Annotated in this window: 44 protein-coding genes, 1 tRNA gene and 1 pseudogene (2 of these 46 running past the window's edge); 17 read left to right on the top strand and 29 right to left on the bottom strand. The window is 67.1% G+C overall.

Translation table 11 applies throughout. The annotated features are described in order from the left end of the window. Together MMF96_RS06230 and MMF96_RS06225 are read left to right on the top strand one after the other, a co-directional pair. A protein-coding gene (locus MMF96_RS06230; RefSeq protein WP_256882936.1) for a DUF4012 domain-containing protein crosses the window boundary here: on the top strand, window positions 1-1,341 show its 3' portion. Its footprint begins 549 nt before the window's first position; 1,341 of the gene's 1,890 nt are visible here — the last part of the coding sequence; its start codon lies beyond the left edge, outside the window; its stop codon occupies window positions 1,339-1,341. A gap of 179 nt (window positions 1,342-1,520) precedes the next feature. Next, window positions 1,521-2,132 (top strand): LPXTG cell wall anchor domain-containing protein, encoded by a 612-nt coding sequence (locus tag MMF96_RS06225; protein ID WP_256882935.1) that lies wholly within the window; start codon window positions 1,521-1,523, stop codon window positions 2,130-2,132. 108 nt (window positions 2,133-2,240) lie between these two features. Here MMF96_RS06225 and sufU read toward each other — a convergent pair whose 3' ends face one another. Together sufU and MMF96_RS06215 are read right to left on the bottom strand one after the other, a co-directional pair. Then, window positions 2,241-2,714 (bottom strand): Fe-S cluster assembly sulfur transfer protein SufU, encoded by a 474-nt coding sequence (gene sufU, locus MMF96_RS06220; protein WP_256882934.1) that lies wholly within the window; start codon window positions 2,712-2,714, stop codon window positions 2,241-2,243. A 2-nt stretch (window positions 2,715-2,716) separates the two neighbouring features. Next, complete coding sequence (locus tag MMF96_RS06215) at window positions 2,717-4,024, bottom strand: SufS family cysteine desulfurase (protein WP_256882933.1); 1,308 nt, start codon at window positions 4,022-4,024, stop codon at window positions 2,717-2,719. A 150-nt stretch (window positions 4,025-4,174) separates the two neighbouring features. Between MMF96_RS06215 and MMF96_RS06210 the strand changes: the two genes are divergently transcribed. Then, complete coding sequence (locus tag MMF96_RS06210) at window positions 4,175-5,284, top strand: NAD(P)-dependent oxidoreductase (protein WP_256882932.1); 1,110 nt, start codon at window positions 4,175-4,177, stop codon at window positions 5,282-5,284. Between the two features lie 165 nt (window positions 5,285-5,449). On the opposite strand, the gene MMF96_RS19590 is transcribed toward MMF96_RS06210, so the two are convergent. Both MMF96_RS19590 and MMF96_RS06200 read right to left on the bottom strand, forming a co-directional pair. Next, a complete protein-coding gene (locus MMF96_RS19590) occupies window positions 5,450-5,947 on the bottom strand; it encodes a serine O-acetyltransferase (protein ID WP_306295734.1) in 498 nt (165 codons plus the stop codon). Continuing rightward, window positions 5,944-7,371 (bottom strand): O-antigen ligase, encoded by a 1,428-nt coding sequence (locus MMF96_RS06200; RefSeq protein ID WP_256882931.1) that lies wholly within the window; start codon window positions 7,369-7,371, stop codon window positions 5,944-5,946. The genes MMF96_RS19590 and MMF96_RS06200 overlap by 4 nt, the downstream gene beginning before the upstream one ends. Before the next feature lie 181 nt (window positions 7,372-7,552). On the opposite strand from MMF96_RS06200, the gene MMF96_RS06195 reads away from it, so the two are divergent. Next, window positions 7,553-9,031 (top strand): hypothetical protein, encoded by a 1,479-nt coding sequence (locus tag MMF96_RS06195; RefSeq protein WP_256882930.1) that lies wholly within the window; start codon window positions 7,553-7,555, stop codon window positions 9,029-9,031. Between the two features lie 76 nt (window positions 9,032-9,107). Here the strand turns inward: MMF96_RS06195 and MMF96_RS06190 are convergent, their stop codons facing one another. Beyond that, window positions 9,108-9,338, bottom strand: a complete 231-nt coding sequence (locus tag MMF96_RS06190) for a hypothetical protein (protein WP_256882929.1) — start codon at window positions 9,336-9,338, stop codon at window positions 9,108-9,110. Window positions 9,339-9,931: 593 nt separating this feature from the next. Here MMF96_RS06190 and MMF96_RS06185 point away from each other — a divergent pair. Together MMF96_RS06185 and MMF96_RS06180 are read left to right on the top strand one after the other, a co-directional pair. After that, complete coding sequence (locus MMF96_RS06185) at window positions 9,932-11,482, top strand: lipopolysaccharide biosynthesis protein (protein ID WP_256882928.1); 1,551 nt, start codon at window positions 9,932-9,934, stop codon at window positions 11,480-11,482. 39 nt (window positions 11,483-11,521) lie between these two features. Continuing rightward, window positions 11,522-12,406: a sulfotransferase domain-containing protein gene (locus MMF96_RS06180; protein ID WP_256882960.1), complete on the top strand. Its 885-nt coding sequence runs from the start codon at window positions 11,522-11,524 to the stop codon at window positions 12,404-12,406. A 26-nt stretch (window positions 12,407-12,432) separates the two neighbouring features. On the opposite strand, the gene MMF96_RS06175 is transcribed toward MMF96_RS06180, so the two are convergent. After that, the gene (locus MMF96_RS06175; RefSeq protein WP_256882927.1) at window positions 12,433-13,761 is read right to left on the bottom strand and encodes a hypothetical protein; all 1,329 of its coding nucleotides are present in this window, start codon (window positions 13,759-13,761) and stop codon (window positions 12,433-12,435) included. A 307-nt stretch (window positions 13,762-14,068) separates the two neighbouring features. Between MMF96_RS06175 and MMF96_RS06170 the strand changes: the two genes are divergently transcribed. From MMF96_RS06170 to MMF96_RS06155, 4 genes are read left to right on the top strand one after another with little or no spacing between them, the layout of a single operon-like run. After that, window positions 14,069-18,121 carry a PKD domain-containing protein gene (locus tag MMF96_RS06170; RefSeq protein WP_256882926.1) on the top strand — a complete coding sequence of 1,351 codons (4,053 nt, stop codon included), beginning with the start codon at window positions 14,069-14,071 and terminating at the stop codon, window positions 18,119-18,121. A gap of 40 nt (window positions 18,122-18,161) precedes the next feature. After that, on the top strand, window positions 18,162-18,665 hold the full coding sequence (gene pssD / locus MMF96_RS06165) for a PssD/Cps14F family polysaccharide biosynthesis glycosyltransferase (RefSeq protein WP_256882925.1): 504 nt from the start codon (window positions 18,162-18,164) through the stop codon (window positions 18,663-18,665). Next, window positions 18,662-19,975, top strand: a complete 1,314-nt coding sequence (locus tag MMF96_RS06160) for a glycosyltransferase (protein WP_256882924.1) — start codon at window positions 18,662-18,664, stop codon at window positions 19,973-19,975. The genes pssD and MMF96_RS06160 overlap by 4 nt, the downstream gene beginning before the upstream one ends. 11 nt (window positions 19,976-19,986) lie before the next feature. Continuing rightward, on the top strand, window positions 19,987-20,889 hold the full coding sequence (locus MMF96_RS06155; protein WP_256882923.1) for a glycosyltransferase family 2 protein: 903 nt from the start codon (window positions 19,987-19,989) through the stop codon (window positions 20,887-20,889). 274 nt (window positions 20,890-21,163) lie between these two features. Here MMF96_RS06155 and MMF96_RS06150 read toward each other — a convergent pair whose 3' ends face one another. Continuing rightward, entirely contained in the window at window positions 21,164-21,337 is a 174-nt protein-coding gene (locus MMF96_RS06150) for a hypothetical protein (protein ID WP_256882922.1), read from the bottom strand. On the opposite strand from MMF96_RS06150, the pseudogene MMF96_RS06145 reads away from it, so the two are divergent. Both MMF96_RS06145 and MMF96_RS06140 read left to right on the top strand, forming a co-directional pair. Then, window positions 21,297-21,527, top strand: a pseudogene (locus tag MMF96_RS06145) (integrase core domain-containing protein); the annotation flags it as partial. The gene MMF96_RS06150 and the pseudogene MMF96_RS06145 sit on opposite strands and share 41 nt — an antisense overlap. A gap of 60 nt (window positions 21,528-21,587) precedes the next feature. Next, window positions 21,588-21,923: a hypothetical protein gene (locus MMF96_RS06140; RefSeq protein ID WP_256882921.1), complete on the top strand. Its 336-nt coding sequence runs from the start codon at window positions 21,588-21,590 to the stop codon at window positions 21,921-21,923. 214 nt (window positions 21,924-22,137) lie between these two features. On the opposite strand, the gene MMF96_RS06135 is transcribed toward MMF96_RS06140, so the two are convergent. The 7 genes from MMF96_RS06135 to MMF96_RS06105 all read right to left on the bottom strand — a co-directional run bounded on the left by MMF96_RS06135 (window position 22,138) and on the right by MMF96_RS06105 (window position 28,817). Continuing rightward, window positions 22,138-22,542, bottom strand: a complete 405-nt coding sequence (locus MMF96_RS06135) for a PIN domain-containing protein (protein WP_256882920.1) — start codon at window positions 22,540-22,542, stop codon at window positions 22,138-22,140. Next, window positions 22,539-22,817 carry a type II toxin-antitoxin system VapB family antitoxin gene (locus MMF96_RS06130; RefSeq protein ID WP_256882919.1) on the bottom strand — a complete coding sequence of 93 codons (279 nt, stop codon included), beginning with the start codon at window positions 22,815-22,817 and terminating at the stop codon, window positions 22,539-22,541. The genes MMF96_RS06135 and MMF96_RS06130 overlap by 4 nt, the downstream gene beginning before the upstream one ends. A gap of 107 nt (window positions 22,818-22,924) precedes the next feature. After that, window positions 22,925-24,283: a hypothetical protein gene (locus MMF96_RS06125; RefSeq protein ID WP_256882918.1), complete on the bottom strand. Its 1,359-nt coding sequence runs from the start codon at window positions 24,281-24,283 to the stop codon at window positions 22,925-22,927. Next, window positions 24,283-25,524, bottom strand: coding sequence for a sulfate adenylyltransferase subunit 1 (locus tag MMF96_RS06120; protein ID WP_256882917.1), 1,242 nt, complete (start codon window positions 25,522-25,524; stop codon window positions 24,283-24,285). The genes MMF96_RS06125 and MMF96_RS06120 overlap by 1 nt, the downstream gene beginning before the upstream one ends. Then, window positions 25,524-26,447 (bottom strand): sulfate adenylyltransferase subunit CysD, encoded by a 924-nt coding sequence (gene cysD, locus MMF96_RS06115; RefSeq protein WP_256882916.1) that lies wholly within the window; start codon window positions 26,445-26,447, stop codon window positions 25,524-25,526. The genes MMF96_RS06120 and cysD overlap by 1 nt, the downstream gene beginning before the upstream one ends. A 31-nt stretch (window positions 26,448-26,478) precedes the next feature. After that, a complete protein-coding gene (locus MMF96_RS06110; RefSeq protein ID WP_256882915.1) occupies window positions 26,479-27,297 on the bottom strand; it encodes a 3'(2'),5'-bisphosphate nucleotidase CysQ in 819 nt (272 codons plus the stop codon). After that, complete coding sequence (locus MMF96_RS06105; RefSeq protein WP_256882914.1) at window positions 27,297-28,817, bottom strand: sugar transferase; 1,521 nt, start codon at window positions 28,815-28,817, stop codon at window positions 27,297-27,299. The genes MMF96_RS06110 and MMF96_RS06105 overlap by 1 nt, the downstream gene beginning before the upstream one ends. 500 nt (window positions 28,818-29,317) lie before the next feature. On the opposite strand from MMF96_RS06105, the gene MMF96_RS06100 reads away from it, so the two are divergent. Continuing rightward, complete coding sequence (locus tag MMF96_RS06100; protein ID WP_256882913.1) at window positions 29,318-30,289, top strand: sulfite exporter TauE/SafE family protein; 972 nt, start codon at window positions 29,318-29,320, stop codon at window positions 30,287-30,289. After that, window positions 30,279-31,619, top strand: a complete 1,341-nt coding sequence (gene cysC / locus MMF96_RS06095; protein WP_256882912.1) for an adenylyl-sulfate kinase — start codon at window positions 30,279-30,281, stop codon at window positions 31,617-31,619. The genes MMF96_RS06100 and cysC overlap by 11 nt, the downstream gene beginning before the upstream one ends. On the opposite strand, the gene MMF96_RS06090 is transcribed toward cysC, so the two are convergent. From MMF96_RS06090 to MMF96_RS06020, 15 genes are all read right to left on the bottom strand, one after another. Further along, window positions 31,582-34,299 carry a LuxR family transcriptional regulator gene (locus tag MMF96_RS06090; protein ID WP_256882911.1) on the bottom strand — a complete coding sequence of 906 codons (2,718 nt, stop codon included), beginning with the start codon at window positions 34,297-34,299 and terminating at the stop codon, window positions 31,582-31,584. The genes cysC and MMF96_RS06090 overlap by 38 nt on opposite strands. 222 nt (window positions 34,300-34,521) lie before the next feature. Next, window positions 34,522-37,416 carry a LuxR C-terminal-related transcriptional regulator gene (locus MMF96_RS19760; protein ID WP_309145221.1) on the bottom strand — a complete coding sequence of 965 codons (2,895 nt, stop codon included), beginning with the start codon at window positions 37,414-37,416 and terminating at the stop codon, window positions 34,522-34,524. Beyond that, entirely contained in the window at window positions 37,413-40,070 is a 2,658-nt protein-coding gene (locus tag MMF96_RS06080) for a LuxR family transcriptional regulator (RefSeq protein ID WP_256882910.1), read from the bottom strand. The genes MMF96_RS19760 and MMF96_RS06080 overlap by 4 nt, the downstream gene beginning before the upstream one ends. 230 nt (window positions 40,071-40,300) lie before the next feature. Next, a complete protein-coding gene (pth, locus tag MMF96_RS06075; protein WP_256882909.1) occupies window positions 40,301-40,885 on the bottom strand; it encodes an aminoacyl-tRNA hydrolase in 585 nt (194 codons plus the stop codon). Window positions 40,886-40,895: 10 nt separating this feature from the next. Next, window positions 40,896-41,477: a 50S ribosomal protein L25/general stress protein Ctc gene (locus MMF96_RS06070; protein ID WP_256882908.1), complete on the bottom strand. Its 582-nt coding sequence runs from the start codon at window positions 41,475-41,477 to the stop codon at window positions 40,896-40,898. Window positions 41,478-41,873: 396 nt separating this feature from the next. Beyond that, the gene (locus MMF96_RS06065) at window positions 41,874-42,710 is read right to left on the bottom strand and encodes a type IV toxin-antitoxin system AbiEi family antitoxin domain-containing protein (RefSeq protein WP_256882907.1); all 837 of its coding nucleotides are present in this window, start codon (window positions 42,708-42,710) and stop codon (window positions 41,874-41,876) included. A 263-nt stretch (window positions 42,711-42,973) separates the two neighbouring features. Next, the gene (locus MMF96_RS06060; protein WP_176617227.1) at window positions 42,974-43,954 is read right to left on the bottom strand and encodes a ribose-phosphate diphosphokinase; all 981 of its coding nucleotides are present in this window, start codon (window positions 43,952-43,954) and stop codon (window positions 42,974-42,976) included. A gap of 31 nt (window positions 43,955-43,985) precedes the next feature. After that, window positions 43,986-45,434, bottom strand: a complete 1,449-nt coding sequence (gene glmU / locus MMF96_RS06055; protein WP_256882906.1) for a bifunctional UDP-N-acetylglucosamine diphosphorylase/glucosamine-1-phosphate N-acetyltransferase GlmU — start codon at window positions 45,432-45,434, stop codon at window positions 43,986-43,988. A gap of 158 nt (window positions 45,435-45,592) precedes the next feature. After that, window positions 45,593-45,664 (bottom strand) — tRNA-Gln (locus tag MMF96_RS06050). Between the two features lie 216 nt (window positions 45,665-45,880). Continuing rightward, complete coding sequence (locus MMF96_RS06045; RefSeq protein WP_256882905.1) at window positions 45,881-46,714, bottom strand: hypothetical protein; 834 nt, start codon at window positions 46,712-46,714, stop codon at window positions 45,881-45,883. 155 nt (window positions 46,715-46,869) lie between these two features. Further along, window positions 46,870-48,657, bottom strand: a complete 1,788-nt coding sequence (locus tag MMF96_RS06040) for an ABC-F family ATP-binding cassette domain-containing protein (protein WP_256882904.1) — start codon at window positions 48,655-48,657, stop codon at window positions 46,870-46,872. 24 nt (window positions 48,658-48,681) lie between these two features. Then, a complete protein-coding gene (locus MMF96_RS06035) occupies window positions 48,682-49,692 on the bottom strand; it encodes a 4-(cytidine 5'-diphospho)-2-C-methyl-D-erythritol kinase (protein ID WP_256882903.1) in 1,011 nt (336 codons plus the stop codon). Between the two features lie 9 nt (window positions 49,693-49,701). Beyond that, window positions 49,702-50,580, bottom strand: a complete 879-nt coding sequence (rsmA, locus tag MMF96_RS06030) for a 16S rRNA (adenine(1518)-N(6)/adenine(1519)-N(6))-dimethyltransferase RsmA (RefSeq protein ID WP_256882902.1) — start codon at window positions 50,578-50,580, stop codon at window positions 49,702-49,704. Between the two features lie 223 nt (window positions 50,581-50,803). Beyond that, window positions 50,804-51,958, bottom strand: a complete 1,155-nt coding sequence (locus MMF96_RS06025) for a resuscitation-promoting factor (RefSeq protein WP_256882901.1) — start codon at window positions 51,956-51,958, stop codon at window positions 50,804-50,806. Window positions 51,959-52,200: 242 nt separating this feature from the next. Then, window positions 52,201-53,109: a TatD family hydrolase gene (locus tag MMF96_RS06020; RefSeq protein WP_256882900.1), complete on the bottom strand. Its 909-nt coding sequence runs from the start codon at window positions 53,107-53,109 to the stop codon at window positions 52,201-52,203. 102 nt (window positions 53,110-53,211) lie between these two features. Between MMF96_RS06020 and MMF96_RS06015 the strand changes: the two genes are divergently transcribed. The 3 genes in view from MMF96_RS06015 to MMF96_RS06005 are tightly spaced (at most 13 nt apart) and all read left to right on the top strand, a layout consistent with a single transcriptional unit that may run on beyond the window. After that, window positions 53,212-54,282: a MoxR family ATPase gene (locus MMF96_RS06015; RefSeq protein WP_176617234.1), complete on the top strand. Its 1,071-nt coding sequence runs from the start codon at window positions 53,212-53,214 to the stop codon at window positions 54,280-54,282. Between the two features lie 13 nt (window positions 54,283-54,295). Beyond that, entirely contained in the window at window positions 54,296-55,723 is a 1,428-nt protein-coding gene (locus tag MMF96_RS06010) for a DUF58 domain-containing protein (protein ID WP_256882899.1), read from the top strand. After that, a protein-coding gene (locus MMF96_RS06005; RefSeq protein WP_309145220.1) for a DUF3488 and transglutaminase-like domain-containing protein crosses the window boundary here: on the top strand, window positions 55,720-57,671 show its 5' portion. The gene runs 655 nt beyond the window's last position; 1,952 of the gene's 2,607 nt are visible here — the first part of the coding sequence; the start codon lies at window positions 55,720-55,722; its stop codon lies beyond the right edge, outside the window. The genes MMF96_RS06010 and MMF96_RS06005 overlap by 4 nt, the downstream gene beginning before the upstream one ends.

The following is a 57,671-nucleotide window of genomic DNA, read 5'->3' as shown; positions in this document are numbered from 1 at the left end:
GCCGCCATTGATGCCGGTCCGCTGATGCCCCAGGTTGCAGGTCCCTTGGGCACTGCCAAGAAGCAGCTGAACGAGCTTCGGGGCGCGCTTTCCGTGGCTTCGGGAGCCGTCCAATTGGTTCCCGCAATGATGGGCGCAGACGGTCCGCGCAATTATTTGTTGCTCATCCAGAACAATGCTGAGGTGCGTGCCAGCGGCGGGATTCCCGGCGCGCTGGCAGTCATCCACGTTGACAAGGGCAAGATGCAGCTCACCCAACAGGACTCCGCCAGCGCCTTGGGCCTGTTCGATCCGGCTATAAAGGTGGACGCGGCGCAGGAAGCCATCTACTCCAACCGCATGGGCAGCTACATGCAGGACGTGAACATGACGCCGGATTTCCCCACGGCAGCTTCCACGGCCCGCGCCATGTGGGTGCAGCGCCACCCGGGGCAGAAAATCGACGGCGTGGTGTCCATTGACCCGGTGGCTCTTTCATATGTGTTGAAGGCAACCGGGCCCGTCGACATAAAATTGCCGGTGTCCGCCGATGTTGCGCAGGAATCAGGCCTTGGAGCCCTGCCTACTCACTTGACCAGTGAGAACTTGGTGCCAGTTTTGCTTTCCGATGTTTACGCCAAAGTGAAGGAACCGGCGCTCCAGGACGTCTATTTCGCCGCGGTGGCCAAGCAGGTCTTCGAAAAACTTTCCGCCGGAAATACCTCCGGTGAAAAATTGGTTCAGGCCTTGGGAACCGGTGTTGCCGAAAACAGGATTCTCCTGTGGTCAACGCACAGTGACGACCAGACAATTCTGGAAACACAGCGCATTGGCGGCACCATCTCCGGTCCGGCTGTCCCGGCGGCGGCCTTTGGGGTGTATTTCAACGACGGCACGGGCGCCAAGATGGATTACTACGTCAAAAGGACGGTCCAGCTGGTCCAAAAGTGCACGGCTGGCGGCTACGGCGAATACACGGCGAAAATTTCCCTGACCAACACGGCTCCCGGGAGCGCCGCCACGGCCCTGCCCGAATATGTCACCGGTGGCGGCGTTTACGGTATTTCCCCCGGGCACGTAGCCACCAACGTCATTGCCTACGGACCCTCCCAGGCCCGCGCCCAGGCTGTCCGCGTGGACGGCAAGACCACCGGCTTCGGCTCTTTTTCCCAGGACGAACGTCCCGTGGGGGTGGTCCGGGTTGAGCTGGCGCCGGGGCAGACCACCACGGTGGAAATCGACTTCTCCAAGGTGGTCCAGACCAGCGCGGCCCAGCTCGAGGTCACTCCAACGATCCAAAAGACCAGCGACGTCATTTTGCCACTGCACAAGGATGCGGGGTGCACGCCGGCCGTACCCTGACAATTTTTACACCAACGTAAGGGCGGCTTTTGCGCGAGTTTCCGTGAACGTGAACATTAACAATCAATAACAATCCAACGTTGGTTGAGTACGGCCCCCGGATGCTGGTAGTCTTCAAAAGGCTTCTGGTCTCAGCGGGGGCGCGTTGCCAAAACCAAAATTAGAAGTGGGGAACCCTTATGAAGAAAGCACTCGCCAGCCTGGCGCTTGCAGGTATTTTGACTCTTTCCGTCGGAAGTGTTGCCGCACAGGCCGCTCCGAACGACTACCCGGCCGGACCGCCCTCCGGCAGCGTCTCGGTTGCCGTTGTTGCTCCGGGCCAAGCCTTTATTTTCTCCGGCAGTGGCTTTACGCCCGGTGAGGCAATTTTTGTCACCATCACGCTGTCCAACCCGGTAGCCGGCGGGGCCATTGGTTCCATGGGCGGCGGCGTGTCCGCTTCCGTGCCGATCATTATCAAGCCCGTGGCCACGCCTTCATCATTTACTACCACGGCCAGCTCCACGGGCACGTTCTCCGTTCCTGTGGAGCTGGACAAGACCGGCACCTACACGCTGACTGCCACGGGCAAGACGTCCGGCGTGACGGTCACCCAGACGGTCAAGGTTGTGGCCGCTGCCGTCAACCCCAGTGGAAACAACGTTGCGGGCACCCAGCCGGGCGGCCTCGCCAGCACCGGCGTTGACGCCAGCGTCCTGGTCTGGTCGCTCGTCGGCGCCGGCGCGCTGGCCGCGGGTGTGGGCACGGTAGTGGTCTCCCGCCGCCGCAGCCGCGCATCCGCGGACGCATAAGGCACCACCAAGATCCGGGCCCGCCCGGTGACATGGAAGGCCCGGAACCAATGGTTCCGGGCCTTCACGGTTTAAGCAGGTCTGCCGGGCCGTACCAGCCCGGCTGGGCTACGCCGTCTGCCGCAGGGCGTCCTCCGCAGCCACCCAGGCCAGCATGGCGCACTTGACGCGGGCCGGGAACTTGGAGACGCCGGAGAGCGCTGCCGCGTCGCCGAGGACTTCCTCGTCCGCCTGCAGTTTTCCGCGGGAGCGCATCACCTCGCGGAAGCTGTCGATCATTATCTGGACCTCGCCGGCGCCCAGCCCCACCACCAGCTCGCTAAGGATGGAGGCGGACGCCATGGAGATGGAGCAGCCGTCCCCCGCCCAGTGGATGCCGGAGATGGTCCGCGCCCCCGCTTCCCCGGACGTTTCCACCCGCAGGGTGATCTCATCGCCGCACACGGGGTTCAACTGGTGGCACTGGCCCGTGCCAGCCGGCAGGTGCTCCCCCGCCAGCTGGTCGTTCGGCAGGTCCGCGCCGGTGCGGGCCTTGGACTGTTCAAGGATGATCTGCTGGTACAGCGAATCCAATGCACTCATGGTCAGGCTCCCGTGATTCCGAAGTAGGGGCGCACGCCGGCCACGGCGGCCAGGAACGCATCCACTTCCTCCGTGGTGTTGTATAGATAGGCGCTGGCGCGGGTGGAGGCACTCAGCCCCAGCCGTCGGTGCAGCGGCTGGGCGCAATGGTGGCCCACGCGGACGGCGACGCCGGCAGCGTCAAGGAACTGCCCGACGTCGTGCGCGTGCACGCCGTCCACCTCAAAGGCGGCCAGGCCGGCCCGGGCGGTGCCGGCGGAGGGGCCCAGCACGCGGATGCCGGGGATGGCCTCCAGCCCGGCCACCATGCGCTGGCCGAGGGCCGCCTCCCAGGCGTGGATGCGGTCCATGCCGGTCTCGCTGAGGTAGTTCACGGCGGCGGCAAAGGCGGCCGCCTGCGAGATGGCCTGGGTGCCGGCCTCAAAGCGCTGCGGCGAGGGCAGGTAGCCGGCACGGTCCATGGTGACGGTGGTGATCATGGAGCCGCCCGTCAGGAACGGCGGCATGGCATCCAGCAGTTCGGCGCGCCCGTACACGGCACCGATCCCGGTGGGGGCCAGCATCTTGTGGCCGGAGAACACGGCAAAGTCCACGTCCAGGGCCTTCACGTCCAGGCCCAGGTGGGGGGCGGACTGGCAGGCGTCGAGCACCACCAGGGCGCCGACGTCGTGCGCCATGCGGGCCAGCTCCACCACGGGGTTGATGACGCCGGTGACGTTGGAGACGTGGGTGAAGGAGAACACCTTGGTGCGGGAGGTGAATGCGGCGGCCGCGGCCTCCATGTCCAGCTGGCCGTCGTCCATGATGGGGATGAATTTCAGCGTGGCACCGGTGCGCCGGCACAGCTCCTGCCACGGGATGAGGTTGGCGTGGTGTTCCATCTCGGTCACCAGCACCTCGTCCCCGGGCCCGACGGCGAACTGCCGGGCTTCCGCTGCCACCTCGCCGACGCTGGCGTTGCCGAACGAGTACGCGATCAGGTTCAGGCCGGCGGTGGCGTTGGCCGTCCAGACCAGCTCGTTTTCCGCAGCCCCGATGAACGCGGCCACGGTGGCGCGGGCGTCCTCGAAGACGTCCGTGGCCGCAACGGCGAGCGTGTGGGCGCCGCGGTGCACGGCCGAGTTGCGCTGCTCATAGAACTCCTGCTCGGCTTCCAGGACGCTGACCGGCTTTTGCGAGGTGGCGCCCGAATCCAGGTAGACCAGGGTGTTGCCGTTGACCTCTTGGCCAAGGATGGGGAAGTCGTTGCGGATGCGGCGCACTTCCACGTCCGTCAACGGTCCGGTGTGTACGTGGTCAGCGGATGTCAACAGCAAAACGCATGCTCCTTCTAGGCCTTGCCGGGCCGGTGCCGGTCCGACTGCTGGATGGTGGCAAATACGTCACATCCAGCTCGCTTAATTATTGCATTGATTCCGCGGCTACCGGTCAGAGGTGCGGCGCGGCGCTACGCTGGGGGCATGGAACCAATTCCGGTGGCAGGCTTGCGGGTGTGTTGCCTGGTCCGCACTGCCCCGCCGCCGGCGGGAACCACTGGCCACTGGCGGCTGGAGAAAGTGCACGCCCGGCACCTGCCGGAGTTCGGGCCGGAACACCCTGAGTTCTATTTCAACGAGTCCGCAGGCATTTCCTGGCCCATTCCACCGCTGCAGCCCGACATCCCCGTCCAAGGCCGGACCCACCGGGCGGGCTTCGGGGACGGCCGTGCTTCCAGGACCCTCGTGGTGGGCGCCAACGGCCAGCTGGGCCGCGCCCTGCGCGCCAGATACCTTGGCGACCCCGACGTCGACTTCCTGACCCGCACGGAACTGGACCTTGCGGCCCCGGAGCCCTTCCTGGGCGTTGACTTCTCCCGGTACGCCACAGTCATCAATGCCGCCGCCTACACGTCCGTGGATGCCGCCGAGACGCCCGCCGGGCGGGCCGCGGCGTGGGCCGTGAACGCCACGGCCGTGGGCGCCCTTGCGCGCGCCTGCACTGAGCACCGGATGACCCTGGTCCAGCTCTCCAGCGACCACGTCTTCGACGGCACCGTGGAAATCCACGACGAGGACGAGCCGGTCTCCCCGCTGGGCGTGTACGGCCAGTCCCAGGCCGCCGGAGACATCGCCGCAGCCACCACGCCCCGCCATTACATCCTGCGCACCAGCCGGCTCACCGGCGACGGCAGCAACTTCGTCACCTCGATGGCCTCCCTGGCGCGGCGCGGCGTCCGGCCTACGGTGGTCAATGACGAGTACGGCCGCCTGACATTCGCCGAGGACCTCGCCGCCGCCATCGCGCACCTGCTCGGCACCGGCGCCCGCTACGGCGTCTACAACATGTCCAACTCCGGGCCGGTCCAGTCCTGGGCGGAGGTCGCAGCGGACGTGTTTGCGATCCTGGGGCTCCCCCGTGACTCCGTCACAGGCGTCCCTGCAGCGGACTATTACGCAGACCGGCCCGGCTCCGCTCCGCGGCCCGCCCATTCAGCACTCAACCTGGCCAAGCTCAAGGCGTCGGGATTCACGCCGCCGCCGGCCCGCGAACGGTTGGAGGGGTTTTTGGGCGGGAGGAGCGCGTCACCATAGCGGGTCACGGCCCAAATAGCGGGCACACAAAGTCACATTTGAGTCGTGGCCGCCCGGCACCTCGCGAAGGTGCGCGGCGCCGCTCTTCGGCGTGGGCGCCGTCGTCGGCCCCCCGGCTGGGCACCCTCCGTGTGCATCGGCCGGCCGCCCCGATTCATCGTGGCGCTACCGGGGCGCCCGAAGTTTTGCCGGATTTCCCATGGCCGTGAACCCGGCGGGGACGTCCTTGGTGACCACGGCACCAGCACCAATCCGGGCCCCATCACCTACCTGCACTCCCCCCAGAATGATGGCACCGGCCCCGATCTCCACGTTGTCACCGAAGACGGGGCAGGGTCCTGACGTTCCCTTGTTGCCAATGGTGACATTCTGCCGGATGCCCACATTCCTTCCGATCACGCTCTGGTCATTGATGACGATGCCCACCCCGTGGTAAAGCCGCAGGGGCACACCAATTTGAGTACCCCACGGAATCTCCACTCCCAGCAACCACTCCACACAAATGCGGTACAGCACGCCCACGCATTTGGCCGGCATGGTTGGCCGCTTCCCCCGTGGCCCGCGGGCGGCATTGGCCAGACGGTACGCCACGACTACCAGCCGGCCCTTCGTTTGGCTCCGGTTCGCCGCAAAATCGGCACGGATATCATCCATGAGTTTCATGGCAGCACTCCATTTCGGTGTTTCGCAGCACTTCCAACACCATCCCCCAAGGGCGGCCCCTTCAGCGCCACGGCTGCAGCGACAAACATGAGCACCAGTCCGGTGGTCAACATGCCGTAATAAAAGATCTCCACCAAGGAAACGAGCAGAACCGTATTGGCGGCGAGCACCAGGGGGTTGCTGCGGCGGAGGGTTTCAAGGAACAACACAAAGAACGTCAGGGTGAACAGCACCGCTCCTACGAATCCGTGCGAATAGAGGACCATCCAAAATTGCCCCTGTGTACCCACGGACGGCGCACCAATCGTCCCTGAAGGCCTGGGCGCCCCAAAGCCCAACAACGGCGATGAAAGGGTTTGGGTGAACGCTTCAGAATAAAGATTTCCCCGGTCGGCAGTGGAACTGCTCCCAGACAGCCGATTTTGCAGCCGCGAAGCCACAGGAAGCAGTTGCACGATGACCAGCGACACCATGCCGAAGGCGAATACCGTTCCGACGCCCCGCTTGTTCCCAGCCATGGCAAACCTGGCCCCCGCGTACAGCAGGGCGACGCCCAAGCCCAGGAACATGCCCCGATTCAGCGTCAGGACTGCCGGGACAATGGACACGGGGACGGCGGCAAGAACCAGCCAGAACTTCCTCTCGCCCCTGACGTGCCATAAATAGGCAGCCACAAACGGGAGCAGCAACGAGAAGGCGGCACCCCAATTATTGGTGTACAGAAAGGGTGCACTGGGCCGGGGGTCAATCTGAAACCAAGCATCGGGGTTGTACTGGGTCAACCTCCTGACAGCCATCTGGTTTAACAGCTCGTTTTGCAACATTGAAGGCGGCAGAAAATGGGCCAGAGGTGTCTTGATTTCTGCAGTTGGAAAGAATATCCCCAAGTATCCGCCAACGATCACAAACCCCCACAGCAGCACCAAATTTCCCAGGACTTTCCGGCCCGTCAATGCCATGGAATTATAAACGTAAAGAAATATTGCGGTCACCGAGACATAGATAAGAAATCTATACATGAATCCAAGCAGGCGGCCAGAGGAATCAATCTGGATTCCGGAAAAAGAGACCCATATCAAAAACAGCAGCCACAGGCCAAAACCCCGCGGAACGTGGACAGCGCGGAACCGAATCAGATACAGCAACATCACTCCGCCGGCCGCCAACCAGATGAAATCGCTGAGCCCCAGTATCCACCAGAGCGGGAAGGCAATGAACAGCATGGTGAACGGCCAGGCCGGAAGGTGCGCGGCACCTCTCACGTAGCGCGGGGTGTTGGACGCAGGCAGAAAACGGGACCGCCCATAAAGTCCACGTTGCCCCACAAACAACCCGGTTGCCATACCCATCCCCACGTGTAGTCCGCCCATCAAGCACAGTATGGCAACCGGCATCAGCCCTAGCAACCACTTCACGATAATCACGTAGTGGCCGTGGAAAGCCCAAGTGGATGCATAGGTAGTTGCCGGTGGAAATACCTATGTACGGATCCCAATGCCAAATATAGGCTCGGCCAATCAGGCAGTCTCCCTGAAATCCAGGCCAATATTTTTACCGGGGACATTCTAATTTCCACTGCAGGCTGGGCAGCGAATTGAGGAATAAATGGACCAGAAATCATCCGTTGGATTGGACCACTATTGGGTGGTGATCCGGCGGCAATGGAAAACCATCGTGGCGCTGACAACCATTGGCATACTCGCCGCCGTGGGTTATCTCAGTCTCGCGCCGGCCCAAGTGACCGCCACCACCCTGCTCAACGTCAACGTCATCGTTTCCGACCCGTTCAACCCCAGCAAGGCGAGCTCCGCGCTACTCGATGCAACCACGGAAACACAGCTGGCCACGTCGCACGCCATTGCCAAGGCGGCCGCCGCCGCGATGCCCCATGGAGACGGCGTGGATGCCCTGCGGAGCGGCGTGGCTGTGACCACGGATGCGAACGCGACCACCCTGAAAATCACGTACACGTCATCCACACCCCAGCTGGCCCGCTCCGGCGCCGACGCGATTGCCACGGCGTATCTCAACTACCGCCACACCCAGGCCTTGACAAAGCAACGGAAGCTCCAAGGCCAGCTCGAAGGGCAACTGGCGGCCCTGGACAAGCGCCTGGCGTCAGCGACGCCAAGCCAGGCGCCATCACTCCTAACGCAAATTGGCAGCGTCCAGTCACACCTGAACGTCCTGTCCCTCATTGACACGGAAGGAGGGACCATCCTCAACCCGGCGGAGGAGAACGCCGTAAGTTACCAGCCCCGGCCTGCGATTGTGGTGGCCACCGGACTGTTTTCCGGACTTGCACTGGGGCTCGTGATTGCGTTCGTCTTCAATGTCCTGGACCGGCGCGTACGCGACTGGTACGACGTCCGTGGTGCCGGTGCCGGCCCCGTCCTGGCCCGACTGCGCAATGCCGAGGCCACGATTCCGGCCTCCGGTGCGGACCTCGACAACTTCCGCGTCATTCGGGAACGGTTGCTGGCGGACATGGGGCAGTGCATGCGCGTGCTCACGGTGATCGACGAGGCCCCTTCCCTGCCGTCGGACGTCGCCGCCAATCTTGCCGTGGCCTTTGCACAATCGGGCACCCCCGTCGTGCTGGTCCTGATGGGTGCTTCCGGGGAGTCCATGGCCCCGCTGGTCGGCGGCTTGCAGCTGGCAGTCCTCAAGTCCGACTGCAACGGATTGACGCTGCGATCCGAGCGTCTCAAGTCCCTGACCGTGCTGCGTCCGGACGCGCCAAAGGAAGACTTCGGGGCCGATGACTTTGTCACCGAGCTGGTGCGCTCGGAAATCATTGGACAGGCGCCCGGGACACTGGTCCTCTTGGCACTGCCACCCCATGCACCGCACGCAAGCCGCCTGGCCGCCGCCCGCCTCTCGGACGCGGTTCTGCTGGTTGCCGAATGCCACAGGACCAAAATCGACGAGCTGGCCCGGGATGCCTCGGAAATGGCCGAACTCCAGTCCACGGTTGTCGGCACGGTCCTGGTTCCCACCGGCCGGAACGCCGTCGAATCCCGTGGACAAAAGAAGGCCGGCCGCCTTCATCATGAAAAGGAATCCGTCGGTGCTCGCTACTAGCTGGCCGGCCCCTGTCCAGTCCCCCGCCGTCCAGTCCCCCGCTGTCCAGTCCCCCGCTGTCCAGTCCCCCGCCCGGCTAGCAATTCGGATTGTCCGGGAAGGACAGCTTGCTGACCAGCCAGGTCCCGGCACTGGTGCGCGTCAGGGTGAGCAGGTTCAGGGACCGGTCGGCGGAGCCTCCGGCCCGGACCACCGTGCCTTCCTCCGTGAGCACCCTGACCTGGGAGGAATCCACGCAGACGCCAAGCAGCATGGTATCCGGGGCCGTGACTTCGTCATGGGCAACAACGTGGGTGGAAACTATCACCGGTTTTCCTTCCTGGCGCCAGCCGTTTGTTTCAAACTCCGAGGCACTGGCAAAAACGCCTTCATAGGCGGACCCCGTTGCGACGGCAGCCAGCTCCCCAGGCACGGGCAGTTCACCCGTCCCGAACGTTGTTGCGGATTGGTTTACGAAGCCTGCGGCCTGCCTGGCTGCGGACTGTTGTTGCCCGACGGCACTGGACGGTTCCGCACTGGCTGTGGGTACGGGGCTCCCTGCCAGCGACGGGAGGGTACCGGCGGTTGCTGCCTGAGTTGGCAGCGGCCGCACCTGTTCACCCTTCGGCCCCAAGCCGGAAGCAACCCCCGGCGCGGCGCCTTCCGTGGAGGGCGGCTGGCCAATCAGGATCGCAACGATTGCCCCTGCAACAAGCAAGGCACCCAAACCGGCGAGCACAAGAAGGCGACGATGCTTGGCTGGCTGAACCGGTGTTGTCATGGAAACCCCTTTGTGCCCAACTTGGCCGGCGAAGGAATTCACGGTCTCAGCCGTGATGAAGAAGAAGTGTACGCGGAGTGTCCTCGATTTGAAACCGCCACAAGGTTTCGCGCTGGCGGGAGCATGGAGAGGTGCGTCGAATGAGCAGGCCGGCCTCCACCCCCGCCACCGATAATGAGCCGGAGCTAAGCCATGCAGCCCGCGGCGGTCTGTTCAGCGTTGCAGGGGCCGCCACAAGTGCCATTTCAGGATTCGCACTGACATTCATTTTGACCCGGACGTTTGGCCAGTCCGGATCAGGCGTGGTGCTTCAGGCGATCGCCATTTTCACCATTGCCCTTGGACTGGCCCGAACCGGCATGGACACCACCGGTGTCTGGTTGCTGCCGCGACTCGCGCTCACCGGGGCGTCCAGGATTCGCGGGGCATGCACTGCATTGCTCCTGCCGACCCTGGTGGTGGGACTGCTTGTGGCAGCGGCCATCACGTTCCTGTTTCCCTTTCTCGACACGTCACACGACGTTTACAGCCGCCAACTGGTCCAGGCCGTGCAGGCCACCAGCTGGCTGCTGCCCTGCGGGGCGGTGATGATGGTTGCCCTGGCTGCCACGCGCGGACTCGGGAACATCATCCCGTACACGTTGATCGGCGGCGCCGGCCTGCCCGGCATCCGCCCTGTGGTTGTCCTGGTTGCCGCCGCCGCCGGCGGGACGGCGGTCCTGGCCTCCGTGGCCTGGGCTGCTCCCGCGGCTGCCGCCATGGTGCTGTCATTGCTGGTGTTGTGGCGGCGCATTAGGACCCACGAACTGCGCGCCGAAGTCCAGGGTCCGTGGCGGCCGGACCGCGAACTCACCACCAGGATCTGGAAGTTCGCACTGCCGCGCTGGTATTCCGCAGGGGTTGAACAATCAATTATCTGGTTTGACGTGGTCCTGGTGGGTCTCATGGCCGGTTCGGGTGCCGCGGGCGTGTATGGTGCGGCGAGCAGGTTTGTCAGTGCTGGCCTGATCATTTCCACGGCCATGCGCATGGTGGTTTCACCACGGTTCAGCGCCCTGCTCAGTGAGGACAAGGCCCGCGAGGTTCAAAAACTGTACACAACCACAGTGACCTGGATAACCATGCTGGGCGTGCCCATTTATGGAATTTTCATGTTTTTCCCGGCCACCATCATGGGCTGGTTCGGCGAAGGCTTCGACTCCGGCGCGTTGTCCCTGGTGATCCTGTGCATCGGAGCCATCGCGTTCCTGGTGGCCGGCAACGTGGATGCGCTGCTCACCATGAGCGGGCGCAGCGGATGGATGGCCTTTAACAAAACGGTGGTCCTGGCGTTGAACGTCGCCGGAAACCTGGTCCTGGTGCCGCTGTGGGGCATTACGGGCGCGGCTGCAGCGTGGGCCTTCAGCCTGGTGCTGGATTCCGCACTGGCCTCCGTGGAGTCCAGGATTTTTCTGGACATCAAGTTCAGAGCCGGACGGATCTTTTACGCCTTGGCAGTGTCCGGCGGCTGCGTCGCAACCGGCAGCCTGTCCGTGATCCATTTCATGGGCCGGACCACCGCCAGCGTCTTTGTGGCCGGCACCGCGTCACTGATCCTCCTGCTGCTGTGCTGCTGGCTGGACAGGCGCCGCCTGGGCCTGACGGAAATCAGGCTCCTGGCCGCTGGCCGGGACAAGTCCGCAACGGCATGAAAGTGGACCGATGGGAAACGAGGAAAGCCAGTGTCACGAATGGAAAAGCTCAAGGACGCGTCGCCGCGCTGGGTCAAGGACGCCGGCGACGCCGCCACGAGGGCCTATGCCCTGGGCACGCAGGCAGCACGCCCTGCTCCGGACTTCCTGATCATCGGCGCCAAACGCGGCGGCACCACCTCCCTGTTCAACTATTTGCTCATGCACCCCGGTGTGTTGGGACTGTTCCCGCAGCTGCGGGGCAAAAAGAGCACCGACTACTTTTTCAAGGAGCAGCACCGCGGCCAGGCGTGGTACCGTTCCCACTTCCATGCGGAGCAATACCGCGCCCTCCTCGGACGAAGGCTGGGCTACCGTCCTGTCAGCGGCGAGGCGTCCCCCTACTATCTGTGGGACCCGCGGATTGCCGGGCAGGCGGCGGCACTCGCCCCCGGGGTCAAGGCCATTGCCCTGCTGCGTGACCCGGTGGAGCGGGCCTATTCGCACCACCAGGAGCGGGTGCACAACGGGGTGGAGCCGCTCAGTTTCGAGGAGGCCCTGCGCGCCGAGGACATCCGGCTGGCCGGAGAGCTCGAAAAGATGCGTGAAGACCGTGGTTACTACAGCGCCGCCCACGACTTTTACCCCTACCGGTCCCGGGGGGTCTACCTGCCCCAAATTGAAAACTGGCACGCGTGCTTCCCACGGGAGCAGCTGCTGGTGCTGCGCAGCGAGGACATGTACCGGGACGTCCAAGGCACCTTCGACGCGGTCTGCACCTTCCTGGGGCTGCCACGCTTCACGCTGCCCAGCACCAGGACGTTCAACGCCGGCAGCCGCTCCACCATGCCGGAGGCGGCCAGGCGGGAACTGGGCGAATTTTACGAACCACACAACGCCGCGCTCGCGGCGTACCTGGGCCGGGAGCCGCTCTGGGCCCGCTGACCCTTCCCCGGCCGGCCGCCCGGCGGCTACCGGTGGGAAACGGCGTCGATCCACTTGCGTGCCGAATCCACCAGGTCCACCAGCTCCGCCTTGCTGATCCAGGCATTCGCCCAGCTGCCCTGTGCCGCGGCCAGCGTCCAGGCGCGTTCTGCGACCACCAAGGCGTAGATCCCGGCCAGGTCCGGCCAGTTGTCACGCCGGACGCCGGCCGCGTGCAGGTGCAGGTGGGCGTCGTTGACCGCCGCCTGCAAATTCCGTGCCACGGCCCCGGAACGGTTTTCCCGGCGGACACTGAACATCCAGTGCACGGCGTCCAGCCCGGCCGCGGCGTCCGCCTCGGCAGACTCCCAGTCCCAGCACCACAGCTGTCCGGCCGAATCCCTCGCCGTGTTCCACGGGACAAGGTCCCCATGCCACCGGGCACCGACGGGCAGGCGGGCATCACGGCCCCGGACCGCGGCGGCCAGGCTGCCGGTGCTGGCCGCGAGCGCCCCGCCGGATGCCCCGCCGGACGCCCCGCCAGGTGCGGCGGACAGCGTGGCCAAACGGTCCAGCAGGGCCTGGAAATGGCGGGTGGAAGCAACCGTGTCCACCCGCTCGACAGGGCACAGGGAATACAGTTCTGCCGGCGTTGGCGCCGCCACGGCACCGCGGACCGCCCGGACGTCGGCCGGCAGCGGGGCCGTGACAAGAAAGGGGAAGCCGCCCTGCGTTCCCGAACACAGCAGCTCGGGTGCGCGCATCGCGGACCGCCGGGGTCCCACGCTGGAGAGCACCGCCGTCTCCGTCTCAATGAATTCGCTGCTGCCGGCGTTCCAGGCCAGCTTCGCATAGCCGGCCGGGTTCCCCGCCCCGTCGATGAGCTGGAGGGTCGGCTTGCGGTTGTCCCCCGTCCGGATGCCCATGGAACAGTACAACCGGCCCCTCGGACCCGGGCCGCGGCCCAGCTGGCTGCTGATGACGGCAAGGGGCAGCCCGGCGGCAACGCGGTCGCCCTCCGCCCCGGTCCGCACCTGCACCGACAGGCGGCCCCGCCCCGGCACCAGCCCGGCGAGCGTGGCGGCCGCCAGAAACTCGCGCGCCACCCTCGTCTTCCACGGCCGCAGCCTCCCGTAGTTGTGCAGGCTGGCGGCGGCCGGTTTCCGGCCCGCTGCGGGCACCAGCAGCCGGGCCGTGGCAGGTCCCGGCAGCACCCAATACGATTCGGCGTCCCGCCAGGTGGGATCGGGTGCCGGATCCACCACCACGCGCACCGTGCCCCGGTCCACCTGCCGCTGCCACAACTGCTGCACCAGGTGGTCCAGCGGCGCACTGCCCAGGCCCGTGACGGCCATTCCTGCTGCCTGCTGCGCCATTGCGTGTCCCTCCCACGGCATGGTCGGGCCCCGCCCGGGGCAGCCCGTTGGCTTGAATGTCCCCCATCCGGCGCCCTGGGTCAAGGGTTGGCGGCGGCGTTCAGGTACGCGCGTGCCAAAACCGGGTACTGTGCAGTGCCGTCCGGGTAGTTCCTCCCGAAAGTCGGGTATAAATGCCCGCAAAACTCGCTTAAAACGGCAGCCGCCGCCCCCTAGGCTGACGTGAAGCGGTCCGCCCGCCAGGGCACCGAACCGGGTCCCGGATTGACAAGTCCCCGACCGATTCCAGTTACCAAGGGGGCATCCCGTGGCAAGGACAATGAGGTCATGGGGGCTGCTGACGTCAACCGCCGTTGCGGCCGCCGTGCTGCAGGCGGTGCCCGAGGGCGCGGCGTCGGCCGCCACCGCGGTGGTGACGGACGGCGCCTCAGCCGGCACCGCCGCGGCGTCATGCTGGGAAATCAAGCAGGACAACCCCGGTGCCACGGACGGCAGCTACTGGCTGCTCACGCCGGCGATGTCCGCGCCGGCCCAGTTTTATTGCGACATGGCCACCGACGGCGGCGGCTGGGTCCTCATCGGCAAGGGCCGCGAGGGGTGGACGGACAAGAACGAAGGCAAGGGGTCCGCCGCGGCCCTGCGGACGGCCGGGCTGAGCCCCATGTCCGGGGCCACCAGCCAATATTCGGCACAGACCATCAACGGGCTGCTGAACAACGGGCGCGTGGATGCGCTCGCCGACGGGATCCGCCTCAAGCGGGCCAGGGATGCGGCCGGAAGCACGTGGCAGGAGGCGCGCTTCTCCAAGGACAAGGGCGACCGGTGGGTGTGGACGTTCGGTGCCGAACACCGCGTGGCCTCTTTTTCGTTCGACGGCGCCGCCGGCTCCGGCGGCCTGACGTCCAGTTTTGGCCGCGACAACGGCTACCAGCGCGTGGACATGTCCGCTCCCAAGAGCCAGGGCTACACGATCGGCTTTTCCTACGGGTCCGGGGTGGCCGGCACGAACAGCAGCAGCACGTACCTGTGGTCCGCCAGCAACGGCACCGGCGGGGCCCGCCCCTACACGGAGATGTACCTGCGCCCCCATCTGCACTCCGTTGACGCCGGGTTCACCCGCATTCCCGATGCGGGCACCGCGGCATCCACCAACGTCCCGGTGGCCCAGTCGCTGGCGCTCAACAGCCCGTGGGGCGTTACCGGGCTCGCCAACCCGCTGGCCAGGGAAGGCGACGTGGAAGTCCAGGCCTTCACCCAAATTGGCTCCACCATGTACGTGGGCGGCAATTTCCGCTACGTGCAAAAGACGGCGGGCTCCACCGGCGCCGACAAGGTGGACCAGCCCTTCCTCGCAGCATTCAACGTGGCGGACGGCGAGCTGGTCAGGACCTTCACGCCCAAGCTCAACGCCTCCGTCGAGGCTCTTGCCGCACTGCCGAACGGCAAGCTGCTGGCGGCGGGGCGTTTCAGCCAGGCCAACGGGCAGGCCGTCACGGCCGTCGTGGCCCTCGATCCCGCCACGGGAGCCACCGCGCCCGGGTTCGCCGTCAAGGTGGAAAACCGGCTCTCCTCCGGCGTCCTGGACATCCGCGCCGTGGCGGTCAAGGACGGCTGGCTGTACCTGGGCGGTGCCTTCACCCACCTCACCGGGGCCACCGGCAGCTCCGTCTATGCGCGCGGGGCCGCGCGCATCAATGCCACCACGGGGATGCCGGGTACCGGCTGGAACCCCGAATTCAACGGCTCCGTGGTCTCCGTCGGTGCCTCCGCCGACGGAGGACGGCTGTATGCGGCCGGCTACTTCAGCACCTCCGCCGGCGCACCGGCGTACAAGGCGGCGGCGGTGCTGACCAGCGCCAACGCCAACCTGGCCACGCCCGCGTGGACACCCACGTGGAGTTCATCGGCCAACTACCAACAGGCCATCGGCGAGGTGGGCAGCCGCGTCTGGGTGGGCGGCTCGGAACACAGCTTCTTCTCCTTCGACAAGGGCACCTTCACCCGGCTCTCCGGCAACATCGGCAAGGCCCACGGCGACTACCAGGCCATGGCCGCCGGAACCGCCGGCATGGTTTACGGCGGCTGCCACTGCACCAACTGGAACTACTCCAACGCCTACACCTGGCCCAACGTTGGCACGGCGTGGACGGAAGCGGACTCCATCAACTGGGTTGCCGCCTACGACGCCGCCACCGGCGCGGTGGTCCCCAGCTTCACTCCCACCATGAACACGCGGGGCGGCTCTGGCGTGTGGGCCCTGTCCGTTGACAGTTCCGGCACCCTGTGGGCCGGCGGCGACATCACGACGGCGGCCACCCCGTCGTCCGCCGGCCGGTGGGCCGGCGGCTTTGCCCGCTTCGCGCAAACCGATGCAACGGCGCCCACCACCCCCGCCAACCTCGCCCTGTCCGCCGATGCGCCGGCCACCGCCAAACTGACCTGGAACGCAGCAACGGACAACGGCGGCAGCGTCTCCTACCAGGTCCTGCGCGACAGCAGGGTGGTGGCGACCACCTCCACCACGAGCCTGACAGTGCCCAAGGGCGGGGAGAACCGCTTCTTCGTCCGGGCCACGGACCCGGCAGGCAACCTTTCCGCCAGCTCCGCGGCGGTCAAGGCCGGAGGAGGGGACGCCGCCCCCGTGGCAGCCTTCACCGCCACCCCCACCGGACTGGATTTGGCCGTTGACGCCTCCGCGTCGACGGACGACGGCAGCATCGCCGGCTACGCCTGGGACTTTGGCGACGGCGGCACGGGCACCGGCGCCGCCGTGACCCACACGTACGCCCAGTCCGGCAGCTACGAAGTGCGCCTGCGGGTCACGGACAACGCCGGCAACGTCACCAGCCTGGCCAAGGACGTCACCGTCGCCATCCCGGCCCCCGCCGACGCCTACGGGGCCGCGGTCTACGGCGCAACCCCGGACCTCTACTGGCGGCTGAATGAGCCAGGGGGCACCACGGCGCTGGATTCGAGCGCCTCCGCGAATCCGGGAAGCTACTCCGGCAGCACCACCCGCGGCGTGGCCGGCGCCATCGCCGGAACCCAGGATGCCGCCGTCGCCTTTGACGGCAGCTCCGGCATGGTGGCCGGCAACAAGGCGACCGCCGGTCCGACCACCTATTCCCTGGAACTGTGGTTCAAGACCACCACCACCCAGGGCGGGAAGTTGATCGGCTTCGGCGACCAGCCCGCCGGCCTGTCCAACAGCTACGACCGGCACGTGTACATGAGGAACGACGGCACCCTCACCTTCGGCACCTGGACCGGGGCGGAAAACACCATCACCACCACCGCGGCCTACAACGACGGCACGTGGCACCACCTGGTGGCCACCCAATCGGCGGCCGGCATGGTGCTCTACCTCGACGGGGCCAGCGCCGGGACCAACCCGCAGGCCGGGGCCCAGGACTACACCGGGTACTGGCGCATCGGCGGGGACCGCACCTGGGGCGGGGCCGGCAGCAGCTACTTCAACGGCAGCCTGGACGAGGTGGCGGTGTACGGCGCGGCACTCGGTGCGGACACCGCCGTCGAACACTACCGCTCGGGTTCGGGCACGCCTCCCCCGCCCAACATCCCGCCCGAGGCGTCCATCCGGACCGCCGTGGACAGCCTCACAGTCACGGCCGACGCCTCGGGCTCCACCGACGCCGACGGGACCATCGCCGCCTACGCCTGGGACTTTGGCGACGGCGCAACCGCGTCCACCATGAAGGCCACGCACCAGTATGCGGGCGCGGGCCAATACACGGTGACGCTGCGGGTCACGGACAACAAGGGCGCCACCGGCCAGGCGACGGCCCAGGTCACCGCCACGGCGCCGGCAGCGCCCGTCGACACCGTGGTCGTGGCACCCAAGGCGGCCTGGAGCTGGCGCTACGAGGCGGGGGCGCCGGCGTCGAACTGGAAGGCCCCCGGCTTTGACGCATCCGCCTGGGCCGCAGGGAACGGCATCCTCGGATTCGGCATCACGGGCCTGGGCACCAACATCGACATCAGCGGCCCCGCGTCGGCACGGCCGCTCACGGCCTACTTCCGCAAGCAGTTCACGCTCGCCTCGGCAGCGAAGGTGGTCCAGCTGACCCTGAACACCGCCGGCGACGACGGCGTGGTGGTGTACGTCAACGGAACCGAGGTGGGCCGCGCCAACATGCCCACCGGCACCATTACCGACGGCAGCTACGCCCTGACCGCCCGCCGCGCGTCCGTGGCCAACGCCAGCCCGCTGGTGATCGACGTTCCCGTGGCCCTGTTGGTGGACGGCAGCAACACCATCGCGGCGGAAACACACCTGAACTACCGGGCCACGCCCGACGTCAGCTTTGACCTCAATGCCACAGCAAGCATCCGTCCCTAGCCCCACGTCCCCAGCCCCACTGAGAGGAAGCCCGATTCCCATGACACTCCACCTGTCCAAGGACAAGATCCTGGAACCGTCCCGCCTGAATGAACGCATATTGTTCGTCGGTTCCAGCGGCGGCCACCTAGCGCAGCTTGTGTCACTGAAGCCGTGGTGGTCCGCCAATGAACGGGCCTGGGTGACCTTTCCCACCCCTGACGCAGAGGCAATCCTGGCGGCTGAAAGGGACGTCACCTGGGCCTATTTCCCCACCACCCGGAACATTCCCAACCTGCTGCGCAACACCCGGCTGGCGTTTTCCGTGGTCCGGCGTTTCAAGCCCACGGTCATCGTCTCCACCGGTGCCGGCAGTGCGGTTCCCTTCTTTGTCCTGGGGCGGGCGCTGGGCATTTCCACCGTCTACATTGAAGTTTTTGACCGGGTGGAAAGCCCCACGCTGACCGGCAGGCTGTGCCGGCCCTTTTCCGACCTGATGCTGGTCCAGTGGCGGGAGCAGCTGGGCCTGTACCGGGATGCCCAACTGGTTGGCAGGCTGCTGTGACGCCGCGGCCGGGGCGCTCCATCAGCCTCTTCGTCGGCACCGACCACCACCCCTTTGACGGGCTGGTCCACTGGGCCGACGCCTGGGCCGCGGCAAACCCGGCGGACACCGTCACCATCCAATACGGGCACAGCACGGCACCCGCCATTGCGGCAGGCTTCGATTTCATGCCCCCGGACCGGATGCGCGGGCTCCTGGACTCCAGCGACATCGTCATCACGCACGGCGGGCCGGCCACCATCGCCGACGCCCGTGCGGCCGGGCACCTGCCGCTGGTCCTCCCCCGGGACCCGGCCCGGGGGGAACATGTGGACGACCACCAGCAGCGGTTTACCCGCTGGGCCGGCGCCCGCGGGCTCGTCACCTGTGTGGCTTCCCAGGAGGAACTCTCCGGCCGGGTCTTCGCCAGTGCCGAAACCGGCGCCGGCACCCGCATCGATGACGGCGGGGACGCCCCGGAAACCGCGGAAACGGCCATGCAGCTGACCCGGCTGCTTGACCGGAACCGGGAACAGGCCAACAAATCATCCGCCGGGGCGCCCGTGGTCCTCTATGCCGCGGCCGCCGCGCCCGCACTGGTGGCGGAACTGTGCCGGGAGCTGGTGCAACGCACCAACGTGGCAGCCATCGGCAACACGCGGGCCATCTGGGAACAGGGAATCCTCCGGAACAACGATTGCAGTTGCGGCGTGCCGTTCCAGTCCTGCGAATTCTGGCAGGAAACCGGGAAGATGGCCTTTGGCGGCTGGTCCAAGCTTGACGTTGAGCTGCTGTTCACGCTCAGGAAAGTGGTGGAAGGCCGTGCGGTCACGGCCCGCAGCACCCTCAAGACGGAGTCCAGGGGGCTGCGGCTGCTCCTGGCCGACTACTCGGAGCCTTACCACGCGATCTTTTCGGCCGTCAGGGAAGTCAGCGGCGCCGACGTCGTCCTGCACACCGACACCGACGCGTTCCTGGCCCTCGCGCTCAGCCACAACCGGGAAATTGACCTGCGCTACCTCGACGCCCTCGCTGTCCAGCCCGACGGCGCCGCACCCCCGCACCGGGGGCCGGGCCCGCTGTGGCAGCGCTGGATGCTGCGGCGGCGGGGCATTCCCGAGGCGGCCCTGCCGCGCCGGTTCCAGCCCGGCACGCCCGACGTGATGGATGCCGTCTGGTCCAGGCTGGGGCTTACCGGCGGTGTTTCTGGGGGCGGTGGTTCCGGGGGCGCTGTCTCCGGGGGCGCTGGTTCCGGGGGCGCTGTCTCCGGGGGCGGGCCGCAGGTTGCCGGATTGCCCGGCCGGCACATGATTTCCGCGCACGGCTCGTGAGACGGGATGCCATGCCACGCGTAAGCGCCATCATCGCCACGCGGAACCGCCCGGACATGCTGCGGGAAGCCATTGCTTCGGTACTGGGGCAATCCTTCGTGGGCTTCATCGAGGTCCTGGTGGTGTACGACCAGTCCGTTCCGGATGCGTCGCTGGCCTTTGAATCAGCCACCCGTTCCGTGCGCGTCCTGCCCAACGCCCGGCAGCAGGGCCTGGCCGGGGCGCGCAACACCGGGATCGAAGCGGCCACGGGCGACTTTGTGGCATTCTGCGATGACGATGACTACTGGCTGCCGGAAAAGGTCACCGCACAGCTCCAGGCCCTGGCGGCGCACCCCGGGGCCGAGCTGGCGTCCTGCGACATCTGCGTCCACTACGACGGTGAATCCCACCGCCGCCGGCTGGGCAGGTCCCTGGTTACCTTTGCCGAGCTGCTGCGGGACCGGCACACCGAACTTCATCCCTCCACCTTTCTCATGCGGCGGGATTCGGTGGTGCAGGGCTTTGGACTGGTCAGCGAGGTGGTGCCGGGCGGTTTCGGTGAGGACTATGAATTCCTGCTGCGCATTGCCCGCAGAAATGCCGTGGTCCATGTCGAAAGCGCCCTGGCCGTGGTCCGGTGGGGCGGGCAGTCATTTTTCTTCCAACGCTGGCAAACCATGTCCGACGGCCTCAGCTGGATCCTGGAACAGTACCCGGAATTTGAGCGGTCCCCCGCCGGATCTGCCAGGCTCCGGGGCCAGATTGCCTTTGCCCAGGCGGCCTTGGGGCAATGGAACACGTCCTTGCGGTGGGCGGCCTCCGCCACGCGGCGCAACCCCTTTGAACTGCGTGCCGTGCTGGCCGTGGCCTGCCGCCTGGTCGGCCCCGAACGGGTCATGCAGGCGCTCCACAGGCGCGGCAGGGGAATTTAGCCGCGCATCGCAGGCTGAGTGAGGTGGACGACGGTCAGACGACGTTCCCGGTTTGCCTTCCTGGTTTCCTCCCTGTTGAAGGCGCTTCATTGTTCTGACGCGGCAGGGCCGGATGGCATCGCCTTGAGGAATTCAGTGTCAAGTCCCGGGTTTGGCAGAGAGTTAATTAGACGCGTTCCATCGTTTTGATGGCGGGCAGGTTTGTGTAGTAGTTGGCTTCTGCTTCCACGGGCGGGATGTAGTCGATTTCCCCGTGGAGCCGTCGGTGGTTGTATCAGTCGATGTATTCGGCGACGGCGATTTCAAGGTCGTTGATGCCCGTCCATGGCCCCTGGTTTCTCACCAGTTCGGCGTTGAAGAGTGAGTTGGGGGCTTCGGCCATGGCGTTGTCGTAGCCGGTCAATGGCTGGGAAAACGCGATGAGCGAGTCGTTCTGGTCAACCCTCAAGGCTGAATTCTCCGACCGACGGGTCTGGCACACGCGGGCCGAGGCCAGGCGTGAAGTCGCCCGCTGGATGGAGGTCGTCTACAACCGCCGCCGGCTGCACACGGCGCTGGGCATGGTCGCGCCGGTCGAATTCGAACAGGCCCTGCAAGAGGAAAACAACAACCAAGAAGCACTTACGCAAGCGGCGTGAGGCAGATCACGTGTCCACTACTTGCGGGGAACCCCAATCGTTTGGTCGTTGCTTGTCGTGGTGTCCATCTACCTTATGGGTAGCGGCCTGTTGAGGTCACTCTTCATACTCGGGTACCAGCCGCTGCCGGATTATCAGGAGGACTTGCGTGTCGGCAGCCTCTACATACTGGGCGGCTCCGCGGCGTCGCTGGCGGCGGCCATCTGGTCATTCCTGCGCGGCCATCCACACTGGGTCACGGCGTTCGTGGCAGCACCTGCGGTAGTAGTCGGTGGTGGCTCGTTGCTGTCGCCAACCGGCGGACTGCGTCAGCTAGCGGCACTCATTGCCCTGCCGGGTGCCGTAGCGGGAATGGTCGGCGGACTGGTGGACCGCGGCTACCGCCGAACCCGGTAGGGGTTGGTGATTCCTCGCCTGTTGGGCGCCGGTGGATCTCGCGGAGGCGCAGGAGGGTCATGCGGCGCTCGTGCTGGGTCGCCCTGACCGGGTCCCGTTCGTCGTTGAGATTGCGGAGCACTTTGGTACCGGGGTAAAGGTACGGGTCGACGAACTCAACCCTGGCCGCCTACTACCGGACATAACCGCATCTGCCGGCGTGATCCACCAGGACTCATGCAGCGATGTATTCCTGGCGGACGATTCCGCCCGTGGCTTTTTCGATGTAGCCGAAATCCTGGTCAGAATTCAGGACAACGGCGTCGTTGGCAACGGCGTAGGCGGCGATCAGACAATCAAATGCAGCTGCAGCACGCATCAGCCCGTTGTCCCACAGGGCCTGCTGAATATCCAGTACAGATTTTTCGCTGGGGTGCTTCCAGGCAGCCAGGAGTTCGTCCATGTCTTCCCTGAGCTCGCGGTACTCCGCGGCGGATCGCGCAGAGTGGCAGTACTCCAGCACCTGGGGCGGGCAGGTGATGATGAGGTGCTGGGGGGAAAGTTCCCTGAGCCGCTTGGCGACGGCTGTGCTACCTGCGGCTTTTTGCCACACGCTGTTGTCGACCAAGTAGATCGTCACAATGAATCTCGTTGAACGGGAGCTGAGCTCTGTCCAGCTGGCGGCGCCGACTTTGCTTCAGAGAGCGCTTCAGCGGGAGGGGTGATCGTTGGCGCGTCGATCTGGCTCGGCTCGAACCGTCGGGCAATGATGCGTTCAATGGCGGCAGGCTGCCGGCGCACCGCAATCAGGGTCCGCAGGGCGAGATCAACAGTCTCACGATTCGAGGTGGTCCCGGTCAGCTGTTTGGCCTGCTGGAGTTCGTCTCGGTCGATGTCAATTGAGGTGATGGCCATGGTGCCTCCTTTGGCTTATATAGATGACTATATAAGAAGGTGCATGGAGTTGTACAGGTTACTGACCGCCCCCGCACTCGGCCGGGTTTGCGCTGGTTGCGGATGAACTACTGGATGGTCTCAATGGTGGCCCCGCCACTGGATACTGCCATGCACGACGGGGACCAGAAATCTGTTCCGGGATGGATGTACGGGTCGACGAACCGCCCGCTTTCCTGCGACATCAGCCAGCGACTGCCTTCCCAATCAGCCCTTGGGGCGACCAATGCCCTCCACGCAGCGGCCGAGGGTGCGTCTACCAGGCGGTAGTCGCCACTGCCCACTGCCGAGTCCCAGTACGTCACAAATACCGCTTCATTGTCCAACACGAACGCCCCAACCTTTGTCAGCCATGCGGCGCGGCCCACTCCGGATGGATCAGTCGGGATCAACCGGCTGCCCGTCTCCGCAACGGCATAGGGCTTGTTGACCGACTTCGAGGCAGCCACCGAGGGGCCAAAGACCAGACCCGGGTCAGGGTAGCTTAAGGGGCCCGCCACACTGCCGGCGTCGTTATGGGCGTCCCAGGCCGTAACGTCGATATAGTCCCCGCCCGGGTAATAGTCCAGCCAATAGAGCCTCGAGTCGGGATTGGCAGTCCATCCCATGAGGATCAGGGTCGAGTGCAGCCGCGGATTGTTGGCCTGCCTTGACAGGCCCGCGATCCGCCGCCAGGCAGCCCGGTATTGCGCTGTGGTGAACTGCCCTTGGCTGACGCGCGCTTCCGGCTCATGAATATAGGACCAGTACGTCTCGGTCGTGGCGGGTGCCTGCCTGAACCAGTCGAGAAGCTGCTCGTCATAAGTGCCCGCCAGGACGTCGGCCGGCGGGGGCTGGAAGGAGATGATGAGGGATCTTCCCGCCAAGGGCTCCATGCTCTCCCAGCTTGCCGGGAGCAGGTCATCGAACTTGCGCACGGCACCCAAAGTGCCGAAGCGGGCCTCTTCACGCGCCAGCGCCATGGGGAGCGATCCGCACGAGGAGGACATTCCCAGGCTCGATCCGAAAACTGTCCGGCTGGCGGCCACGGGAGCAGGGGCGGCGCCGGGGATTTGCCTCATGGAAACTTCGTCGACGATGAGATGTTGCCCCGGTTTCAGTCCCCAGGACACCACACCCACGTCCACGGCCGGGCCGTCCACGGTGCTGGAATAAGTGAACTTCACGTGGGCCCAGGACGTGCCGGCCAGGTGGAAGGACCTGCCGGTGATGGTCCGGGCGCCGTTGCTTTGCGTAACCCGGAGCTGTCCGGTGATACCGGGGGTGTCGGTGCGCACCCACGCGCTGGGCGCATCATGGCTCCGCCAGCCCGAGGTGCCATTTTCCATGCCGCCGTTGACCACAATTTCGGCGGGTGCAGCGTGCCCGGGGAGTAGTGCGGCGGCGACCATCCACAAGGCCAGGACCAGCATCCGTCCGCCGGCCACTACACCACCATGCCCGCACCCACGGTCCTGTTGGTCCTCTCGTCCACCAGGACAAAGCCGCCGGTTTCCCGGTTCCGGCCGTACGGGTCAGCGAGCAGGGGTGTGGTGGTGCGCATCCTGATCCGGCCAATCATGTTCAACGCCAGCTCCCCGGCCGCTTCATTGCGGTGCAGCGAATTGATGTCCAGCTCATAGAACAGTTCCTTGACGAAGGCGCGCGTCCGGCGGGTGGTGTGCTTCACGGCATATTTTTGTCCGGGCCGCAGCGGCTCCTCACCCATCCACGCCACCATGGCGTCGATGTCCTGGGTGACGGCCGGCTGGTTGTGGGGCCGGCAGATCATGTCCCCGCGGGAGATGTCGATGTCATCCTCCAGCCGGACCGTCACCGACATCGGCGCGAACGCCTCCTGAAGCGATGTGCCGCCGAAGTCGATCGCGGCGATCCGGGACGGCAGCCCGCTGGGCAGGACAACGACGTCGTCGCCCACCTTCATGACGCCGCCGGCAATCCGGCCCGCATACCCACGGTAGTCGTGGCAACGGTTGGAATGCGGCCGGATCACGCATTGCACGGGAAACCTGCCGTCCACCAGGTTCCTGTCGCTGCCCACGTACACGTTTTCCAGATGGTTGAGCAGCGGCGCGCCTTGGTACCACGGCATGTTTTCAGACCGGGCCACCACGTTGTCCCCGGTCAGGGCCGAGACGGGAATGGTGGCCAGGTCGGGGATTTCCAGCTTCGCCGCAAACTCGATGAACTCCCGGCGGATGTCCTCATACACGTCCCGGTCCCACCCCACGAGGTCCATCTTGTTGATGGCCAGGACCAGGTGGGGCACCCGCAGCAGTGAGACGAGGAAGGCGTGCCGGCGGCTCTGCTCAACGAGGCCCTTCCGCGCGTCGACCAACACTATGGCGAGGTCCGCCGTGGACGCCCCGGTGACCATGTTCCTGGTGTACTGGATGTGGCCGGGGGTGTCCGCCACGATGAACTTGCGCCGGGCGGTGGCAAAATACCGGTACGCCACATCGATCGTGATGCCTTGTTCCCGCTCGGCCCGCAGGCCGTCCGTCAGCAGCGCCAGCTCGGTGTACTCGGCCCCCATGCCGGCGCTGGCCCGTTCGACGGCGTCGAGCTGGTCGGTGAAGATCGACTTGGAATCGTACAGCAGCCGCCCAATGAGCGTGCTCTTCCCGTCGTCCACCGATCCGGCCGTGGCAAACCTGAGCATGTCCATCAGAAATACCCTTCTTTCTTCCGGTCTTCCATGGCCGCCTCGCTGAACCTGTCGTCCCCCCGGGTGGCACCGCGTTCTGTGATCCGGGTGGCGCTGATTTCGGCAATGATTTTTTCCACCGTGTCCGCGTCGGAAAGCACCGCTGCGGTCAGCGTGGCGTCGCCCACGGTCCTGTACCGCACGTTCCTGACCGACGTCGGCTCGTCCTCGGCGGGCAGGCAGAAACGGTTGGCCGCAAACCACATGCCGTTCCGTTCGAAGACCGCCCGCCGATGCGCATAGTAGATGGGCGGGACGGCAATGTCCTCCTGGGCGATGTAGTCCCAGACATCGAGTTCGGTCCAGTTGGACAACGGGAAAACACGCATGCTCTCGCCGATGTGCACCTGCGCGTTGAAGAGGTTCCACAGCTCGGGACGCTGGTCCTTGGGGTCCCATTGGCCGAATTCATCCCGGAAGGAAAAGATCCGTTCCTTGGCGCGGGCCTTTTCCTCATCTCGCCGCGCACCGCCCATCAGCGCGTTGAAGCCATTTTTGGCTGCCGTTTCCAGCAGCACGGGCGTTTGGATCCGGTTCCTGGAACCGCTGCGGTCCTCATGGACAACGTTCCTGTCGATGGCGTCCTGCACGGAGCCCACCACCAGGTTGACCCCGTACGTGGCAACGCACACGTCACGGAACTGCAGGACCTCGGGAAAATTGTGCCCGGTGTCAATGTGCAGGACCGGGAAGGGAATGGCCTGCGGCGCGAAGGCCTTGGCCGCGAGGTGGAGCATCACAATCGAATCCTTGCCGCCGGAGAACATCATGGCCGGGCGCTCCACCTCCGCCACCACTTCCCGGATGATGTAGACGGCCTCCGCCTCCAAGACCTGCAGCTGGGATTGGTGCCGGCTCGGGCCCGCGTCGAAAGCATGGTTCACGTCTTGCTCCTGTCCCCCGGGGAGGGTTTCACTAGTCGGTGTCGTGGTTCGTCCAGGCAAGGGCATGCAGCATCAGGGCGGCAACGTCCTGGTGGCAGAGCAGCAGGTCCGGCAGGTACGGCACCGCCTGGTTGTACAGCAGCGCCGAGCCGTTCATCCTGCTGGCGTGCATGCCGGCCTCGCGTGCGGCAAACACCGGCGCTGCCGAATCCCATTCGTACTGCCCGCCGGCGTGGACGTACGCGTCCGCTTCACCCGTGGTGACCAGCCAGGCCTTGTACCCGGCCGAGCCCATGGGCAGCAGCTCGGCATCGAGATATTCGGCAAGCCGTTCGGCACAGTCCGGCGGCCTGGTGCGGGAGACCGCGATGCGCAGGCGGTCCCTGCGGCCGCCGCCATGAATGGGCTGACGGTGGCCGTCGCCAATCATGCAGCCTTCGCCGGGCACGGCCACGGCGCCCGCCACGAGCTGTCCGCTTTCCCACAAGGCCACGTGGACGGCCCAGTCCGGCCTCCCTTCGGAGAACTCCCTGGTCCCGTCCAGCGGGTCGATGATCCAGACCCGGCCGGCCGAGAGCCGCTCCGGGCTGTCCGCCGCTTCCTCGGAGAAGATGGCGTCACCCGGGCGCTCCCGCCGCAGCGCGGAGTCCAGGAATTCCTGGGACATCGCGTCGCCCTTGTCCTTCAGCGCCCGGCCGGACAAGTGGCTGGCGGCAGCGTGCTCCTGCAGCTGCACCAGCAGCTCGCCGGCGTCGCGCGCCAGGCTGACGGCAAGCGCCTGGTCCTGGCAGGTGCGCAGCGTCACCGGGACCCGTGTGCCAGGGTCCTTCACCAGCTGGTGGACAGCCATTAGTACGCCCCCTTCGGATTCACGAGCATCCTGGCCGTGCGGAGGAGGATCAGCAGGTCCCCGGCCAATGACCAGTTTTCAACGTAGTAAAGGTCCAGCCGGACGCTGTCCTTCCAGTTGAGTTCAGAGCGGCCGTTGACCTGCCACATGCCGGTCAGTCCCGGCTTGATGTAGAGCTTGCGCCGCACGGTGGCCTCGTAGGTGTCAACCTCGCGGGCCAGGGCCGGGCGGGGGCCAACAAGGCTCATGTCCCCCATCAGCACATTCCATAATTGCGGCAGCTCGTCCAGGGAGTATTTGCGCATCCACCGGCCCACCCGGGTGACCCGGGGATCGTCGCGCAGTTTGAACATGGGGCCGGAAGCTTCATTGCCCGCCAGCAGCCCGGCCAGGTCGGCCTCGGCCGTCGGGACCATCGACCTGAACTTGTAGATGATGAATTTCCCGCCGGTGCGCCCAATGCGTTCCTGCCGGAAAAACACGCTGCCGGGGCTGTCGTGGCGGATCAGGATGGCCAACACGGCAAAAAGGGGCAGGAGCGCCACCAGCGCAGCGGCGGAAAGCACCACGTCCAGGAGGCGCTTGAGTACATGCTTGGGTCCCGTGTACTGGGGAAGTTCCACATGCATCAGCGGCAGGCCCTCCACCGGGCGCGCATGGATCCGCGGGCCGGCCACGCTGGTCAGCCCCGTGGCCAGGACCAGCTCGGTGGCGGATCCTTCCAGGTCCCAGCCCAGCCTTTGGAGGAACTTGCTGCCCCGGTTCACGGGCCCGGCCACAATCACGGCGTCAGCGTTGAGCCGCTCCACGGCCTTGACCGCGGTCAGGATCGAGGCCACGACAGGTATGCCCTGGCCGCCCACCTCCAGGAATTTTTTTCGGTTCCCCTCCGGCAGGGCGGCCCCGATGACCTCGTAGGCGGCCCCGGACTTTTTCTGGATTTGCCCGATCACATATTCCACGTCACCGCGGCGGCCCAGGACAATGACGCGGGAGAGGAAGTGGCCAAACTGCCGTTGCCGGGTCAGCCACTGCCGCAGGCCCCAGCGAGAGACAAGGAGCCCGGCAATGCCCAGCGGAAGCGCCAGGCCAATGTAGCCCCGGGCCACTTCGAGCTCAAACGCGAGCGCCAGCATGGCCATGGTGCCCAGCACGGACACCGTGGCCGAGGTGACCCGCCGGTACTCATCCAGCCCGATCCCCACCACGCGGGCATCGCGGCTGCGGTAGGCACTGAGGATCGCCAGCCACAGGACGGCCACGGCGAAGGACAGGTGCACGTAGTCGACCTTCAGCGGGCCGAGGACCATGTGGCCGCCGGCGGCGCCAAACCGCAGGAATGACGCCAGCAGCAGGACGGCGGCCAGCACAATGATGTCTGAGGCCCACAGCAGGTACCGGTAGCGTGCGGCCCAGGGGGCCCCGGACTCGCGGGCAGTGGATCGGAGGCCGGCCGGGTGTTGTGCCCGACCGGTTTTTTCCTGGGCAGCCGCATCAGCGGGGCCGTCCAGGGGGCTCAAGGCAGTCCCCTGGGATCTGAGACGGTGAAACGGGGGACCGGCGACGGCTGGGGGAAAGCCTTGGTCTCAGAAGGCTTTTCCGCCGCCGGCCCCGACCTGGGGAGCAATCCATCCACCGGGAGGTATTTCCCGGGATGAACGGCTCGGGTGCGGGGATCGCGAATCAGGGCCGCGAAGGGGATGGATTGGGGCGTCTGCCAATTGTGGTTCCAGTTGCCAGACAGCATTCCCAAGACCCCCTGAGACCCGACGATTCGTATCGAAAAGTTGCTATGGCTCAACGCTATTGCGGCCTGCCGCGCTGCACACGCGTAGCCTTCACTCGACTTCAGCCCGGCTGCTACGCGGACGGCATGCGGGACTACTTGCTTCGCTCCCGCCGTCCACCGATTGCCGCGTGGGTGCCCCCGGCAGGGGCCCGGGCCCCTCGTGCCCACCACTCGGGAGCGGCAAAAATTACGCATTTCCGGTGCCCGGCCGGGCTGGCACAATCTCCGGATATGGACATCTGGATGGGAGCCGCCGCCTTCGGTGTGGGGATCGTCGTCGGCCTGACCGGCATGGGAGGCGGGGCATTGATGACGCCGGCCCTGGTGCTGGTTTTTGGCGTGCCCCCGCTGGCTGCCGTGTCCAGCGACCTGGTGGCCAGTGCCGTGATGAAACCCGTGGGCTCGCTGGTGCACCTGCGCCGCAGGACGGTGAACCTGGAGCTGGTCAAGTGGCTGGCGGCGGGTTCCGTGCCGGCGGCGTTTGGCGGCGTCCTCATCCTGAAGTGGATGGGTCCGGGCGACGCCGTGCAGGACGGTGTGCGCAACGCCCTGGGCGGCGCCTTGCTGCTTTCCGCGACGCTGTTGGCCGTCCGTTCCTACCTCAAGCTGGTCCAACGGTCCGCGGCACGCCCGGGCCCGCCGGCGTCGGACGCGCCCCCGCGCCTTCGTCCCCGGCCGGTGCCCACCGTGTTGCTGGGCATGCTTGGCGGCGTGGTGGTGGGCATGACCTCCGTGGGTTCCGGATCCATCATCATCATCGGCCTGATGGCGCTGTACCCGGCCATGAAGGCCAGCCAGCTGGTGGGGACGGACCTGCTTCAGGCCGTCCCGCTCGTGGCTGCGGCCGCCCTGGGGCACACCCTGTTCGGGGACCTGGACCTGGCCCTGACCGTTCCCCTGCTGTTGGGCAGCATCCCGGGCGTGTACCTGGGGGCCCAGCTCTCCAGCAGGCTGTCCGGCGGGATCATCAGGCGGGCCCTGGCGTTTGTGCTGCTGGCCTCCGGGCTGAAAATGCTTGATTTTCCCGACCAGGCCACGGCGATCGCGCTGGCACTGCTGCTGCTTGCGGCCCCGCTGGCGTGGATGGCGGTGCGCCGCCGGCACGGCCTGCCGGCCCTGGCCACCACGGAGAACCGACGACGCCGGGCGGCCGCTGTCGGCACCGGCCCGGCGGAAGGGGGCACTGCCCACCATGGCGACTGAACAATCCGGGGCCCCCGCTGCCGTGCTGGCCCTCTCCGGCGCACGGCTCGATGAACTGGAACTGCTCACCGGCGGGCTCCTGGCCCCGGCCGACGGCTACTGCCTGCCGCACGCCGTCCCCGGCCACTGGCCCGCACCGCTCACCCTCGCCGTCCCGCCGGACCTGGGGCGCGACGCCGTTGCCCGGGGCTGGCTGCTGGTGGGCGACCCCGACGGGACACCGCTGGCCCGCCTGGGCGTGGAGGGTTCGCAGGCCTCCGCCGACGGCAGCTCCCTGTACCTGGCCGGCCGCCTGGCGGGCCTGCGCAGCGCCGAGCACCCGCCGGCCCGCAGGCTGCGCGTGACCGGGCCCCTGCACGCCATGGGACCTGGCCGTCCCGGGACCGTCGCTGCCGTGTTCTCCGAGACGCCCCGGCCGTGGCAGCTGGCCGAGGCCATGTCCACGGCATTGCGCGCCAAGTCCGTTCTCTGGCTCATCGCCCTCTGCGGACCGCAGCCGCACGGCCGGTACACCGTTGCACCGCTGCTGCACGAACTCGAATCCGCGGCAGCCCACATCGACGGGGCCCGGACAGGCCTGCTGGTGCTGCCCGCGGACCCGGTGGGCCCTTCCCCTCAGGACCGGGTGCTGAGGAAACAGGTGTTGGCCAACCTGGGGGCGGACCACACCCTGGACTGCACGGTTGCCGGTTCGACGCCCGGCCGGTCCCGGACCGGCGTCGGGAACCGGCACGACGGCGGCACCCCGGCACCGGCCGGCACCGTGGTGTTCCTGACCGGCCTTTCCGGTTCGGGCAAGTCAACCGTGGCCCGCGCCTTGGCGGAGCGGCTGCAACGGCACGCACCGTCACCGCCCATACTGCTCGACGGCGACGACGTGCGCAGGATCCTTTCGCCGGGGCTCGGCTTCTCCCGGGGCGAGCGGGAGGCCAACATCCACCGGATCGGCTGGGTGGCGTCGCTGGTCGCGGCCGCGGGCGGGCTGGCCATTTGCGCCCCGATTGCCCCTTTTGACGAAACGCGCAGGCAGGTGCGGGCCATGGCGGAGGGCGTGGGCCGGTTTGTGCTGGTGCATATTTCAACGCCCCTGCCGGTATGCGAGGCCAGGGACCGGAAGGGCCTGTATGCCATGGCCCGGCGCGGCGAGGTCCGGGACTTCACCGGGATTGATTCGCCGTACGACCATCCGCAGGATGCCGACCTTCACCTGGACACGAGCCGGATCACGGTTGGGGAGGCGGTGGAGCAGATCGTGCGGCTGCTCCAGGGCCCGGCCGGCGCAGCCCGTCAGGCTACTCCAGGGCCGCCCGCAGCTCGTTGCGGGACGTGACCCGCAGTTTCGAATAGACCTGGTACAGGTGGCCCTCCACGGTCCGGACCGAAATGTGCATCTTGGCCGCGATTGCCTTGTTGCTTTCCCCGGAGGCAGCCTCGGCGGCAATCTCCTGTTCCCGGACGGTCAGCACCTGGCCGTCTTCGCTCGTGACCCGGACACGGCCCAGCCTGAGCACACCCTCACGGATGAGCTGCTGGGCCAGCCGGCCGCCTTCCCTGTCTGCGTTTTCATTGGCGATCCGCAATGCCGCGCGGGCCACATCACGGGCCAAAAGGTCATCCCCCTGGTTGGCGGCCGCCCCTGCGGCCTCCAACAGCGTGGTGACATTCCTGGCCATGAGGCCCTTGCCAAATGCTTCACAAATCCGTGAGAGCGGGCCTTTCACCCGGCTGGCAACAGCCACCAGCCGTTGCGCACTCACGGCACTGCCCAGCCGCACGGCGGCGTGGCACAACATCATCTCCACGGTGGCCGTACGGAATTGCCGTTCCTGGTCGGCCATGGCCAGCAGCCTCACGATTGCCTTGTCCGCCGAGGACAGCTCGGCCGTGGCCAGCTCCACGAAGTACCTGCACCCCACCCCCACGAGCCGCGACGATGCGGGGGCGGCGGGCACCTCGTTCAAGTGGAGCCAGGCAATGTCGGTGTCCCCCTTCAGCGCATAGGCATACGCGATGGCTGCGCACGCCAGCGCATGGGTCCCCGACTCGCCCAGCTGGGCCAGTTGGCTGGCCACGGGCACCAGGTGTTCCAAGGCCTTGTCCGCCCTGCCGCAGCAGGCGTCCACGAGTCCTTCCGCCAGTTCCTCATAGGCGGTGAAGCGTGCCCCTACGAAAGTACAGGCCGGCGCGCGGGACAGTCCCGGGGTGGGACCCTCGGCCGTCAGCGAGACCACCACGGCGAACATCAGTGCGGAGTCTGAAATCCTGGGAATGTCCCCGGACATGTCCGGAGGCAGCTCGCGGAGTCCAATTTCCTCCGCAACGTTGAAGGCGTCGGTGACCCGCCCGGTGAGGATCCAGGCTCCCACCAGCCAATGCGCGGCCCGGGTGCGCATCCCGCTGCTGCCGTTGCGGTACAGCCGTTCAAGCTCCAGGGCGGCCTCATAGTAGCGGCCGGCGTGCATCAACTGCTTCACCGTCGCCATGGCCAGCTCTTCCCCCAGGAGGCTGGGGACGGTCCCGTCCCCAGCGTTCCCGGGCACATCCCCGCCGGCCGGACCCGCCACTGCTTCCTCGGCGTCGAGCCGCTGCCGGACCTGCTCCAGGATGTCAAAGGGATCGAAGCCGGCATGTTCCTGCCCGCGGGAGAGGCCGCACCGCAGCAGCATCAGCTCCGTCCATTCCGCGAGCGGCAGGTGGCCAAGCTCAAGGTCGGGGTCAAACGCCACACTGCGTGCCTTGGCATATTCGCCCAGGGCCACCAGCGCCCGGACTGTCTCGGTCACCCTGCCGGCCTGCCGCGGACGGCGGGAGACGGTCTTGGCAATCCGCAGTGCTTCGCCGGGAAAGCCGGCCGTGGTGGCGTCATGTGCCGCCGCAATGGCGGCTTCGTCGTCGAGCGGGATGCCGCAGTCGATCGCCCACGCGGCCAGGTCGAAGCTCATGCCGCCCGGCCCCGATGCGCTGTCCATGGATCGCTGGACCATGCCCAGGAGTTCGCGGCTGTGCCCCGTGGGCACCTGCGCGCGAAGCACCTGTTCCATGAGCCGGTTGGCGAGCCTGACCGTGGCTGACTCGTGGTGGTCCACCACCAGATAGCCGCGCTGCTGCAATGAATCGACGTGCTCGCCGTCGCACAGGGCCATCAGTTGGTTCAGCGGCAGCCCCCCGGACAGCGCCAGCAATTCGGCCACCGTGCGCTCCCCCGCGGAAACGGACCGGAAGGCCGCCATGACGGTGTCAATGCTGCCGGGGCCGCAGGCAAAGGGGGCACCCGTGACAATCCAGATCCCCTCCCGCTTGACCAGCGTGCCCGCGGTGACCTGTTCGTGGATGATGACTTCCAGGAACCGGGGGTTGCCCCCTCCCCCGGCCCACAACGCCCGGACTGCCGATTTGGAGACCTTCGCCCCCAGCAGCGCCTCCAGCCATTGCCCCGTTTCCACCTCGGTAAACGCATCCACGTCCACCCGTTTGATGAGCCCGTCCCGCCACAGGCCCACGATCTCGGAAGGCGCCGCGGGAAGCGACTCGCTGGCGGCCAGCAAAAACACCACCCCCGTGGCGGCCAGCTGCGTGATGACCATGGCGGAGCGTTCGTCGGCCTGGTGGATGTTGTCCACAAAGAGGACAATCCTGCGTCCCTTGGCACGGTCCTTGAGAAGCTGCGTCACGCTGCGCAGGACCACCAAGGGGTTGTCGGGCGGCATCTCCCCCAGATCGGCCATGATGGGGTTCAGGGCCCCGAACTCCATCCTGGCGGTGACGGAAGTGCACCGGAGGGACAGCACCAGGACGTCCGGGCCAATGTGCTCAATGATCTCGCGGGCAATGAACGTTTTGCCCACCCCGTAATCCCCCACCAGGATGACGCCGTTGCTCTCCTCGTTGCGGAGCTCTTCAAGGACCGAGTTGACCACGGCGTCGCGGCCCAGCGCAGCCGTGGCACCTTCGACTTCGCTGCCAGGAACAGCCCTTTGACTTCTGGTGCCTGCAAATAATGCAGTAGTCATGTGTGCCACGGGTGAGACCTTCTATTCACTAACAAGAGTCATTTGAATGCCCAATGAATAGACTATGAAGCCGCGGCCGCGTTGACACGAGTGGTCGCTACTCGACTTCCAAGTACTCAGCCCGGCGGCGACGCGCAAGTGTACTTGTTTTTGACCAAGTGGAGCGGCCGCCACACCCGTACCCGGGCAGCTTTCCGCCCCGCATCATCCCCTGCGCGGCCGCTATTCCAGCGGGATCCCGGGCAGGTCTTCGCGGCCGCCCACGCCCAATTTCGCGTAGACCCTGTACAGGTGGCCCTCCACGGTGCGGATGGAGAGGTTCAGCTGCGCCGCGATTTCACGGTCGGTGCGTCCGTCCACAGCCAAGGTGGCCACCTCGCGTTCGCGCCGTGTCAGCCTGGTCGACTCCGGCCCTCCGGCGTGCCCCGCCGGTTTCACGGCCGTCTGCCCCGCCGTATGCCGCGCCGTGGCCGCCGCCGCATGTCCCGCCGCTGCATGTCCCGCCGTTGCCGCCGGTGTTTTTGGGGTGGTGCCCCGGACACGGCCGGATTCCGGCATTCCCAGCCGCTCCGCCACCTTGCGCAGGCCCTCGCGGGCACGGCGCAGGTCCTCCTCGTTTCCGGCCCCTGCCAGCAGCGGGACCGACAACGCCAGGGCCCGCTCGGCAAAACCGAACAGGCCCGCAGCAGCCAGGGCCTCACCTGCCGCGGCCAGGAGCTGTCCGTCCCTGGCCCCCAGTGCGCGGGCGTACCCGCACAGGGCCCGTGCCCACTGGCCCTCGACGCCGGACGCCACCCGCTCCAGCCGGGGCACCACGCTTTCATCGCCGAGTTCCAGGGCAAGGGCCAGTGCGTTCAGTTCCAGGGTGGTGGAGCCCTCGGCGAGCGCCGCGTCGGCGAGGGCCACCAGCCCAACGGGGGTCCCGGCGTCGTGCCTCAACAAGTACCGCGCGGCAGCCAGGTAGGCGCGCTCGTGCGAGAGCACCACGAACATCCCGGTCCCTTCCACGTAGGCACCGGCCAGTTGTTCCGCCAGCTCCCACCGCCCCAGCCTGGCCGCGGCGTAGGCCGCCATGGCAGTGCAGAGGCCCAGCAGCTGCTGCGGGTCGCTGAGCCTGAGGGCATCCACACCGGCCAGGAGCAGGTCCAGGCCGTCGGCAACCTTGCCCCCGCGCAGGAATGCCATGCCGCGGACCACGTTGGCGCCGCCGCCGAAGGAGAACACCACGGGGCCGTCTTCCAGGGAAAACTCCTCCAGCACCTTTGCCGCCCCCTGCCAGTCCCCGCAGCACATGGCCGCGGCCAGGTGGCGCAGCAGGATGGTCTCGGGGAGGAAGAAGACGTCGTTGTCCTCCTCGTGCTCAATGGCATAGGCCTCGGCGGCCCGCGCCATGCCCTGCTCGGGGAAGCCCTGGGCGGTCAGGCGCTCCGAGTCCATGGTCAGGACCATGGCACGGTTCAGGCGGACGGCTGACTCGCTCATCCCTTCGCTTTCCACAACCCCCGCCATGGGCGCCTCCATGGCCGAATAGTGGCCCTGGCGCGAAAGCATCATGAGTTCGATCAGCAGCGCCCCGGACTCGCTGAGGCCCCTGATGGCCTCGGCCTCCGCTGGGTTCGCCTGCGCCAGTTCTTCACCCTTGCTGCGCAGGACGGCGGCATCCCCGGCCAGCGCATCGACGGGCATGCCCAGGGCAGACCGGGTGGAGGCGCGCAACAGGCTGCCGAACAGCAGTTCCTGGTGGTTCCGCGACTCCTGGACCGTCGATTCCATCAGGGCCAGGGCGCCCTGGTAGTCACCCATGTTGTAGTGCGCCCGCGCCCTCACCACGGTGGCGCGGAGCCGGTGGTCCCGGCCGCGGATCTGGTTCGCCAGTTCCAGCGCCGTGGTGGACTGGTAGATCTTGCTGGCCAGCACGGCGGCCGCCAGCAGCCTGTCGTCGGGGACCTCAATGCCGATCTCCAGGGCCCACACCACGCGGCGCAGCATTGCCTCGGTGTTGACGGGATCGTCGTCCAGGCGGCCGATCAGCTGTTCGTGGAGCCGCCGGCTTTGCGTCATGGGCACCATGTCCCGCACCGCTTCGCCGTAGATGGGGTTGGCCAGTCCCAGCAGGCGGGAGGGCGGGGCGCCGTACTGGACCAGGTGCCAGTCCAGCAGTTCCCGGACCGCGGCGGGGCCCACCAGCTCCTCAATGGCGGCATCCTCCACCGGCTCGGAAAGTGCTATCAGGTTCAGGGCCTCCGAGGCCGTCTTGGAAATGCCACGGAGCTCGCGGCGCACCGCCTCCTCCAGGTCGGGGCTGTGGATGGGCGCATTCGGGTCAACCGACCAGCTGCCGCTGCGCCTGGCCAGCGAACCGAGCTCCACGGCCTGTGTCACCAGCAGGCGCAGGAAGAGCGGGTTGCCCCCGGACAACGACCAAAAGTGCCAGCCCGTGGCCCGCAGCACCCGCCCGCCCAGCATGGCCTCACAGAAAGCGTGCGCCTGTTCCTGGTCCAGCGGGCCCAGCACAATGTTCTCCGCCATCCCCGCGGTCCATAGTTTGGGCAGCGGATCCGGCAGCCTGTGGTGGCTCCAATGGGTCGCCACCAGGTTCACCGTCCCGGAGCGGACCAGGCTGACGATCAGCTCGGCCGTGGCCGGGTCCATGGCATGGGCGTCGTCGACCAGGATGAGGGGCAGGTCCTGGCTGGCGGGGGCTGGACCTTGGCTGGCCGGGGCGGCGTCCGGGCCTGCTTCCGGGCGGGCCTGGGCGGCTGGCGCCAGCCCTTCCTGCCTCCGGCGCAGTTCTGCCAGCACCGCCCGCAGCACGGCCATGCGGATGCTCGCCGAGCCGCCGTCGACCGTGGAAAAATAAGGCGCCATGACGCCAAACGGGACCTTCGCCAGCGAGTGTGAGCCGCGGAGTGACAGCACCGGAACGTGCTCGCGCGCGACGGCGGCCAGCTCGCGCAGGATCGTGGACGCGCCAAAGCCGTTTTCGGAGGTGACGAAGACGGCTCGGCATCCCTCGGAGCGGATGGCCGAGACGATGTCGGCCAGTTCGCTCTCCCGGCAGAACGGCGGTTTCAGCAGTGTCCGCGGTTTGCCTGCCGGTGTGCCGGGTCCCGTCACAAATCCATCCCCTGCTCAAGTTCCGAACGCGACGTGATGCCCACCTTGGCAAAAACCTGGTACAGGTGGCCCTCGACGGTGCGGATGGAGACGCCGATCCGGGAGGCAATTTCGCGGTTGGCCATGCCCTTGACCGCCAGCGCGGCGACCTGCCGTTCGCGCGCGGTCAGCGGGACCGCCGCGTGGTGGGGCATGATGGGCAGCACCGGGACCTGCTGCGCCAGCGCGTCGAGGCGGCGCTGGGCCTCTCGGGACAGGCGTGCTTCGCCGGCGTTCCGGGCCAGGTCCAGGGCCACCACGGCACACCGGGATTCGACGGCGGCCAGCTCCAGGGCGTGCGCCCCTTCAGCGGCTTCCAGCGCCAGGGCGGCGCTTCCCCTCCGGTGGGCCCGGGCCAGCGCCACGTTCACTGCGGCCATGGGCCCCTGCCGCTTGAGCGAGGTTTCCTCCAACAGCCGGTACTGCTCGTTGGTGCCGTTGGTGGTGGCCCCGAAAAGGCTGATGGAGGCGGAGGTGAAGCGGCCCTTGGCAATGTCGATTTCCGCGCTGGCGACGAGTTTCGCCGCGGCATGCGGGTCATCCAGCCAGCGCAGGGCCATCAATTGGAAGAACTCGGCCATGGAGCGGTTCACCCACATGGTTTGCGGTGCGGTGTTGCCGGCCTTCGACAGGTAGCGGAGGGCACTTGTCACGTCATTAATTTGCGCAAAGGCAAATGCCAGGGCGGAGTAGACCAATTCCAGGCTGTTGTAGGTGTCGCGGATTTCCAGTTGGGCTGCTGCCACAAGCAGCACGTCCGCTGCCTGTGCCCCCCGCCCGGCGTAGACGTAAGCCAGCCCCAGTGCCAGTTCCATGACTCCGCCCCGGTACTGTGCCAGGTGGGAAGTCTGCTCAACGGCATCCTTCATGATTGATTCGCAGGCCCTCCACTGCCCTGTCCATGTCAAGGCCAGGATCAGGGCCTTCAAGTGCCAGTCCCCGCGGCGCAGCACAACATCGTGTTCGGCAGTTTCCGCGCGGACGGCCTTCGAAAGGGCCACCGCGTCAAGCTCGCGGCCAGTTGTGACCAGGACCATGGCCAGCATGCTGGTGCAGTTAAGCCGGTATTGCCGGTCACTCGGGTCCTTGCTGCCGGCCAAAAGCTCGGGTCCGGCCTGCGAAAACTCCCCGCGATGCACCTGGAACTCAAAGCGGGCCAACTTCAGGAGCTTCCCTGCCCGGACGGTCACCTCATCGCCAGGGTCTGCCTGTTCAATGCGCCAGGCGAGGTCGGCCAGGAGCTCTTCAATTCGCGAATAACCATCCGGCACCCAGAGCAGCGAACTTGACAGCTCCGCGGCCCAGGCCGCGTACTCCTTCAAGGTCAGGCCCGACAGAACGTCCGGGGAAACGCCGTCGAGCGCCTCCACGGCCTTGGCGTAGTTCGCCAGGAGCCCATACGCCTGGCTGCGGACCTGCGCCGCCTGGACTTCGCGGGCGTGTCCGCGCGGAATGTGGGCACAACAGGCCAAGGCAAGCTGCGGGTCAAAATAGTTCACCGCAGCGCGGGCCGCGGCCAGCGCGGCCTTTGGTTTCAGGACCATGCCGGCGTCGTGGACCCAGGCGGCGAACGTCAGCAGCTGCTGCTTGTCCATGGAGGCCGGGTCCAGCCCCAGCACCCCGGACATTTCCTGGAACCGCACGGCCTTTTCATCCGCGGTGAGCTGGTTCCGCAGGGTTTCGCCGATGTACGGCTCGGCCAGCGTGACCGTGCTGTTCAGCCCCGGGCTGATGGACAGGAATCCCCGTTCCTCGAGCTCGGACACGGTTTCTGGGCCCAGTGCGCGCAGTGCCACCGACAGCGGCACCTTGCGCAGCAGCGCGAATTTTTCCAGCCCGACGCGCACCGGTTCCGGCAGGCGGGCCAGCCTGGACCTGACCAGCTCCGGCAGAATGTTGCCCGATGTGGTGCGCCGCGGCCCCACCAGCACCCAGACGCCGCCGTGCTGCCGCAGCGTCCCGCTGGTGTAGTGCTCATGCACCAGGGCCTCGAGCACCAGCGGATTGCCGGCGCTGGAGGTGTAAAAGGTGGACACGACCGACTCGGCCACGGCGCCGTCGAGGGCCCTTGACAGCAAGATGCGCACCTCCGCCCGTGAGAAGACGTCGATGCGCTCGGTGGCCATGAGCCCGTCCTTGACCATCCAGACCAGGTCCTCCGGCAGTTCGGCCGTGCTGCGCACCGTGACCAGCAGCTTGGCCGTGCCGCTGAGCACCAGCTGCATCAGGACGCCCATGCTCGCCGTGTCAATGCCGGGCAATTCGTCCAGGAAGATGACCACAGGCCGGCCCCTGGCATCGTCCCTGATTAGGTCCACCAGCAGTTGCAGGACGGCCGCGGGCGTCTCCAGCTGGCGGTCACTCAGCCTGGCCATCAGGACATTGAATGCGCCGTAGGGTATGTCGGTGTCCGAACCGCTGCCAAAAAGGCGGATGACGTGCGTGGTTGCCAGGATCCGTTCCTCAACCCGGCGCGACAAGGTGGTTTTCCCCACCCCGGCGGGACCGATGACGGCCACGCCTTGAAGATGTGCGTTGTGAAGGTGGCCCATGACTGCGTTGACGGCGTCCTGCCGCACCAAGGAAGACCAACGGCGCCGTTCCTCGGCACCCATGGCCCTTCGCTGAGACCGCAGCTCCCGCCCGTTGTTACGTTGAGGTGCTACGTCTCCCCACACGCTTGTCATGCCCAAACAACCCCTTTGCCACGAGGGACCCGTGCGAACCCCAATATCCGCACGTCTGTGACTAAAGCCGATTATAACAGCGATATTTCGTCGTCTGTGGGCAAGATAACAATCCGTGAAGCACCATCCGCCTCCCCGGGCACCGCATTTGGGGCCGCTCAGCCCCCGGCGCCGTGGAATTTTTGCTGGGCGGAAACCAGTCCGTCAGTGATGAGTTGCTCGGCAGCGTCGGCTGCGGCGCCGATGAGGAACGGCAGGTCCTTGTTTTCCGTGGAGGAAAAATCCTTCAACACGTGGCTGGCGGCATCCGACCGGCCGGGCGGGCGTCCCACGCCGGCACGGACGCGGTAGTAGTCCTTGGTGCCCAGGGCCCGGGACATGTCCCGCAGGCCGTTGTGGCCGCCTTCGCTGCCGCCCAGTTTTAACTTGACCGTGTCAAAAGGGATGTCAATTTCGTCATGGATGGCGACCACATGGTCGGCCGGGACGTCGAAGAATTTGGCGAGTGCCGCCGTCGGGCCTCCAGCCAGGTTCATGAAGGTGCCCGGTTTGGCCAGGATGAGCTTGGGGCCGCCAATGCCCAGGCGGGCCTCGGCCACGAGGGCGCGCGCCTTGTGGGTCTTGAAGGTGGCGCCGAGGCGGGAGGCAAGTTCCTCAACCACCATGTAGCCAATATTGTGCCGGTTGCGGCTGTAGCCGGGCCCGGGATTCCCGAGCCCGACTACCAGCCAGGTGTTGCCCATTGTGTGGAGGCTACTCTGCTGCCGCGGCTTCCTCGGCGGCTTCGGCTTCGGCCACAACGGAGGGCTCGGCCAGGTGCACGATCAGCAGCGACGCGTCGGTCAGCAGCTCAACGCCGGCCGGCAGGACCAGGTCGCTGGCGTGGACGTGCTCGCCGGCTGCGCGGCCGTTGATGTCGATCTCGACGTGGGCCGGCAGGTCGGTGGCGTCCGCGGAGAGGCTGACGGACATTTCTTCCTGGTTCACGACGACGGACGGGGCCGGCTCGCCAACAATGATGACGGGGACGTCAACGATGACCTTCTCGCCCTTCTTCACGGTCAGCAGGTCGATGTGCTCGACGATCTGCAGTACGGGGTCGCGCTGGACGTCCTTGACGAGGGCCAGGTGCTTTTCGCCGGCGACCGTGATGGTCAGCAGGGCGTTGGCGCCGCGGATGGCGCGGACGGTGGCGCGCTCCGGCAGGACGATGTGCAGCGGCTCGGCGCCGTGGCCGTAGATGACTGCGGGGATCTGGGCTGCGCGGCGGATGCGGCGGGCAGCGCCCTTGCCGAATTCGCTGCGGAGTTCGGCAGTGAGGTTCAAGTCAGACATGAAAATGCTCCTTCAGTGGTGTAGGCGTGGACTAAAAAGGTCAACACAATCCGACACACGTGAAGGAGCTGTGGGACCCAGTCGATCACGGACGCTGTGTGGGCGTCCCTCGCCAAGGTTTACCGTGCAAGTTTAGCAGAGCGGCAGCGGCGGGAGCGACGCGGGCTCGGGCGGGGGCTCCGGGGCTGCTGGGCTGCTGGGCTGCGGGGCTGCGGGGCTGCGCGGCTGCGGGGCTGCGGGGCTGCGGCCGGACCTTATGCGCCGGACTGCCCGGACAGTCCTGAGCATAACGGCACGGAACTTTTCTTATGCTCCAAACCCACGCCCGGTTCGGCGCCAGTGAACGGGCTGCGCCAAACCCACCCCCGGTCCGGCGCATAAAAACCGGGACGCCGCCTATTTTTGCGAGCCATTGATCATCGCCAGGGCCTGCTGCACCCAGCCCAGCATGATGTCGGGGCGGCCCAGCACAACGGCAGCAGGAATGCGAAGGCACCACATTCCCTTGACGACGAGCAGGTTGTCCCGTCGCAGGTCTTCAGCCCATCCCTTGGCCGTGTTGTGGTACTCGGCGCCGTCCGTTTCCACGCCCAGGATGCCCTCAACCAGCAGGTCGAGGTGTCCAACGCCGGGTACGTAAAACTGGCCCTGGACGTTAAGCCCGGCCTTGCGCACGTAGTACCTGGCCACGGTTTCAACGATGGACATCGACTGGGGATCGATCATGTCAATGACGGCCCGCCCCCGGGTGTCCTCCCGTCCGGCAAATGCGGCACGCAGCTGGGGAATGGTGCATTCCTTCAGCACCACCGCGGACTCCAGGACCACGAGCGCCTCGACCTCGGAACCGCACTTGACGCATTGGCGCAGAATGTCCATCAGGGTCTGCTGCCCGCTGACCTTGTGCACCACGCATCCGGGAACGGGCCGCCCGTGGGCCGCAGCCACATGCGGCACGGGCGGCGACTTGATAATCCACAGGCCCAGTTGTTCAGCCTTCGTGAAACATGTCCGCCGCGCCTGGTGCCGGGCAAGGCGGACATCAAGGGGATCTGCGTCCGGCAGCGCATAATAGCCCCGGCCGATCCGTTGGATTTGCCCCGCGTCCTCGGCCTTTTTCATGGCCCAGGGCGTGCATCCCCGGACCAGCAGGTCCTTGCGCCGGGCAACCTTCCCGTACCAGGCAACTTCCTCTTCAACCGAGCGGGAATTGAGTGCCTTTGAATTCTCCATGCCACCCATGGTGTCCACACGCCGGCGGCCGCGGCAGCCCCGTCGTCGTAATTGTGGAAGAGCATGGCGTCCACCCAGCCTGTGGAGGCATGGACGGCGTACCTTATGCGCAGAACCCGGGCACGAATCCGGAGCATAAAAGCCGGACAGTTGGCTTATGCTCCGGACCCATGGCCGGTTTGGCGCCAGTGGACAAGCTGCGCCAAACCCGGCCCGAGTCCGGAGCATAAAGGCAGGGCCGAAACCGAACCCGCCGCCGCCAGTTAGGCGTTGCCGTCAAACAGGGACGTGACGGAGCCGTCCTCGAAGACTTCCTTGATGGCGCGGGCCAGCAGCGGGGCGATGGAGAGCACGGTCAGCGTGGGGAAGCGCTTTTCGGCCGGGATGGGCAACGTGTTTGTGACCACCACCTGGCGCGCGCCGCAGTTGGCCAGGCGTTCGGCGGCCGGATCGGAGAACACGGCGTGGGTGGCGGCGATGATGACGTCCTTGGCGCCGGCGTCCTTGAGCACGCGGACGGCGCCGGCAATGGTGCCGCCGGTGTCGATCATGTCGTCAATCAGCACGCAGGTGCGGCCTTCGACCTGGCCCACCACGGTCTTGGACACGGCCTGGTTCGGCACGGTCAGGTCGCGCGACTTGTGCACGAACGCCAGCGGCGCCCCGCCCAGCCGCTCCGCCCACTGCTCAGCCACACGCACACGTCCGGTGTCGGGCGAAACAACAGTGACGGCGTCGTCCCCCACAATTTCACGAATGTGGTCGGCCAGCAGCGGGATGGCGAAAAGGTGGTCCACGGGGCCGTCGAAGAAGCCCTGGATCTGGGCGGTGTGCAGGTCCACGCTCATGATGCGGTCGGCGCCGGCGGTCTTGTAGAGGTCCGCGACCAGGCGGGCGGAGATCGGCTCGCGGCCGCGGCCCTTCTTGTCCTGGCGGGCGTACGGGTAGAACGGGGCCACCACGGTAATGCGGCGGGCGGAGGCGCGCTTCATGGAGTCGACCATGATGAGCTGTTCCATGAGCCAGTTGTTCAGCGGGGCCGGGTGGGCCTGGATGACGAACACTTCCTTGCCGCGCACGCTCTCCCCCGAGCGGACGTAGATCTCACCGTTGGCAAAGTCGTAGGCAGACATTGGCAGCAGTTCGGTCTTCAGGCAGCGAGCCACTTCCTCGGCCAGCTCGGGGTGTGCTCGGCCGGACGCCAACACCAGTTTTTTGTCGCCGTTGTAGCTCAGTTCGCTCATGGGATCGCTTTCTCGCGGGTGGTGGGGGTCTTTAGTTGGACTTGCCGGCTGCGGCGGCGGAGATGCTGCCGGGCCGGTGCGTCTCGGTCCAGCCTTCGTCGTTGCGCTGCGGTGCCACGCTCAGCGTCAGTGCGCCGGCGGGCACATCCTTGCGCACAATGGCGCCCGCCCCGGTGAAGGCACCGTCCCCCACGGTCACCGGGGCCACGAAGACGGTGTTGGAGCCGGTGCGCACGCCCGAGCCGATCACGGTGCGGTGCTTGTGCACGCCGTCGTAGTTGGCCGTGATGTTGCCGCAGCCGATGTTGGTGTCCTCGCCTATTTCGGCGTCGCCGGCGTACCCGAGGTGGCTGAGCTTGGAGCCGCGGCCGATCGTGACGTTCTTCGTTTCGTAGAACGCGCCGATCTTGCCGTCCGCGCCCAGCACGGTCCCGGGGCGCAGGTAGGTGAACGGGCCGACGTGCGCGCCCTCGCCGATGACGGCGCCGGAGCCGTGCGTGCGCGTGACCTCGGCGCGCTCGGCAATCTGGACGTCCGTGAGCGTGGAGTCCGGGCCGACGACGGCGTCCCTCGCCACCGTTGTTTTCCCGTGCAGTTGGGTGCCGGGCAGGATGGTGACGTCCTCATCGAGTTCCACGGTGGAGTCAATCCACGTGGTGGCCGGGTCGATCACGGTGACGCCGCGGCGCATCCAGGACTCGACGATCCGGCGGTTGTGCTCGGCGCCCAGCGTGGCGAGCTGGACGCGGTCGTTGGCGCCTTCCACCTGCCAGCGGTCCGCGGTGGCCACCGCGGCGACGCGTCCGCCGTCGTTCCTGGCCAGGCCCAAAACATCGGTGAGGTACATCTCGCCCTGGTTGTTGTCCGTGGTGACGGACTTGAGCGCCTCGCGGAGGACGGCGGCGTCGAAGGCGTAGATGCCGGAGTTGATTTCCTTGATGCCGCGCTCTGCGTCGCTGGCGTCCTTGTGCTCGCGGATGCCCAGCACGGTGCCGTCAGTGGCGTCGCGGAGGATGCGGCCGTAGCCGGTGGCGTCGTCAAGGACCGCGGTGAGGACGGTGACGGCATTGTTGTCCTTTTGGTGCGTGGCGGTGAGTTCTTCGAGGAGTTCGGTGGTCAGCAGCGGAACGTCGCCGTATGTGACCACCACGGTGCCTTCAATTTCGTTTTCGGCGTCCAGGGCTTCGAGGGCGGCCTGCACGGCGCGGCCGGTGCCGGGGATTTCGTCCTGGTCGACGATCAGTGCCTTCGGGTCCAGCTGCGCAATGTGGGCTGCGACCTGGTCGCGTTCAAAGCGGACCACGACCGCGAGCCGTTCCGGGTTCAGCCCGTGCGCCGCGGCGAGTGCGTGGCCCACCATGGAGATTCCGCCAATGGGGTGCAAGATCTTCGGGAGGCGGGATTTCATCCGGGTACCGGCGCCGGCTGCCAGCACGATCACGGCGGCGGGATTGGACGAATTGGTGTTTTGGGGGCTCACTAAGTGGCACTCCTGCCCGGACAGAGGTCCGTGAAGAAAACGTACGCAATGGGAAACAATCCAATGTTACCCGCTCGCGGCCGGTGCCCGTTCATCGCGCGGGGGTCTGGGCTGGGTGCCGGAGCCGCGTTGGGCGGGTGCCGGGGTGGGCCGGAATGTTCCGCCCATAGGATTCGAACCTATACTCCACAGCTCCAAAGGCTGGGGTGCTGCCGTTACACCAGGGCGGAATGAGCACTGCTGCCTTACCGGCGCGGCCCACGAGAATCTAGTGTGCCACGGCCGGGACGTGTTTCGCGACTCGGGGCCCGCCAACGCGGTAAGTTTGGCCGTTCCGGCGTGGCAAAGTTCATATGCTGCCGCCGACTTCCGTCAGGGGCTGGACGCGGTGGGAGTTGTGCCCCCGGTGTACCAGGCGCACAATTTGGCTCCGGTCCTGCCCCGCTTCACTTGCCCTCAATCTTTTCAAGCCCCTGCCGCACCCACTTCATCATGAGTTCCGGTTCTTCAAGCACCATTCGGGCAGGTATGCGCAAACACCACACCCCGTTGACCACCAGCAGGTTGTCCCGTCGCAGGTCCTCTGTCCAGCCCTCCTGGGTGTTGTGGTAGGTTTCGCCGTCCGTCTCAACGCCCAAGATGCCGTCCACCAGTAAATCCAGGTGCCCCACGCCCCTGACGAAGAACTGCGCTTGGACGTTGAAGCCTGCCTTCCGAAGGTAATAGCGGCCAATGGTTTCGACTATTGACTGTGCTTGCGGGTCGATCATGCCGATGATTGCCCGGCCTGCCCCGTCTTCACGCCCGGAGAACGACTGCCGAAGTTGGGCAAAGGTGCACTTCTTGAGAACGATCGCGGATTCCAGGACACACAAGGCTTCCACTTCCGAACCGCATTTCACACATTGGTGGAGGATGTCCATCAAGGTCTGCCTGCCGCGAACCCTGTGAACTATGCAGCCCGGCACGGGATGGCCGTGTGACACGGCAATGTGGAGTCGTTCGGGCTCGCTGATGACCCACAAGCCGAGCTGCCTGGCCTTGCTCAGGCAACTTCGCCGCCCACGCTTCTTCGCCAACAACACGTCCATGGGATCGGCATTCGGCAACCCAAAGTATCCCGGCGCCACCATCTTGATCCGCCCCTCAAGCTGGGCCTGCGACAACTGCCATGCCGAGAAGCCGGCAGCGGTCAGATCCTTGCGCCGGGCGACAGTGCCGTACCCGGAAATGACAGCTTCCAACGTAGGGCCTGTCCGTTTTCTGCTCTGGTCCGCCATTACCCCAGTCTTGCGCGCCGGAAAGGTCCTGGCTGGCCCAACTTGTGGAACTGTGGATAAGGCATCGGGCCCGGAGGAAAACTCCGGACGGGTTGTGCCCCCGGTGCACTTGGGGCACAACCCGTCGCAAGTTTTGCCCGGCTCGGCGCGAAGCGCTACTCGAGGACCTCGGAGGCTTCGAGCCACTCGAGTTCCAGGGTTTCCTTCTCCCCTGCCAGCTCGCCCAGCTTCGCGTTCAGTTCGCCGAGGGCCTCGTAGTCGCCCACCTTGTCTGCCATCTGCGTGTGCACCTTGGCCTCCGCCGCGGCGATCTTGGACAGTTGGCGCTCCACGCGGTTCAGGTTCTTGCGGGCCTCGCGCTTTTCCGCCTCGGACGGCCCGGACGGCGCCGCCCCGCCAGCAGCCCCGGAGGCAGCCGGGCGGGACGCTGCGGACAGCGCCTCCTCGCGCAGTTCCAAATACTGGTCCACTCCCCCGGGCAGCCCGCGCAGCTTGCCGTCGCCCAGCAGCGCCATCTGGTGGTCGGTGACGCGCTCGAGCAGGTACCTGTCGTGCGAGACCACCACCAGCGTCCCCGGCCACCCGTCCAGCACGTCCTCCACAGCCGCCAGCGTGTCGGTGTCCAGGTCGTTCGTGGGCTCGTCAAGCATGAGCACGTTCGGCTCCCCGACGAGCAGCCGCAGCAGTTGCAGACGCCGCCGCTCGCCGCCGGAAAGGTCCCGCACGGGCGTCCACTGCTTGTCCTTCGTGAAGCCAAGCTGCTCCACCAGCTGCCCGGCCGTCATGTCCTTCCCGCCCACCTCAAAGGAGCGTTTCTCCCGCTCAATGACCTCCAGGACGCGCAGGTCCAGGACGTCGTCCAGCTCGCGCACCTCCTGCGTCAGCACGGCCGTCTGCACCGTCTTGCCGCGCTTGAGCCGCCCGGACGACGGCGGGACCTCGCCGTTGAGCAGGCGCAGCAGGGTGGTCTTGCCCGCACCGTTCACGCCGACCAGCCCCAGCCGTTCCCCGGGTGCCAGCCGCAGCGTGATGTTCTTGAAGATCTCCTTCTCCCCGTATGTCAGCGAGACGTTTTCCAGGTCCAGCACGTCCTTGCCCTGCCGGGCCGTGGCCATGCGGGACAGCGCCACGGTGTCGCGCGGCTCCGGGACGTCGGCAATGATCGCGTTGGCGGCCTCGATGCGGAACTTCGGCTTGGCCGTGCGGGCCGGGGCGCCGCGGCGGAGCCACGCGAGTTCCTTCTTGACCAGCTGCACGCGCTTGTTTTCCATGACGGATGCCATGCGGTCACGTTCGGCGCGGGCCAGCACGTACGCCGCGTATCCGCCGTCGAACGGGTCAATCATGGCGTCGTGCACTTCCCACGTGCGGTTGCAGACCTCGTCAAGGAACCAGCGGTCGTGGGTGACCACCACGAAGGCGCCCTCGTTGGCCCGCCAGCGCCCCTGGAGGTGCTTGGCCAGCCAGGCGACGCCCTCCACGTCGAGGTGGTTGGTGGGCTCGTCGAGCATGATGACGTCGTCGTTGCTGATGAGCAGCTTGGCCAGGGCCACGCGCCGCTTCTGCCCGCCGGAGAGCGAATGGATGTTGGCGTGCCAGTCCACCTCGCCCACCAGTGCGCCCATGATTTCGCGGATCTTGGGGTTGGACGCCCACTCGTGGTCCGCGGCCTCGCCCACAATTGCGAAACCCACGGTGCTCTCGCCGTCGAGCACGTCCGACTGGTCCAGGTAGCCCACGTGCACGCCACCGCGCACCGTGACCCGGCCGGAATCCGCGGTCTGCCGCCCGGCCAGCAGGCGCATCAGCGTGGACTTGCCGTCGCCGTTGCGGCCCACAATGCCGATGCGGTCGCCTTCTTCAAGCCCCACCGTGACACCGTCCAGGACAGTGCGGGTGGCAAAGGCGATGCTGAGATTTTCCCCGCCAAGGAGATGTGCCACGTCAAACCACTTTCATTAAGGAATTCATGCGTCAAATATTCGTTGCGCACCGTGCACGGGGCCTTCCACGGCCTGCGCGTCCAGCCCGTCGCCGGCCAGCTGCGCCACGAGGTCCAGCGCGTGCGCCTGGTCCCTGGCGAGCATCGCGACCGTGGGCCCCGACCCCGAGACCAGGGCGGCCAGCGCACCCAGCCGGGTCCCGGCGTCGAGCACGTCCGCCAGGCCGGGGGCCAGGTGCACGGCGGCGGCCTGCAGGTCGTTGGCCAGGCAGGGCGCCAGCCGCGCCGGGTCCGCCGCGCGCAGGGCCGCGAGGATGGCCGGGTCCACCTGGCCGGGTTCATCCGGGCCGGCCCCGGCGCGCAGTGTGTCGAGGGTGCCGTAGACCACGGGCGTCGAGAGCCCGAAGTCCGACTGCACCAGGACCCAGTGCAGCGGTTCCGGGGCCAGGGCGGAGGTGAGCCGGTCCCCCACCCCAAGCCCGACGGCGGCGCCACCGAGGAGTGCGAACGGCACGTCCGCGCCCAGCTCGGCCGCGAGGTGCGCCAGTTCCTCCCGCGACAGGCCCGTGTGCCAGAGGGCGTCGCACGCCACGAGCGCCGCCGCGGCATCCGCGGATCCGCCGCCCATGCCGCCGGCGATGGGCACGCGCTTGGTGATTTCCAGGTGCACGCCGGACGCGTTTTCGCTGATGTCCGCCACGAGCAGGGCCGCCCGGACGGCCAGGTTGCTCCCGTCCAGCGGGATGCCGGCGAGCAGTTCGGGGGCCAGGGTGCTGTTCCGGCTGATGCTCACGGTGACGTCGGTGGGCGGGGTGCCGGGCTTGGCCGTGGCCTGGATTTCCTCGTACAGGGACACGGCCAGGTAGGTGCTGGCCACGGAGTGGTAGCCGTCCGGGCGGAGCGGGCCTGCGCGGAAGGAGGCGTTGATCTTGCCGGGCGCCTTGACGCGGACGTGCCGGGGCTGGCCCGTCCAGTCGTAGTCGGCGCCCAGGGCGTCGGTGAGAAAGTCCGCGGGCGTGTTATCGCCGGGGTTCATGGACTCCATTTACGCCGTCATCGGGATCTTGGCCTCGGCGATGCGGGCGAAGGCGGCCACGTCAATCACTTCGCCGCGGGCCGTGGGATCCACGCCGGCCTCGCGCAGGCAGCGTTCGGCCTCGGCTGCGCCGCCGGCCCAGCCTGCCAGGGCGGCCCGCAGGGTCTTGCGGCGCTGGGCAAAGGCGGCGTCGATCACGGCAAACACCTGCTGGCGGCTGGCCCGTGTCACGGGAGGCTCGCGGCGGGTGAACTCCACGAGCCCGGAGGAAATCTTCGGCGCCGGCCAAAACACGTTCATGCCGATCACGCCGGCCTTGCGCATGTGCGAATACCAGGCGCCCTTGACCGAGGGGACCCCGTACGTCTTGGAGCCGGGGCCCGCCACCATCCTGTCCGCCACCTCGTCCTGGACCATGACCAGCCCGTGCTGCAGCGACGGGAAGTGTTCCAGCAGGTGCAGCACCACGGGCACGGCCACGTTGTACGGCAGGTTTGCCACCAGGGCAGTGGGTTGCGCCGGAAGTTCGGTCACGCGCATGGCGTCTGAGAGCACGACGTCGAGATTGCCCGCCTTCTCCGGGCGGAACGCGGCGACGGTTGAGGGCAGCTTTGCGGCCAGGACGGGGTCGATCTCCACGGCCACCACACGGGCCGCGGCGTCCAGCAGGCCCAGCGTCAGGGAGCCCAGCCCGGGGCCCACCTCCAGCACGGTCTCCTCCGGGTCGACCTTCGCTGCGGCCACAATCCGGCGGATGGTGTTGCCGTCGATGACGAAGTTCTGGCCCAGCGTCTTGGTGGGGCGGACGCCGATCTCCTCCGCGAGGCGGCGGATCTCAGTGGCGCCGAGGAGCGGCTGGGTCGCGGGGCTGGGCTGGGTCGAGGTCACTGGACAATCGTATCTGCTCCGGGCTGCCGACCCTGCGGGGGCGCCCTTCGGTCCCCCGCTGTTCCCGCCGAGTGTATAGATACGGCGGGTCCGCACGCCGCGAACCCGCCACAGGTGTGCACTCGACCCAAAGGCTGCGCTTAACGCAGAGGCTCCCCGCAGCTTCGACAGCTGCGGGGAGCGGGGGCTTTGACAGGCTCAACCAGCGGGGGTTTCGACAAGCTCAACCAGCGGCGCCGGCGCAGCCCCAGGGGCCCAGGCCGCGCTGGGCGTAAACCTTGTTGGCGATGGCAATCTGCTGGGCCTTCGTGGCCAGGCTGGCGTTGGGGGCATACGCGCCGCCGCCGTTGCTGAGCCAGGTTCCGCTGTCGAACTGCAGGCCGCCGTAGTAGCCGTTGCCGGTGTTGATGGCCCAGTTGCCGCCGGACTCGCACTGGGCGATGGCGTCCCACATGGCCGTGTTGGCCATGGCCGGGGCTGCAGCGCCGGTGTTGGCGGGCTTGGGGGCGGGGTTCGGAGCCGGGCGTGCCTTGGAACCGACGGTGACCTGCGCGTCGATCGGAGCGGTGAGGACCTTGGTTCCCGTTTCGCTGCGGCTGACCACCTGGCCGTCAATCGCCACGGTGCGGAAGTTGGTCTGCAGGGTTCCGGCCACGCCGGCGCGGACGGTCTTCGACTGGTCCTTGTACATGGTGGGGTCGACCGTCTCGGTGGTCTTGAAGGCCAGGGGCGAAGTCTCGGAGACGGTGCCGGAGTTGTTCACGCGGGAGACTTTGACCACCATGTTGGCCACGACGTCGGACTCGGCCGGGACGGAGACGAGGTCGGCGGCGCCGAGCTTGATGCCGGCCTCGGTCAGGACGTCGGCCACGGTCGCCGCGGTGGTGGTCTTCACGGCCGTCTTGCCGTCGGCAATGAGGGTGACGGGCTTGGGGGTGATGATGCTGATGTCGCTCGCGCTGGCCAGGAGTGCGTCGGCCGGTTCGGAGACGCGGGCGTTGGCTGCGACTCCCAGCTGGCTGATGAGGCCCTTGATCTTGTTCGAGGTGGTGGTGACGGTGCGCTCGGTGCCGTCCAGGTTCACCTTGATGTTCTTGGCCGTGTCTACCGTGATGGCCGTGCCGCTTTCCACTTGGGTGTCCAGTGCGGGGGTGACGCGGTCTTCGGGACCAACCGTGACGTGGGCCTTGTTCAGGACGTCCGCCACGGATCCGCCAAACGTCGAAACTGAACTTGCCGTGCCATCCACCGTGAGGCTGATGGATTTGTTGGCTCCCATGAAGGTCATGAGCCCGGCTACGAGGGCGATGAGCACCGCAGCCTGCCCTGAAATCTTCAAAAAGTTCAGTTTGCCGTTGGTGGCGAAGAGGTTGGTCACTTGTTCCCGTAACTACTAGAGCACCCGGGCACGGGGAGTGGCGGAGCAATTTGGCACGGACCTGCCCCAAGGCAAAATCACTGCAAAAAATGTCCGCCGCGAACGGTTGCCACGGGGCCCAATTGAACGGTGGATTCCGTGGCATTTCATCCGTAGGCCTTCCCCGACCCCGGCTAATAGTCCCCCAGCGTAACCCAACCGTTATCAAATAGACAAGATTTGATAACGGCCGCCACCCCGTTTCAGGCGTCCCAGGAACCGTAGACCGACTCCGTATTTGCCCGTAAAAGCTCTCCCAGCCCGTCCAGCGGACGGCCCGTCAACTGTGCCATGCTTTGCACCGTGTACGGCAGCATATAACTGGCGTTCGGCCGTCCCCGGTGCGGATGCGGAGTCAAAAACGGGGCGTCCGTTTCCACCATGACCAGGGCCGGATCGGCGACGGCGAGCGCCTCCCGCAAATTTCCCGCATTTTTAAAAGTGAGGGTGCCCGAAAATGACATGTACCAGCCGTTGTCGTTACATATCCTGGCCAGTTCGGCGTCCCCGGAAAAGCAGTGGAAAACCACGCACGACGGCGCCCCCTCCTCCCGCAGGACATCCACCACGTCGCTGTGCGCGTCACGGTCGTGGATCTGCAGCGCGAGCCCCTGCCTTTTGGCTATGTCAATGTGCCGGCGGAAGGAGTATTTCTGGGACGCAACGCCGTCCGGGCCGGTGCGGAAATAGTCCAGGCCGGTCTCGCCGATGGCACGGATGCGCGGGTGCGCGGCCAGCGCCTCAATTTCAGCCAGCGCGGCCTCCAGGGCCCCCTCCCCCGCCAGTTCGGGCGCGTCGTTGGGGTGGATGGCCACGGCGCCCAGGACGCGCGGGTCCAGGTCCACTGCCTGCACCGTGAAGCGGGAGGATTCCAGATCGCACCCCACCTGCACGGCGCCGGCAATGCCCACGGCCCCGGCGGAATCGAGCGCGTCCTTCAGGGTGACGGGAGAGTCGCCAAAGTCAAAGTGCGTGTGGTTGTCGTACACCGGCACGGGCAGCGGCGCGGGGGCGGGCCCAAAGCCCGGGCGGCGCTTCCCGCCGTCGGACGTGGGGCCGGCCTCCGGGGATTCATCACGGCGGTAGGGGCGGGGTACGTCGGGGGAGCACATGTTTGCCAATTTTAGCCGGGATTATCCACCGCTTCCCAGCCACTTTCGACGCAAACCGGAGATACTAGTAGCGTAGGTCACAAACGGACCGAAAGGTTGGGCATGCATCCGCGCGAGACATTGACGGCGGCACAAGGTCCGGGCACGGAACCGGACGGCTTGGAGCCCAACGGCCGGCGGCCCGCGCAGCCCGCCACGCGCCCGCGGCAGCAGCCCATGGACGCCGAACGGTTCGCCGGGCTCAGCCGGGACATCATGGCCGCCATGAACACGGTGATCGACGGCAAGGAAGAGGCCGTGGACCTGGCCCTGACCGTGCTGCTGGCGCGTGGCCACCTGCTGCTGGAGGACGTGCCCGGGGTCGGCAAGACACTGCTGGCCAAGACGCTGGCGCGGGCGCTGGACTGTTCGGTCAGCCGCATCCAGTTCACCCCCGACCTGCTGCCCAGCGACATCACCGGTGTCTCCATCTACAACCAGTCGGCGCAGACCTTCGAGTTCCGCCCCGGCGCCATTTTCGCCAACCTGGTCATCGGCGACGAGATCAACCGTGCCTCCGCCAAGACCCAGTCCGCGCTGCTGGAATCCATGGAGGAGCACCAGGTCACGGTGGACGGGACGTCATACCGGCTGCAGGAACCGTTCATGGTGGTCGCCACGCAAAACCCGATCGAGATGGAGGGCACCTATCCCCTGCCCGAGGCCCAGCGCGACCGCTTCATGGCCCGGATTTCCATGGGCTATCCGGACACGTCGGCGGAGCTGGCCATGCTGGAGACCCACCAGTCCGTGAACCCCCTCGATGCCGTGCAGCCCGTGGCGACGACGGCGGACGTTGCGGCCATGCTCGACGTCGTGGCGGGCACGCACGTTTCCGCCGCCGTCAAGGAATATACGGTGGCGCTGGGCCAGGCCACCCGCACCAGCGACAAGCTCCGCCTCGGTGCCAGCCCGCGCGCGCTGCTGCAGCTGCTGCGCGCCTCCAAGGCGTCGGCGGCGCTGGCCGGGCGGCGCTTTGTGCTCCCGGACGACATCCGCAAGCTGGCAGAACCCGTCCTGGCGCACCGGCTGCTGGTGGACCGCCGGGCCGCGAGCCTGGGCACCACGGCGGCGGATGTCATCGCCGAGGCACTGGCCCGGCTCCCCGTCCCCGCCCAGCCGGACACGAGGTAGGCGCAGTCCCGTGATGAGCTGGATTCCGGACCGCATCTTCCGGCCCCGAGGCTGGGTCATGATGGCCGCCGGCCTGCTCGCCCTGTTGTTTGCGCAGGTCCTGGGCCGCCGCGACCTGTTGGTGCTGGCCGTGTTCCTGCTCGCGCTGCCGCCGCTGGCCAGTGCGGGCCTGCGGCTGCTGGCCCCGGGATTCACCGTCAAGCGCCGCTTCTCCCCCGCGTTTGTGGAGGCCGGCACCGCGGCGTCCGTCACCCTGGAGGTGCACGGCAGCACCCCCGGCGGAGGCAGTGCGCGCCTGACCGAGCTGCTGCCCCCGCACCTGATCGACGTACCCCGCTTTGACTACCCCAACCCGGTCACCCCGCGCAGCCTGATCAGCCGGTACAGCTACACCCTGCACCCTTCCCGCCGCGGCGTTTTCACCATCGGCCCGCTGACAGCCAAGTTCGGCGACCCCTTTGACGTGGCGCTGCTGGCCCGGGACCTGGACGCGGGCGAGCAGCTCACGGTGGCGCCGGCCGCCGTGGTGCTGCCGGAAATTTCGCTCACGGGCGGGCGCGGGCAGGACGGATCGCGGATGACACGCCAGCAGGCGAACCCGAGCGAAGACGACGTCATGACGCGCGAATACCGGCACGGGGATCCGCTGCGGCGGGTGCATTGGCCCGCCACTGCGAGGCAGGGCAAGCTCATGGTCCGTGCCGAGGAATCCGTGACCACCCCGGAGGCGGCACTGGTGCTGGACCAGCGGAGGTGGGCGTACGGCGGGGCGGCGAAACCACAACGGCGGCCGGACGCCCTGGCCACGACGCCGGCCTTTGAATGGGCCGTGACCGCCGCCGTGTCGATTGCCGCGCACCTGCTGGAGCGCTCCTATACGCTGCGCGTGCTGGACGACCAGGGCCGCCCCGGCTTCGCGTCCTCACGCTCCGCCGCCGAGCCGGGCCGGGAGGATTTTGCCGGCCAGTCCGGCGCCTTGGCCGTGGCGCAGTCGCTCGCGGCGCTGGAACTGGGGGCCCGGGAACTCGGGGCCCGGGAACTGGGGTCCCGGGAACTGGGGGCGCGGGAACTGGGGGCACCGCGCGGCTCCGAGGCGGCGGTCCCGCTGGCGGACGTCCTGGCCGACCGCCTGATCCAGACCCGCCGCCGCGGCCCGGTCATCGCCGTCACCGGGGCCCTGTCGGAGCCCGACGCCATGATCCTCGCCGCCGCCATTGAGGCCGCCGAGGGCGCCTTCGCCTTCATCGTGTGCCCCGACCCGGCACAGGTGGCCGAACCGCTGAACATCCTGCGCCGCGCCGGCTGGCAGGCCCTGGCCGTGGCGCCGCACACCCCGCTGCTACAGGCCTGGATGGAACTTGACGAGCCCGCCGTCCTGCCCGCGCCGACCACCGGCAGCCTGCCCCGCGTCCATGCCCCGACCGCGGGAGGCCCGCCGTGACCGGGACCATCGCGGGCACGCGCCCGCCGTTTGGAACGCACGACGGCGGAGGGCCGGGCCCCGGGGCGGGCGGCGGTCCCGGACGTGGCTGGGGGACGCGGCTGCGCCTCTTCCTGGGCCCGCCGGAAACCGGCCCCGCCCGCTGGGTGCTGGCCGTGGCCGTGCTCGGCGCCGTCATGGGCGCGTCGCTGGGCTTCCGCAACGTCATGCTGGATTACAGCTGGATGCCCCAGGCCTTTGTGGTGGCCGGCATGACGGCGTTCCTGCCGGCCGTGGTCCGCCGCTGGCCGCGCCTGGCCCCCTTGGCCCCGCTGGCCGCGCTGGCCGGCTGGATCATGGGCCTGACCCTGACGTTTTTTGCCGGCACGGCCTACCTGGGGCTGTTCCCGTCGGCGCGGACCGTGGGTGCGGCGGTGGACCTGGCCACGCAGGCCTCCGTCAGCATCATGGTGAACAACACCCCCGTGCCGGTGGACCCCGGGCTGGTGTTTGTCATCTGCGCCGGCGTGGGTTTCGCGGCGCTGCTGGTGGACACTTTGGCTGTCACCGTGGCCATACCCGCGGCCAGCGCAATCGGCCTGGCCCTGCTGCTGCTGCCGGCCTCGCTCACCACCCAGGACGGCGTCGGGGCGCCCGGCTTCTTCGGCGCCGGGGCGGGCTACCTGCTGCTGCTCGGATGCTGCCGCTGGTATGCGCCGGACGGGAAGCTGCGCCCCGCCGCCAACCGGGCCAACAGCGGGACCCTGGCCCGGGCAGCAATGCTGGGGGCCGCCGTCGTCCTCGTGGCAACGGTGCTGCCGGCGGCCGTTCCGGGCTTCGAGAACGGCGCCTTTCCGCAGGGCACGCGGCTGGGTTCGGCGGGCAACGTGGCCGGCCTGGACCCTATGATTTCCCTCGGCAACGACCTGCGCGCGCAGTCCGGCGTGGTGAACATGACGTACCTGAGCAGCTCGGACATGCCGCTCTACATGCGCCTGAGCACGCTGGAGGACTTCTCCGGCAGGGTGTGGAAGCCGTCGCCCGTGCCGCGCGGGCTGTCCTCCGGGCTGTCCGAGCTGAAACCGGCCTTCGGCGCCAACACCGCCGTCCCGGTGGCGCAGACCGTGACCCAAGTGGACGTGGTGAACCTCGCCAGCACCTGGCTGCCGGCGCCGCTGAGCGCCATCAAAGTGGCGGACTTGCACGGGCGGTGGAGCTGGAATCCGGCCACCCAGACCATCAACGCCGACGGCGCCGCCAACACGCGCGGCCAGGTGTACACGGTCACCAGTGCCATGCCGGAGCTGACGCCGGGGCTGCTGGAGGCGGCCACGCAGAAGCCGGATTCCAAGCTGGATCCGATCTTCACGGAGCTGCCCAACAACGTCCCGTCGATCATCAAGGACACGGCGAAGGCGGTCACGAAGGGCATGACCACCCCCTATGACCGGGCCATGGCCATCCAGGACTACCTGCGCTCCCCCCTCTTCACCTACAGCGAGAAAACGCCGGTGGAGAAGGGCTACGACGGCGCGGGGATGAAGGTGCTGGCCAAGTTCCTGCAGGTCAAGGCCGGCTACTGCGTGCACTTTTCCGCTGCGATGGCCGTCATGGCGCGCGAGGTGGGCATCCCGTCGCGCATTGCCGTGGGGTATGCGCCGGGCGACCGGACGGGCGAAACGGCACTGGCCGACGGGAAGACGCTGCAGGGCTACGAAGCGACCGGCCGCGACGCCCACGCCTGGCCGGAGCTGTACTTCGAGGGCCTGGGCTGGGTGCCGTTTGAGCCCACCCCCTCCCGCGGGGCCGTGCCGTCCTACGCCATCGACAACATTCCGGGGGCGCCCGGCGCCGGCCGGAACGACTTCCTCAACGGCGGCAACACGAACGCGATCCCCACGCCGGCGCCCACGGCTTCCGCGTCCACCGCAGCCCACTCCGCCGTGGCGGCCCCCGTTGCGGCCACCCC

Origin of the sequence: Arthrobacter sp. STN4, from assembly GCF_024539665.1 — a bacterium.
GTDB lineage: Bacteria > Actinomycetota > Actinomycetes > Actinomycetales > Micrococcaceae > Specibacter.
Note: the sequence above shows the minus strand (reverse complement) of the source record. Positions and strands in the feature narration are given on the sequence as shown.

What these genes read in the sequence shown, in the direction of transcription:
- MMF96_RS06225 (WP_256882935.1), top strand. Translation starts at nt 1,521, where the DNA reads ATGAAGAAAGCACTCGCCAGCCTGGCGCTTGCAGGTATTTTGACTCTT.
- sufU (WP_256882934.1), bottom strand. Translation starts at nt 2,714, where the DNA reads ATGAGTGCATTGGATTCGCTGTACCAGCAGATCATCCTTGAACAGTCC.
- MMF96_RS06210 (WP_256882932.1), top strand. Translation starts at nt 4,175, where the DNA reads ATGGAACCAATTCCGGTGGCAGGCTTGCGGGTGTGTTGCCTGGTCCGC.
- MMF96_RS19590 (WP_306295734.1), bottom strand. Translation starts at nt 5,947, where the DNA reads ATGAAACTCATGGATGATATCCGTGCCGATTTTGCGGCGAACCGGAGC.
- MMF96_RS06195 (WP_256882930.1), top strand. Translation starts at nt 7,553, where the DNA reads ATGGACCAGAAATCATCCGTTGGATTGGACCACTATTGGGTGGTGATC.
- MMF96_RS06185 (WP_256882928.1), top strand. Translation starts at nt 9,932, where the DNA reads ATGAGCAGGCCGGCCTCCACCCCCGCCACCGATAATGAGCCGGAGCTA.
- MMF96_RS06180 (WP_256882960.1), top strand. Translation starts at nt 11,522, where the DNA reads ATGGAAAAGCTCAAGGACGCGTCGCCGCGCTGGGTCAAGGACGCCGGC.
- MMF96_RS06175 (WP_256882927.1), bottom strand. Translation starts at nt 13,761, where the DNA reads ATGGCGCAGCAGGCAGCAGGAATGGCCGTCACGGGCCTGGGCAGTGCG.
- pssD (WP_256882925.1), top strand. Translation starts at nt 18,162, where the DNA reads ATGACACTCCACCTGTCCAAGGACAAGATCCTGGAACCGTCCCGCCTG.
- MMF96_RS06155 (WP_256882923.1), top strand. Translation starts at nt 19,987, where the DNA reads ATGCCACGCGTAAGCGCCATCATCGCCACGCGGAACCGCCCGGACATG.
- MMF96_RS06130 (WP_256882919.1), bottom strand. Translation starts at nt 22,817, where the DNA reads ATGGCCATCACCTCAATTGACATCGACCGAGACGAACTCCAGCAGGCC.
- MMF96_RS06120 (WP_256882917.1), bottom strand. Translation starts at nt 25,524, where the DNA reads ATGGACATGCTCAGGTTTGCCACGGCCGGATCGGTGGACGACGGGAAG.
- MMF96_RS06110 (WP_256882915.1), bottom strand. Translation starts at nt 27,297, where the DNA reads ATGGCTGTCCACCAGCTGGTGAAGGACCCTGGCACACGGGTCCCGGTG.
- MMF96_RS06100 (WP_256882913.1), top strand. Translation starts at nt 29,318, where the DNA reads ATGGACATCTGGATGGGAGCCGCCGCCTTCGGTGTGGGGATCGTCGTC.
- cysC (WP_256882912.1), top strand. Translation starts at nt 30,279, where the DNA reads ATGGCGACTGAACAATCCGGGGCCCCCGCTGCCGTGCTGGCCCTCTCC.
- MMF96_RS06090 (WP_256882911.1), bottom strand. Translation starts at nt 34,299, where the DNA reads ATGACTACTGCATTATTTGCAGGCACCAGAAGTCAAAGGGCTGTTCCT.
- MMF96_RS06080 (WP_256882910.1), bottom strand. Translation starts at nt 40,070, where the DNA reads ATGGGTGCCGAGGAACGGCGCCGTTGGTCTTCCTTGGTGCGGCAGGAC.
- pth (WP_256882909.1), bottom strand. Translation starts at nt 40,885, where the DNA reads ATGGGCAACACCTGGCTGGTAGTCGGGCTCGGGAATCCCGGGCCCGGC.
- MMF96_RS06070 (WP_256882908.1), bottom strand. Translation starts at nt 41,477, where the DNA reads ATGTCTGACTTGAACCTCACTGCCGAACTCCGCAGCGAATTCGGCAAG.
- MMF96_RS06065 (WP_256882907.1), bottom strand. Translation starts at nt 42,710, where the DNA reads ATGGAGAATTCAAAGGCACTCAATTCCCGCTCGGTTGAAGAGGAAGTT.
- MMF96_RS06060 (WP_176617227.1), bottom strand. Translation starts at nt 43,954, where the DNA reads ATGAGCGAACTGAGCTACAACGGCGACAAAAAACTGGTGTTGGCGTCC.
- MMF96_RS06045 (WP_256882905.1), bottom strand. Translation starts at nt 46,714, where the DNA reads ATGGCGGACCAGAGCAGAAAACGGACAGGCCCTACGTTGGAAGCTGTC.
- MMF96_RS06035 (WP_256882903.1), bottom strand. Translation starts at nt 49,692, where the DNA reads ATGAACCCCGGCGATAACACGCCCGCGGACTTTCTCACCGACGCCCTG.
- MMF96_RS06020 (WP_256882900.1), bottom strand. Translation starts at nt 53,109, where the DNA reads ATGTGCTCCCCCGACGTACCCCGCCCCTACCGCCGTGATGAATCCCCG.
- MMF96_RS06015 (WP_176617234.1), top strand. Translation starts at nt 53,212, where the DNA reads ATGCATCCGCGCGAGACATTGACGGCGGCACAAGGTCCGGGCACGGAA.
- MMF96_RS06010 (WP_256882899.1), top strand. Translation starts at nt 54,296, where the DNA reads ATGAGCTGGATTCCGGACCGCATCTTCCGGCCCCGAGGCTGGGTCATG.